This window comes from Acinetobacter sp. YH12027, assembly GCF_013420085.1.
Taxonomy (GTDB): Bacteria; Pseudomonadota; Gammaproteobacteria; order Pseudomonadales; family Moraxellaceae; genus Acinetobacter; species Acinetobacter amyesii.
This window is the reverse complement of sequence record NZ_VOYW01000001.1, coordinates 1-57,671: the sequence shown is the minus strand read 5'-3', so window position 1 is coordinate 57,671 and position 57,671 is coordinate 1. Positions and strand designations below refer to the sequence as shown.

At 40.6% G+C, this 57,671-nt stretch carries 48 protein-coding genes, 4 tRNA genes and 2 pseudogenes (1 of these 54 running past the window's edge); 27 read left to right on the top strand and 27 right to left on the bottom strand.

Annotation, left to right across the window (positions count from 1 at the left end; all coding sequences use genetic code 11):
- Both FTT94_RS00265 and FTT94_RS00260 read left to right on the top strand, forming a co-directional pair.
- On the top strand, positions 1 to 3 hold the end of the coding sequence (locus tag FTT94_RS00265; protein ID WP_180170005.1) for a DUF4424 family protein. 945 nt of this gene lie to the left of the window's left edge; the window shows 3 of its 948 coding nt (coding positions 946–948); the start codon falls outside the window, past its left edge; its stop codon occupies positions 1 to 3.
- Between the two features lie 65 nt (positions 4 to 68).
- Positions 69 to 593, top strand: a complete 525-nt coding sequence (locus FTT94_RS00260; RefSeq protein ID WP_180049060.1) for a cysteine peptidase family C39 domain-containing protein — start codon at positions 69 to 71, stop codon at positions 591 to 593.
- A 55-nt stretch (positions 594 to 648) separates the two neighbouring features.
- Here FTT94_RS00260 and FTT94_RS00255 read toward each other — a convergent pair whose 3' ends face one another.
- The 6 genes from FTT94_RS00255 to radA all read right to left on the bottom strand — a co-directional run bounded on the left by FTT94_RS00255 (position 649) and on the right by radA (position 6,424).
- On the bottom strand, positions 649 to 1,170 hold the full coding sequence (locus FTT94_RS00255) for a tetratricopeptide repeat protein (protein WP_180170004.1): 522 nt from the start codon (positions 1,168 to 1,170) through the stop codon (positions 649 to 651).
- A 102-nt stretch (positions 1,171 to 1,272) separates the two neighbouring features.
- Positions 1,273 to 1,611, bottom strand: coding sequence for a DUF3325 domain-containing protein (locus FTT94_RS00250; RefSeq protein WP_111883910.1), 339 nt, complete (start codon positions 1,609 to 1,611; stop codon positions 1,273 to 1,275).
- Positions 1,608 to 3,359 carry a PepSY domain-containing protein gene (locus tag FTT94_RS00245; RefSeq protein ID WP_180170003.1) on the bottom strand — a complete coding sequence of 584 codons (1,752 nt, stop codon included), beginning with the start codon at positions 3,357 to 3,359 and terminating at the stop codon, positions 1,608 to 1,610. The genes FTT94_RS00250 and FTT94_RS00245 overlap by 4 nt, the downstream gene beginning before the upstream one ends.
- 1 nt (position 3,360) lies before the next feature.
- Positions 3,361 to 3,708, bottom strand: coding sequence for a hypothetical protein (locus FTT94_RS00240; protein ID WP_180170002.1), 348 nt, complete (start codon positions 3,706 to 3,708; stop codon positions 3,361 to 3,363).
- Positions 3,709 to 3,910: 202 nt separating this feature from the next.
- On the bottom strand, positions 3,911 to 4,912 hold the full coding sequence (locus FTT94_RS00235) for a Tim44 domain-containing protein (protein ID WP_180170001.1): 1,002 nt from the start codon (positions 4,910 to 4,912) through the stop codon (positions 3,911 to 3,913).
- A 123-nt stretch (positions 4,913 to 5,035) separates the two neighbouring features.
- A complete protein-coding gene (radA, locus tag FTT94_RS00230) occupies positions 5,036 to 6,424 on the bottom strand; it encodes a DNA repair protein RadA (protein ID WP_180026689.1) in 1,389 nt (462 codons plus the stop codon).
- A gap of 185 nt (positions 6,425 to 6,609) precedes the next feature.
- Between radA and FTT94_RS00225 the strand changes: the two are divergent.
- Positions 6,610 to 6,966 (top strand): annotated as a pseudogene (locus FTT94_RS00225) (hypothetical protein); the annotation flags it as partial.
- A 240-nt stretch (positions 6,967 to 7,206) separates the two neighbouring features.
- On the opposite strand, the gene FTT94_RS00220 reads toward FTT94_RS00225, so the two are convergent.
- Positions 7,207 to 8,568 carry a sodium:alanine symporter family protein gene (locus FTT94_RS00220; RefSeq protein ID WP_180109447.1) on the bottom strand — a complete coding sequence of 454 codons (1,362 nt, stop codon included), beginning with the start codon at positions 8,566 to 8,568 and terminating at the stop codon, positions 7,207 to 7,209.
- Between the two features lie 332 nt (positions 8,569 to 8,900).
- On the opposite strand from FTT94_RS00220, the gene FTT94_RS00215 reads away from it, so the two are divergent.
- From FTT94_RS00215 to FTT94_RS00185, 7 genes are all read left to right on the top strand, one after another.
- Entirely contained in the window at positions 8,901 to 10,304 is a 1,404-nt protein-coding gene (locus tag FTT94_RS00215; RefSeq protein ID WP_078192075.1) for an amino acid permease, read from the top strand.
- A gap of 344 nt (positions 10,305 to 10,648) precedes the next feature.
- Positions 10,649 to 10,858 (top strand): lipoprotein, encoded by a 210-nt coding sequence (locus FTT94_RS00210; protein ID WP_372491094.1) that lies wholly within the window; start codon positions 10,649 to 10,651, stop codon positions 10,856 to 10,858.
- A gap of 24 nt (positions 10,859 to 10,882) precedes the next feature.
- Positions 10,883 to 12,127 (top strand): diaminopimelate decarboxylase, encoded by a 1,245-nt coding sequence (gene lysA, locus FTT94_RS00205; protein ID WP_180126393.1) that lies wholly within the window; start codon positions 10,883 to 10,885, stop codon positions 12,125 to 12,127.
- Between the two features lie 13 nt (positions 12,128 to 12,140).
- Entirely contained in the window at positions 12,141 to 12,986 is an 846-nt protein-coding gene (gene dapF / locus FTT94_RS00200; protein WP_180026692.1) for a diaminopimelate epimerase, read from the top strand.
- A gap of 84 nt (positions 12,987 to 13,070) precedes the next feature.
- Positions 13,071 to 13,904 (top strand): enhanced serine sensitivity protein SseB C-terminal domain-containing protein, encoded by an 834-nt coding sequence (locus FTT94_RS00195; protein WP_180074155.1) that lies wholly within the window; start codon positions 13,071 to 13,073, stop codon positions 13,902 to 13,904.
- A gap of 71 nt (positions 13,905 to 13,975) precedes the next feature.
- Positions 13,976 to 14,899, top strand: a complete 924-nt coding sequence (locus FTT94_RS00190; protein ID WP_180170000.1) for a tyrosine recombinase XerC — start codon at positions 13,976 to 13,978, stop codon at positions 14,897 to 14,899.
- Positions 14,900 to 15,178: 279 nt separating this feature from the next.
- Positions 15,179 to 15,550: a hypothetical protein gene (locus FTT94_RS00185; RefSeq protein WP_218955965.1), complete on the top strand. Its 372-nt coding sequence runs from the start codon at positions 15,179 to 15,181 to the stop codon at positions 15,548 to 15,550.
- 513 nt (positions 15,551 to 16,063) lie between these two features.
- Here FTT94_RS00185 and FTT94_RS00180 read toward each other — a convergent pair.
- A complete protein-coding gene (locus FTT94_RS00180; protein ID WP_078190405.1) occupies positions 16,064 to 16,558 on the bottom strand; it encodes an Lrp/AsnC family transcriptional regulator in 495 nt (164 codons plus the stop codon).
- A gap of 113 nt (positions 16,559 to 16,671) precedes the next feature.
- On the opposite strand from FTT94_RS00180, the gene FTT94_RS00175 reads away from it, so the two are divergent.
- From FTT94_RS00175 to FTT94_RS00150, 7 genes are all read left to right on the top strand, one after another.
- A complete protein-coding gene (locus FTT94_RS00175) occupies positions 16,672 to 17,277 on the top strand; it encodes a LysE family translocator (protein ID WP_168378266.1) in 606 nt (201 codons plus the stop codon).
- Between the two features lie 527 nt (positions 17,278 to 17,804).
- Positions 17,805 to 18,557, top strand: a complete 753-nt coding sequence (locus FTT94_RS00170; protein ID WP_180106428.1) for an electron transfer flavoprotein subunit beta/FixA family protein — start codon at positions 17,805 to 17,807, stop codon at positions 18,555 to 18,557.
- An 18-nt stretch (positions 18,558 to 18,575) separates the two neighbouring features.
- Positions 18,576 to 19,508: an FAD-binding protein gene (locus FTT94_RS00165; protein ID WP_180169999.1), complete on the top strand. Its 933-nt coding sequence runs from the start codon at positions 18,576 to 18,578 to the stop codon at positions 19,506 to 19,508.
- Positions 19,509 to 19,960: 452 nt separating this feature from the next.
- On the top strand, positions 19,961 to 20,347 hold the full coding sequence (locus FTT94_RS16535; protein ID WP_257224687.1) for a hypothetical protein: 387 nt from the start codon (positions 19,961 to 19,963) through the stop codon (positions 20,345 to 20,347).
- The gene (locus FTT94_RS16530; protein ID WP_257224686.1) at positions 20,307 to 20,594 is read left to right on the top strand and encodes a hypothetical protein; all 288 of its coding nucleotides are present in this window, start codon (positions 20,307 to 20,309) and stop codon (positions 20,592 to 20,594) included. The genes FTT94_RS16535 and FTT94_RS16530 overlap by 41 nt, the downstream gene beginning before the upstream one ends.
- Before the next feature lie 290 nt (positions 20,595 to 20,884).
- Positions 20,885 to 23,869 carry a DNA gyrase subunit A gene (gyrA, locus tag FTT94_RS00155; RefSeq protein ID WP_180169998.1) on the top strand — a complete coding sequence of 995 codons (2,985 nt, stop codon included), beginning with the start codon at positions 20,885 to 20,887 and terminating at the stop codon, positions 23,867 to 23,869.
- Positions 23,870 to 23,942: 73 nt separating this feature from the next.
- Positions 23,943 to 24,386 carry a DUF3887 domain-containing protein gene (locus FTT94_RS00150; RefSeq protein ID WP_078192064.1) on the top strand — a complete coding sequence of 148 codons (444 nt, stop codon included), beginning with the start codon at positions 23,943 to 23,945 and terminating at the stop codon, positions 24,384 to 24,386.
- A gap of 67 nt (positions 24,387 to 24,453) precedes the next feature.
- On the opposite strand, the gene gltP is transcribed toward FTT94_RS00150, so the two are convergent.
- The gene (gene gltP / locus FTT94_RS00145) at positions 24,454 to 25,749 is read right to left on the bottom strand and encodes a glutamate/aspartate:proton symporter GltP (protein WP_078190399.1); all 1,296 of its coding nucleotides are present in this window, start codon (positions 25,747 to 25,749) and stop codon (positions 24,454 to 24,456) included.
- Between the two features lie 459 nt (positions 25,750 to 26,208).
- On the opposite strand from gltP, the gene FTT94_RS00140 reads away from it, so the two are divergent.
- Positions 26,209 to 26,757 carry a hypothetical protein gene (locus FTT94_RS00140; protein WP_180039639.1) on the top strand — a complete coding sequence of 183 codons (549 nt, stop codon included), beginning with the start codon at positions 26,209 to 26,211 and terminating at the stop codon, positions 26,755 to 26,757.
- Between the two features lie 119 nt (positions 26,758 to 26,876).
- On the opposite strand, the gene FTT94_RS00135 is transcribed toward FTT94_RS00140, so the two are convergent.
- From FTT94_RS00135 to FTT94_RS00120, 4 genes are read right to left on the bottom strand one after another with little or no spacing between them, the layout of a single operon-like run.
- Positions 26,877 to 27,995, bottom strand: a complete 1,119-nt coding sequence (locus FTT94_RS00135; RefSeq protein WP_180169997.1) for an ABC transporter permease — start codon at positions 27,993 to 27,995, stop codon at positions 26,877 to 26,879.
- Entirely contained in the window at positions 27,992 to 29,122 is a 1,131-nt protein-coding gene (locus FTT94_RS00130) for an ABC transporter permease (RefSeq protein ID WP_180003320.1), read from the bottom strand. Before FTT94_RS00130 ends, FTT94_RS00135 begins: the two co-directional genes overlap by 4 nt.
- A complete protein-coding gene (locus FTT94_RS00125; protein ID WP_373686003.1) occupies positions 29,122 to 30,321 on the bottom strand; it encodes an HlyD family secretion protein in 1,200 nt (399 codons plus the stop codon). The genes FTT94_RS00130 and FTT94_RS00125 overlap by 1 nt, the downstream gene beginning before the upstream one ends.
- Positions 30,322 to 30,342: 21 nt before the next feature.
- Entirely contained in the window at positions 30,343 to 31,830 is a 1,488-nt protein-coding gene (locus FTT94_RS00120) for a TolC family protein (protein WP_180169996.1), read from the bottom strand.
- 347 nt (positions 31,831 to 32,177) lie between these two features.
- Here FTT94_RS00120 and serC point away from each other — a divergent pair, with 347 nt between their 5' ends.
- Positions 32,178 to 33,257 carry a 3-phosphoserine/phosphohydroxythreonine transaminase gene (serC, locus tag FTT94_RS00115; protein WP_111884024.1) on the top strand — a complete coding sequence of 360 codons (1,080 nt, stop codon included), beginning with the start codon at positions 32,178 to 32,180 and terminating at the stop codon, positions 33,255 to 33,257.
- A 608-nt stretch (positions 33,258 to 33,865) separates the two neighbouring features.
- On the opposite strand, the gene nudC is transcribed toward serC, so the two are convergent.
- From nudC to dnaQ, 3 genes are all read right to left on the bottom strand, one after another.
- A complete protein-coding gene (nudC, locus tag FTT94_RS00110; RefSeq protein WP_180026822.1) occupies positions 33,866 to 34,639 on the bottom strand; it encodes an NAD(+) diphosphatase in 774 nt (257 codons plus the stop codon).
- On the bottom strand, positions 34,639 to 36,285 hold the full coding sequence (locus FTT94_RS00105) for a chemotaxis protein (RefSeq protein ID WP_180065948.1): 1,647 nt from the start codon (positions 36,283 to 36,285) through the stop codon (positions 34,639 to 34,641). Before FTT94_RS00105 ends, nudC begins: the two co-directional genes overlap by 1 nt.
- A 128-nt stretch (positions 36,286 to 36,413) precedes the next feature.
- Positions 36,414 to 37,913, bottom strand: coding sequence for a DNA polymerase III subunit epsilon (gene dnaQ, locus FTT94_RS00100; RefSeq protein WP_180169995.1), 1,500 nt, complete (start codon positions 37,911 to 37,913; stop codon positions 36,414 to 36,416).
- A 206-nt stretch (positions 37,914 to 38,119) separates the two neighbouring features.
- Here dnaQ and FTT94_RS00095 point away from each other — a divergent pair, with 206 nt between their 5' ends.
- The 7 genes from FTT94_RS00095 (at position 38,120) to FTT94_RS00065 (ending at position 49,052) form a co-directional block, all read left to right on the top strand.
- Positions 38,120 to 41,446 (top strand): LysM peptidoglycan-binding domain-containing protein, encoded by a 3,327-nt coding sequence (locus FTT94_RS00095; protein ID WP_180169994.1) that lies wholly within the window; start codon positions 38,120 to 38,122, stop codon positions 41,444 to 41,446.
- Positions 41,447 to 41,511: 65 nt separating this feature from the next.
- Complete coding sequence (locus FTT94_RS00090; RefSeq protein WP_257230940.1) at positions 41,512 to 43,317, top strand: extracellular solute-binding protein; 1,806 nt, start codon at positions 41,512 to 41,514, stop codon at positions 43,315 to 43,317.
- 33 nt (positions 43,318 to 43,350) lie between these two features.
- On the top strand, positions 43,351 to 44,418 hold the full coding sequence (locus FTT94_RS00085) for a microcin C ABC transporter permease YejB (protein WP_180169992.1): 1,068 nt from the start codon (positions 43,351 to 43,353) through the stop codon (positions 44,416 to 44,418).
- Positions 44,418 to 45,431, top strand: coding sequence for an ABC transporter permease (locus tag FTT94_RS00080; RefSeq protein WP_180169991.1), 1,014 nt, complete (start codon positions 44,418 to 44,420; stop codon positions 45,429 to 45,431). The genes FTT94_RS00085 and FTT94_RS00080 overlap by 1 nt, the downstream gene beginning before the upstream one ends.
- Positions 45,406 to 47,007 (top strand): ABC transporter ATP-binding protein, encoded by a 1,602-nt coding sequence (locus FTT94_RS00075; protein ID WP_180106306.1) that lies wholly within the window; start codon positions 45,406 to 45,408, stop codon positions 47,005 to 47,007. The genes FTT94_RS00080 and FTT94_RS00075 overlap by 26 nt, the downstream gene beginning before the upstream one ends.
- 112 nt (positions 47,008 to 47,119) lie before the next feature.
- Positions 47,120 to 48,364, top strand: coding sequence for an NADH:flavin oxidoreductase/NADH oxidase family protein (locus FTT94_RS00070; protein WP_111885862.1), 1,245 nt, complete (start codon positions 47,120 to 47,122; stop codon positions 48,362 to 48,364).
- Between the two features lie 43 nt (positions 48,365 to 48,407).
- Positions 48,408 to 49,052, top strand: coding sequence for a YiiX family permuted papain-like enzyme (locus tag FTT94_RS00065; protein WP_306669904.1), 645 nt, complete (start codon positions 48,408 to 48,410; stop codon positions 49,050 to 49,052).
- Between the two features lie 66 nt (positions 49,053 to 49,118).
- Here the strand turns inward: FTT94_RS00065 and FTT94_RS00060 are convergent.
- The 11 genes from FTT94_RS00060 to FTT94_RS00010 all read right to left on the bottom strand — a co-directional run bounded on the left by FTT94_RS00060 (position 49,119) and on the right by FTT94_RS00010 (position 57,351).
- Positions 49,119 to 49,194, bottom strand: a tRNA-Glu gene (locus FTT94_RS00060).
- Between the two features lie 58 nt (positions 49,195 to 49,252).
- Positions 49,253 to 49,328: transfer RNA gene (locus FTT94_RS00055), tRNA-Glu, on the bottom strand.
- Between the two features lie 24 nt (positions 49,329 to 49,352).
- Positions 49,353 to 49,428 (bottom strand) — tRNA-Glu (locus tag FTT94_RS00050).
- 132 nt (positions 49,429 to 49,560) lie between these two features.
- On the bottom strand, positions 49,561 to 50,466 hold the full coding sequence (locus FTT94_RS00045) for an alpha/beta fold hydrolase (RefSeq protein WP_180040730.1): 906 nt from the start codon (positions 50,464 to 50,466) through the stop codon (positions 49,561 to 49,563).
- A gap of 109 nt (positions 50,467 to 50,575) precedes the next feature.
- A complete protein-coding gene (locus FTT94_RS00040) occupies positions 50,576 to 51,994 on the bottom strand; it encodes an amino acid permease (protein ID WP_078189154.1) in 1,419 nt (472 codons plus the stop codon).
- A 123-nt stretch (positions 51,995 to 52,117) separates the two neighbouring features.
- Positions 52,118 to 52,193 (bottom strand) — tRNA-Glu (locus FTT94_RS00035).
- Positions 52,194 to 52,384: 191 nt separating this feature from the next.
- Complete coding sequence (locus tag FTT94_RS00030; protein WP_180169990.1) at positions 52,385 to 53,815, bottom strand: amino acid permease; 1,431 nt, start codon at positions 53,813 to 53,815, stop codon at positions 52,385 to 52,387.
- A 128-nt stretch (positions 53,816 to 53,943) separates the two neighbouring features.
- Positions 53,944 to 54,096 carry a hypothetical protein gene (locus tag FTT94_RS00025; protein ID WP_180004134.1) on the bottom strand — a complete coding sequence of 51 codons (153 nt, stop codon included), beginning with the start codon at positions 54,094 to 54,096 and terminating at the stop codon, positions 53,944 to 53,946.
- Between the two features lie 65 nt (positions 54,097 to 54,161).
- Complete coding sequence (locus tag FTT94_RS00020) at positions 54,162 to 54,929, bottom strand: hypothetical protein (protein WP_180169989.1); 768 nt, start codon at positions 54,927 to 54,929, stop codon at positions 54,162 to 54,164.
- Positions 54,926 to 55,762: a hypothetical protein gene (locus FTT94_RS00015; protein ID WP_180169988.1), complete on the bottom strand. Its 837-nt coding sequence runs from the start codon at positions 55,760 to 55,762 to the stop codon at positions 54,926 to 54,928. The genes FTT94_RS00020 and FTT94_RS00015 overlap by 4 nt, the downstream gene beginning before the upstream one ends.
- A 59-nt stretch (positions 55,763 to 55,821) precedes the next feature.
- Entirely contained in the window at positions 55,822 to 57,351 is a 1,530-nt protein-coding gene (locus FTT94_RS00010; protein ID WP_180169987.1) for a hypothetical protein, read from the bottom strand.
- Between FTT94_RS00010 and FTT94_RS00005 the strand changes: the two are divergent.
- Positions 57,344 to 57,671: pseudogene (locus FTT94_RS00005) on the top strand (transposase); the annotation flags it as partial. The gene FTT94_RS00010 and the pseudogene FTT94_RS00005 sit on opposite strands and share 8 nt — an antisense overlap.

Here is a 57,671-nt window from a genome sequence, read left to right as displayed (position 1 = left end):
TAAAACTTGCAGGCAAAACTGCTGCGATTTGTTTATCATCGTCCATAAGCAATTTTGAGTTTTGATATATGTCGATGGAAATACCTGATGAGTTGGCAAATTTAGAAGCCAACGGGGGCATTTATGCGGTGTGGATGCTGCTGCAGCACTTAGGTATAGATGCAGACATTCAGCAACTCATCGAAGTTTGCGCTTATGAAGCTGACCATGGCACAACAACCATTGGTTTAGCCGTTGGGTTAAAGAAGTTTGGCTTCCAAGTAAAGTTTTACACAGAGCATGATCCTGAGCTGCAAGACAGTGAAAAACGCAGCTATGCGGAAGCTGACCAATTGGAACTGCCTATATTGCCTGCAATTGGCTATGCACAAATTCAGCAGGCTTTTGAACAAAATCAGTTTGTGATTGTCTATTACGACACCCTAGACGGAGTGGGGAATCATTCCTTGGTGTATGACATTGATGAGACAGAGATCAGTTTCTTTGACAGCTTTGATGCCATGCCAGCAGACGTATTTGAACAGCAGCGTGGTGCGGAAGGCATTTGCCGACAAGTCATTATTGTGGATGTAAATGATTATGTGGCGAGCTGAGCCATTTTGTTAAAAGCAAAAAGCCCATCATGAGATGGGCCTTTTTCTTTGTGATTTAAGCTTTGGGCTGTTCGGCCACATTGGCTTTTTCATTCCAAAAATCTGCTTTTTCTTCATCGGCGTCGATGCCTAAGCCATTGGCATAAATAAAGGCTAAGTCACGCATGGCTTGAACTTCACCTAATTTTGCAGATTGTTCAACCAGTTCAATAGATTTAGTGATATCTTTTTCCACCACATCGCCGCGACGGTAAAAATTGGCCAATTCTAAAATTGCAGCAGGATGGTCATGTTTTGCTGCTTGTTCTAACCAGCGATGCGCATGTTCAAAATAGGTTTTAGATTCTTCAGGATCTTCTTCGAGCATGTCTTTGGCATAGACTGCATAGCCTTCACCCAGCCAATACATTGCTTCTACATGACCTAACTGAGCTGCTTTGAGTGCCCATTCTTCTGCAAGTTCAACATGCTCATCATTTTCACTTTGCATATAAATTTCAGCCAGTTCAAATTGAGCATCTTTATTGCCTGCCATGGCACGGTTATATAAAGCAGGAGAGATCGAAAGTTCAGACATGTGTAATCCAAAAGAGCAGAATAGGCATAGCCTAATCGGTTGGCATGAAAAAAGCCAATCCGAAGATTGGCTTTCAATGTTTAGAGAAGCTTGTCTAAAGAATTAAAATTTCAATAACACTGCAGACAATACAAATATGACAACTAATGCACCGATAATTTTCCAAAAATATTCAGCGATATAACTAATACATAGCCCGACAAATAAAGCCGCAATGGTCAGCGCGCCAAACCAATAACTGATGTTATTGCTCGGCGTGCCAAGTGAGAGGCAAATTATCAAGGCAATAATCAATAGCGCCCAGCCGACTAACGTGGCTAACCGTGTTTGGCCCACACTTAACTCTTTGCTGTAGAACTGCTTTTGATGTTTAGACATGCTGCTTGCCAAGGCAAAAAAACCTAAGCTACTCAGTGCCCAAATCAGGAGAAAGAACATCATGCTTCAACCTCCTTCTTGCCACGCGCTTTTTTAACAGGCAGCCCTTTATGCTTTTTCACTTTGTAAAATGAATAGGCAAACAAGATAGCCAAGAGCCACATTGCAAGATCAAAGGATGCAATCATCCATTGGCCATTTACCATGGTATTCCAAAGCGGTTGACCACCAGTCATGAAGTTTACAATCGGCAGTAAGGCAAAAATTGCTGTGGCAAAAGCTAAAAGTTCTAGCCACGCTTGACGGTGCGTACGGAAAATCGCATAAACGAGCGTCAGTAGCCAAACAATAAAGAAACTACGAATTTCTAATTCCGAACGGTTTTCAAGCTGTGCGGGAATAAAACGGTTGGCATAGAAAAATGCTGCGCAGGCAATGGGTAAACCAATAATCGCTGCAACATTGGTCACTTCAACCGTGCGGTAGCCAAATGATTTAAAGCCTTGTTTTTGCTGTTGCGGCGCACGTTTTACACACCACAGAATGAGACCTGTAGCGACCATCAGGGTGCCTACAATCCCTGAAATAAACAGCAGCCAACGTAGTGCTAAATCTACACCGCGTGCTTCATGTAGCGTAGTGACTACATTGTAAATACCCATCGGTACAGAAGGGTGCTTTAACTTGGCACTTTCGTCAGTTAAGTCTTTGCCTGTTACGCCATCAAATTGTTTGCTTGCATAGACATTTCGATACGCGACACTTTCACCATGTAAGGCACGTAGTTCAATTTTAGCTTGGTCTGTATTCGGTGCAATGATGCTAACGGTACTAATAGGATTGGTTTTCCATTCAGTCTGAACCGCAGTCACGATCGGCGCTAAGTTGGTCAACGGCGCAGCAACGATAGGTTGCTCTTCACGTTTAGAGCGACGATCTCCTCGACCTTCACCACGGCCCTCAGCACGATTTTCGCCTTGGTTTTGTGCAGAATTGGCACGGGCTTGCTGTGGGCGTTCGCCACGTTCTTCGCGTCCTTGGGCAGATTCACGTCCTTCAGGTTTATTATCTTGAACTAGGGCACGATTTTGTTCTTGTAAAAATTGTCCACGGTTTTCATAAATACGCTCAATCCCCCAAGGCATGATTGTAAATAACAGCAGCAACAGGCCACTAAAGGTGATCATGATGTGGAAGGGAAGCGCAAATACTGCGGTTGCATTATGTGCATCGAGCCAAGAACGTTGTCCTTTACCTGAACGGAAGGTAAAGAAATCTTTAAAGATTTTTTTATGAGTAATCACACCACTAATGATGGCAACTAACATCAACAGTGTCGCTATCCCGACAAACCATCGCGTCCACATACGTGGCATACCATACAGTTCGAAATGGAAACGATAGAGAAAATTACCACCACGCGTATCGCGCGGCTCAAGCACTTCACCTGTAGCACTATCAATGTAGATTTGTTTACCACCACGGCGTGCGCGAGGGTCTTCACCTTGTTCACGAACGGTAATTAATGTGGCATTTTGACGCGTATTCGGCAGTAAAATATTCCAAGCACCTGCATTTGGATGATTTTGCTGTAAATAATTCAGTGCGACTTGAGTTTGTTGGACTTGTGAACTGGCTGGAACGGATTGATGCAGCTCAGGTGTCATCCAAACATTGATTTCATTTTTAAAGAAGCTTAGGGTTCCGGTCAGGAAAATAGCATACAGCAACCAACCTAAGATTAGGCTAGCCCATGTATGCAGCCAAGACATGGACTGGCGCGGTCCCTCTACTTTTGCATCAACACGCATTTTAGCTTCCCATCATCATGTAAATGGCATACAAACACACCGCAGGGATCACAATGCCTAAAGTTGCTTTGAGGGTTTTATTCACTATAAAGACCCAAATAAATGCACAGCTCCACAGGATAAATGCAATTAAAGTTGCACTCATGGCTGCACTTCCACGGTCTTCGCTAAACACATCTGCGATCACGATGGCAGATAGCATTGCGACAACATATCCGCCCACTAAAGCGAGGGCAAAGCGATAGAAAATCATCAAGCGATAGGTCAATAGAGAAGGAGTGTCTTTACGCGTTTTAGGCAGCGCAGATGTGAGGGGTGTCACGAGTGCCTCAGGTGGTGAGCTATTCATAAAATACTTAAGCGCTTGGAAATTGTATTAAAGTTAATCTAAATGATAACAATTATTATTAATAATTAGAATAATGTATTCACAAAATTATTGATTTTTCAGCATGCTGAGTAGAAATTGATTTAAAAAGAGGGGAATTAAAGGCGAAAAAATAGCGACCGAAGTCGCTATTTTAGAATGCAAGAATGCTTATGTGTCTACATTATTGCTCTTGTTGAATGCCTGCAACTAACCAGTCTTGATTAGAACCCGCAGGTTTAACAAAATGCCATACTTCAGCAAATGGCTGTGGCAGGCTATTTAAGTCTTCACTTACCGTACCTGTAAAACGCACACTTACAACGTATTGACCATTTTCGTTCGCAGAATCGACCACCATAGCATTTAAGTTAGAAAACTCAGCAACGTCTTCATCTTTATTCGCCATAATGTCGTTATACATAGACTGGTAAAGGTCAGGCGTTAAGTAACGCTGAATTTCAGAAATGTTGCTTGCAGTATTCATCGATTGAATGTGGTTAAAACGCTGACGTGCAACACGTAAGAATGTTGCTGGTTCAGTACCATCAGGCAATTGATTGCCGCTGTTGGTATAGGCAGCACCAAAAGGCGCGTTCGTTGCTGCAGCTGCACCAAATGGAGCATTTGAAGCTGTAGAATTACCGCCTACAGAATTACCAAAAATATTCGTATTGTCATTGCCTGCACGAGGTGCAGCATTTTGTTGGCCAAACGGTGCATTGTTTGCACCGCTGTTTGGCGCATACGGATTGTTAGCGGCTAGTTTTTTTTTTGCGCCCATCTTACGGAAAATGAAGAAGGCAACAGCAGCGGCAAGTAAAATCCAGATCCAGCCTGGAATACCAGCTTTCTCTTCCTGTTGTTGAGCTTGCGCTTCAGAAGCTGCTTGACCATTGTTGTCATCGGCCATCGCATTTGCAGCGACTGCACCAATTGCAGCACCAGCCACACCAGCAGCAACCATTCCGCCCACATTCGAGCCAGATTTTGCTGGAGCGCCAGCAGTTGCAGGCTGTTGAACAGGAGCAGATTGACGAGGTTGCTGATAAGACTGAGTTGGAGCAGCTTGACGGCTCATACCATGGCTTTTACCACCACCGGCACGTTTCGCTTCTGCAATCGGCGCTACCAAAAGGGCTGCTGTTAAAAGAGCAGTCATCAAACCACGCTGTCGAACTTCCATCAAATTTTCCTATATCTATATAAAGTTAAAATAGCCATCTAGTTATGCCGGCATTTGTACTGAATTTCAATAGAACATCGGTAAAAAATTGAAAATTCATTCAAAATAAACGATTCCACGTAACTAAGACTCATCGGTCAGTGTAATTGCCTGACTCAACGCCTCATGTAAACGTGCGACAGAAATAATTTCTACACCTGAAATCGGTTTTTGCGGTGCATTCCCACGCGGTAAAATAATGGTTTTAAACCCATGCTTAATGGCTTCTTTGAGTCGTTCCTGTCCATTGGGTACAGGGCGGATTTCGCCTGAAAGGCCGACTTCACCAAATACTGCCAAATGCTGTGGCAGGGCTTTAGCTCTTAAGCTAGAGGCGCAGGCTAAAAGTACCGCAAGGTCAGAACCGGTTTCAGTGATTTTTAAACCACCGACGACATTGACATAGACATCTTGTCCAGCGGTTTGTACGCCACCATGACGGTGCATAACGGCTAAAAGCATGTTTAAACGGTTTTGTTCTAAACCTAAGGCCACGCGTCGAGGTTGTCCGTGCGCATCATCTACCAAAGCCTGAACTTCAACTAAAAGTGGACGTGTACCTTCACGGCTAATCATGACAATGGAACCCGGAATGGCTTCATCATAACGACTCAGGAAAATAGCGGATGGGTTTGATACCTCGCGCAGTCCTTTATCTGTCATGCCAAATACACCAAGCTCGTTGACCGCACCAAAACGGTTTTTCACCGCCCGAATCATACGGAAGCGCGAGTCAGACTGACCTTCAAAATACAAAACACAATCGACCATGTGCTCAAGCACGCGAGGGCCTGCCAAAGAACCTTCTTTCGTTACGTGACCGACAATAAACAGTGCAGTGCCACTATTTTTGGCAAAGCGAGTCAGGAGTGCAGCCGATTCACGAATTTGGGAAACACCGCCCGGCGCAGACTGGAGTGTCTCGGTGTATAGAGTTTGGATCGAATCTAAAATGGCAACGGCAGGGCGTTCATGTGCCAATACTTCACAAATACGCTCGACACAGGTTTCGGCCATGACTTTGAGTTGATCGGTCGGCAAATCTAGGCGCTGGGCACGTAGCGCCACCTGAGACAAAGATTCCTCACCAGTGACATATAAGGCAGAACTTTTACTCGCCGCCATATAGGTTGCGGTTTGTAGCAAAATAGTGGATTTACCAATGCCGGGGTCACCACCAATCAACACAACTGAACCTGTGACCAGTCCACCACCGAGCACACGGTCAAATTCACCAATACCTGTTGCCATTCGAGTTTCATGCGAAACGGAAACTTGATTTAAGGTAGTCACAGCAGCTGCTTGACCTGCATAGCCACCGCCCATTTTAGGCTGCGCACGGTGTGTAACAGCGGGTGCAATACTGACTTCGACTAATGAATTCCATTCACCACATTCGGTACATTGACCGGCCCATTTGGGATGATCAGCACCACATTGTTCACATCGATAGACACTTTTTGCTTTCGCCATAATATTTACTGTGCACAAACTCAAATTGAGTCACAGCATAGCGGTGAATACATCGAAAAACCAAGTTTTTATCGCATGAAATGACTGTTGAAGGTCAATTGATGTCGTTTTATTTTCAATAGCTGCACTTTTATATAGTAAGCACTTTATAATAGCGCATTATATTTTTTGAAATGGGTCACCACATGACTGAACTATTACGACATATCGATGCCATCGCACGTGAAAAAAATCGTGATGTGTTATTTGTGCATTTTGAAGAATATGATCATCAACATCCTGAAAAAAATACGGTGCGTAATGATGTTATGCACTGGTTTGACCTGCAAAATATCGACTATTTCCCTTGTATGGGGCTAGAAGGTGAGTCTTTGATCGATAGCTATACAGGTGACTTATACCTCGACGTGCCTTTCGATGAAAGCAGTCCTGCATATAAAACCCTCAGTGAATACCTTGAAGATGAGCAAGGGAATATGAAAATTCAGGGGGTATTGTTCTTTTCTTTATCCTTGGAAATTGCCCTAGAAATCGAAGCCGATTTGATGGAAGCCAGTGCTGTAGATTCTGAATATGCTGAAAATGAGTTTGGTGACCAATTTGGTGAAGGCTTTATTGAAGATGCTGAAGCAGATCTAAAAGATGAAGCAGCCAATGAAAGCAACACGAAAAACGACAAATTTGATGATGGTCAAATTGGTACGATTCAATAAGTAAATATTGATTTTCAGTCCGAATAAAAAAGCCACGTGAATTCACGTGGCTTTTTGTTTAGCAGGGGATTAGTACAATTCACCTGATTTACGACGTTCAATAAAATCTTTTGATTCTTTCACAATGATGCCTGAGAGCAATAACAGTGCAATACAGTTTGGTGCAGCCATCAAACCATTAAAGGTATCGGCAAATAACCAAACGAGATCGAGTGTTACGACACAGCCGACAAAGACTGATGCGATGTAAATTAAGCGATAAATCAGTACTGACTTTTCACCTAAGAGGTATGTACAGCATTTTTCACCATAATAGCTCCAACCCAGAATGGTTGAATAAGCGAAGAAAATAATACCGAAAGTTACGACCCAACCACCGAAGCCCGGAAGTAGTTTGTCAAAAACACTAATCGTCAAAACTGCACCGGTTTGATCACCAAAGCTTTGTCCCGCCATGATGAAGCCCATCACAAGTACGATACCTGTAATAGAGCAAACAATGATGGTGTCTAAGAACGTACCTGTCATAGAGACAAGACCTTGACGTGCTGGGTGGTCAGTTTTTGCAGCCGCAGCGGCAATGGGTGCTGAGCCCATACCTGCTTCATTAGAGAATACACCACGTGCCACACCATAACGAATCGCAGCACCAATCGCACCACCCGCAGCAGCTTCGCCCGTAAATGCATAGCTAAAGATCATTTTTAGTGCAGGGATCACCAATTCAAGGTTGGTGAAAATAATGATTAAGCCACCCAATACATAACCTACCGCCATAATTGGAACAATAAATGAAGAGGCTTTAGAAATGGATTTGATGCCGCCTAAAATAACGAGTGCAGAGAATATGGTGATAACGATTGCAGTGGTGAGTGTGTTGATCCCTAAGCTGTTTTGCACAGCAAGCGCGACAGTATTGGACTGTACTGAGCTACCAATACCAAAGGATGCCAAAGTACCAAATAGGGCAAATACCACTGCCAACCATTTCCACTTAGGCCCAAGTCCACGTTCGATGTAATACATCGGACCACCGTTCATTTCGCCATTTTCATTTTTATGACGAAACTTTACAGCGAGTACACCTTCACCATATTTGGTTGCCATACCAAAGAGCGCGGTTATCCACATCCAAAACACTGCGCCCGGACCACCGAGCACACAAGCGGTGGCTACACCGGCAATATTACCTGTACCAATGGTGGCTGAAAGTGCGGTCATGAGTGAGGCAAAATGTGAAATATCGCCATCATGTTGATCTGCTTTAGGATGCTTGCCAAAGACTTGTTTGAATGCGAAAGGCAACATGCGAAATTGCCAGAAAAGCAGTCGGAAGGTGAGGAATACACCTGTTCCAACAATGAGGACCAACATGTATGGGCCCCAGACCCATCCACTGAGTGTTTCCATGATATTTTGAATTTCTTGCATAGTATCTTCTTCTTATCGGCCCTGAGTGAGTGAATGCTACATTTTTGATATCTGTAGCAATTGATATGCCATTGTTAGAAACTTCCATGATTTTTGGCATAAATTTTTATCGTTGGTAAAATATTTTTTGCATAAAATTTAAGTTATTACAAGTAAATTGTTGTTTTATTGGTCGCTTTAAAATGTGAACTGGCGCTAAGATTTTTATATATAAGAAAAATAAATTAACTTTGTCACTTAATCCGAAAATATAGATGATGAAAAATAATTTTGTATTTTCTGAAATTTTTACGTTAATTTGTCGCAATTGGAACGCGAAGTTGAATTAAATAATGTCAAATGAAATTCATGGATCGCACGCTGATAGCGGCGATTTGAAACGAAGCTTGTCCAACCGACACCTGCAATTGATTGCGATTGGTGGTGCGATTGGTACAGGTTTATTTATGGGGTCAGGAAAGACCATCAGTTTAGCTGGTCCGTCCATCCTTATTATCTATATGATTATTGGTTTTATGGTTTTCCTCGTCATGCGTGCATTAGGCGAGTTATTACTATCAAATCTTGAATATAAATCTTTTATCGATTTTGCAACCGACTTAATCGGCCCGTGGGCAGGTTATTTTGTGGGTTGGACCTATTGGCTGTGCTGGATCACTATAGGGATTGCTGATTTATCGGCCATCATTTATTACCTGCAATTCTTTAATGGAGGTAACCCGTTCTCGCCCGAAGAAGGGGTGATGATCAGTGTTGCCGCCATTGTTTTTATCATGGGTTTAAACCTTGTTACGGTTAAACTTTTTGGTGAATTAGAGTTTTGGTTTGCACTGATTAAGATTATTGCAATCGTGGTGCTCATTGGTGTCGGTCTTTGGATGATCTTTACCGGTTTTACCTCATCGACAGGTGAAATCGCATCATTCACACATTTATGGTCACATGGTGGTCTATTCCCAACAGGAGTAACTGGCTTCTTGGCAGGTTTCCAAATCGCCATTTTTGCCTTTGTCGGCGTAGAACTCGTGGGTACTACGGCAGCAGAAACCAAAGATCCAGAACACAACTTGCCTAAAGCTGTGAACTCGATTCCGATTCGTATCATTATTTTCTATGTGCTGGCACTTGTGATTGTGATGTCCGTTACGCCATGGAATGCCATTGACCCAAGCATTTCACCATTCGTGAACTTGTTTAGCCAAGCCGGTATTGCTGCTGCTGCGATTATTATGAACTTGGTTGTGTTGTCATCAGTTATGTCATCGATGAATAGTGGTGTGTTCTCGACTTCACGTATGTTGTTTGGTTTATCTCGTGAAGAGCAAGGTCCAAAAGCGTTTGGCCGTCTAAACTCACGTGCAGTTCCGGCAAATGCGTTGTATTTCTCGGCAGTTTGTTTACTGTTGGGTGCGGCATTACAGTATTTCGTACCGAACACGGTTGAAGCCTTCACTTTAGCAACTACACTGTCGACGATTTTATTTATCTGCGTATGGCTCATGATTATCTGGAGTTATATCGTTTACTATAAAACTCGTCCTGAGTTGCATGCGAAATCAACCTTTAAACTACCGGGTGGTTTATATACCTGTTGGCTCGTGATTATCTTCTTTATCGGCATGATTTATGTCTTGTCGCTAGAAGCAGATACCATGAAAGCGCTCATGGTGAGCCCGATTTGGTTCATCATATTGATTATTGGCTATTTCGGTTTTTATAAGAAAAAGCACCATTAATTTACATTTTTAATCTGATGTAAAAACATAAAAAGCTGCTCCTGAGGGGGCAGCTTTTTTATTTGGATATGGACTTATTTTAAGTTAAAACAGACTGTTTATTAGCGTTTCGATTTGTATTAAACAGCATTCAAATTGATATGCTATTTCAGTGAAATCAATAGCCTGATCGAGCTAGAAATAAAGACAAATAAGGATTGAAAACAGCACCATCAAATTTTGCTTAAATTTAGTGCAGAATGGCAAAAAGCTCACTTGGAATTACAGGGCTTTTCTTTTATCCGCGGGTTGATCACGTTATACTCGGAAAAATCTTTTCATTAGGTACGTTTATGTATCGTTTTATGAATTATAAAATTATTGTATTAGCAAGTGCTGTGCTGCTGACCGCTTGTGGTCAGTCTGGTGCATTGCATTTACCTTCAGATGCAAATGCAGATAAGCGCGCAAAATATCTGATTTATCCAGATACGCCTGCACAGCAAAAGCAGGAAAAACAAGCGGCTCCTGTTGCAACTGAATCGGAATCTTCAAATTCTAACCCTACACCTTAATGCTTTTATAGAAAGGATACTTTCATGAGTTTCACCCGTACGAATGGGGTATTGCATGCAGAGCAATGTTCTTTACAACAGCTTGCACAGCAATATGGCACACCGCTTTATGTTTATTCAAAAGCTACTTTTGAAAAGCATTATTCAGATATGGATCGTGCATTTAGCTTTATCGACCATCAAATTTGTTTTGCGGTAAAGTCAAACTCTAATCTTGCGGTGTTAAACGTACTTGCCAAGCAGGGCGCTGGTTTTGATATCGTGACGGGTGGTGAACTCGCACGTGTGTTAAAAGCCGGTGGTGAAGCTTCTAAAATTGTATTCTCAGGTTTGGGTAAAACTGAAGCCGATATCCAAAAAGCATTGGACGTGGGTATTGCATGTTTTAACGTTGAATCTCATGCAGAGCTAGATCGAATCCAAAAAGTTGCTGCGGCAATGGGTAAGAAAGCACCGATTTCATTGCGTGTAAATCCAGATGTGGATGCTAAAACCCATCCTTATATCTCTACGGGTTTAAAAGAAAATAAATTCGGCATTCCTTCAGACAGTGTTTTTGAAACTTATGCTTATGCGGCATCATTGCCAAATCTTGAGATTATCGGGATTGATTGTCATATCGGCTCACAGTTGACTGAAACTCAGCCTTTTGTTGATGCACTTGATCGTGTCATTGTAATGATCAATCAACTGAAAGAGATGGGTATTCATCTAAAACACATCGATATTGGTGGTGGTTTAGGCGTGACTTACAAAGACGAAGTTCCGCCAACTGTTGAAGAATATGCTCAGGCAATGCGTCCGGCTTTAGAAAAATTAGGCCTTAAGGTATATATGGAGCCGGGGCGTAGTATTTCTGCAAATGCAGGTGTGTTGTTAACCAAAGTTGATTTACTCAAACCGACCAATCATCGTAATTTTGCCATTATTGATGCTGCTATGAACGACTTAATCCGTCCCGCTTTATATGAAGCATGGATGGATATTCAGGAAGTAACGCCTCGTACTGATACAGAAAAGAAAGACTGGGATGTTGTTGGTGCGATTTGTGAAACCGGCGATTTCCTCGGAAAGCAACGTCAGTTGGCGATTCAAGAAAATGATGTGCTTGCAGTATTGGGTGCGGGTGCTTATGGTTTTGTCATGAGCTCAAACTACAACAGCCGCGGACGTGCTGCTGAAGTGATGGTTGACGGTGATCAGTCTCATTTGATTCGTGAGCGTGAAACCATCGAATCCTTATGGGAACGTGAACGTTTATTGCCTTAAGGAGAAATTCGAGATGTTATTAGAATTTACCAAAATGCATGGCCTTGGCAATGACTTTATGGTGGTCGATCTAATTAGCCAACGGGCTTATTTAGATACAGTGACGATTCAGCGTTTGGCTGACCGTCATTTTGGTATTGGTTTTGATCAGCTTTTGATTGTAGAGCCACCTGATTTGCCTAATGTCGATTTTAAATATCGTATTTTTAATGCAGATGGTTCGGAAGTTGAACAATGCGGAAATGGCGTACGTTGTTTTGCGCGCTTTGTGCATGAACGTAAGTTGACCAGCAAAACCAAAATCAAAGTACAAACCAAGTCAGGTATCGTAGAGCCTGAATTAGGTGTAAATGGTTGGGTGCGCGTCAATATGGGTTATCCACGCTTTTTGCCGCATGAAATTCCATTTATTGCGGAAGAGCCTGAAAACTTATACGACATTGCATTGGCGAATAATGAACAGCTCACCATTGATGTGGTGAGTATGGGTAATCCGCATGCAGTGACGATCGTTCCTGATGTTATTACCGCAGACGTTGCTAAAATTGGTCCACAAGTCGAATCGCATGAGCGTTTTCCACAGCGTGTAAATGCAGGTTTTATGCAAATTGTGGACGAGAAACATGCACGCTTACGTGTATTTGAACGTGGTGTCGGTGAAACTATGGCCTGTGGTACAGGTGCTTGTGCAGCGGCAGTATCAGGTATGCGTCGTGGTTTATTAGCCAATTCGGTCGAAATAGAGTTGGCAGGTGGTAAGCTGCAAATTGAGTGGCAAGAAGGTGGTGTGGTTTGGATGACTGGACCAACTGCAACAGTTTACGAAGGACGCTTAGATTTAAGTTACTTCCAAGGTTAAAATCAAAGCCCTGATTCATTCAGGGCTTTTTTCATAAAATAAAAAGTGAATAAAAAATTATAATTCAATTGGATTGGAATCAACATGGAACAAATAAACGAAGAAATAAAAGAAGAAATCTTAGAACAACTTTTTCATAAAGCCTTACATGAACCCGCGTATCGACCCGAATTTTTAGCTCAGTTATTGGCAGCCAATGTGTATTGTGTGGGAACAACAGGGGGACGTGATTCACGTATTGCCGAAGATTTGATCTTGGATGAAGGCGACCGTATTCAATTGAAATCATGGGAAGATGAAACATATGATTGCGTCATTCCATTTTTTACGTCCTTGGAAAAAATGCGTTTAGCAATATCTGAAGAGGAGTCGTATATCCGGCTACCAACCAAGGCATTATTTGAAATGACCTTAGGAGCAAGGCTTGTATTGAATCCACAATCACCTGATGCGACGAAGGACTTTGTACCAGAAGAAATTCAACATTTGCTGAACGGGCAGTATATTCAGCCCTCAGAAAACTATGAAGTTACGGAAGATACGGAAGTTTTAATTGGTCAGCCGGCGGAATATCCGCAGTTTATGATTGATCAATTAAGCATTTTTTTCGGCACAGAGCGTGTGGTAAAAGCTGCTTATTTAGCGCAAATGCTGAATCAAGCTCGAGATGATTCACCGACTTTGTTGATCGGATTAGATTTAGAAGCAGGATTATCTGAACAACAAATTCAAGAATTGCACAGTAAAATTGGTCGTATCACACAGGATAGTTTAAAAGAGCAATGCCCAGTGGATTTAATCCATGTCAATACGCACAGTGTGGATGGTGTAGAAGGGTATTTGCTTAATGAAACGCAAGCTTTTTACCAACGTGTTGATGGTAAGCCTAAGGGGTTCTTTGCTAGACTCTTTTCATAAAATAGATATGTAAAATCGCTTTAGTGAACGTACTGCAACGCTAAAGCACATGTTGAAATGGGAGAAGACAGATGACGATGGATCAGAGTCAACTACTGACTATGTGGTTGAAGGAACGTGAAATTCAAAATCAGTCTAAACATACATTGCAAGCGTATGAGCGTGATGTCAGTGATTTTCTCCAATTTTGTACAATACGCAACTTGCCATTGCATGATGTTGAAAAGTCAGATCTGCGTGAATTTGTTGCTTATAAAGTGGAACAGTTTCAGCTCAGTCCAAGTAGTTTACAGCGCATGTTATCTTCGATACGCCAATTTATGAAATGGGCAGAACAAGGAAATTATCTCAATTTTAATCCTGCAGATGATTTTCAGCTCAAACGCCAATCACGTCCTTTACCTGGATTGGTCGATATTGAAACCATTAAACAAATCATGGAACAGCCTGAGCCAGAAAGTGAAACTCAACGGCAGCTTTGGATACGTGATAAAGCGATTTTGGAGCTGCTATATTCAAGTGGTTTACGTTTGGCTGAAGTGCAGGGCTTAACCATTCGAGATATTGATTTTAATCGCCAACTGTTACGTATTACGGGTAAAGGGAATAAAACGCGCATTGTACCTTTTGGTTCTAAAGCCAAAGAGGCTGTGATGCATTGGTTGCAATTATATCCTGCATGGCATGGTGATTTTGTCCCAGAAGCCCAAGTTTTTATCACTCAAAAAGGTAATCCACTGGGGGTAAGACAAATAGAAAATCGAGTTAAATTTCAAGCTCGACGTGCAGGTGTAAATGTTGATTTACATCCGCACTTATTGCGTCATTGCTTCGCCAGTCATATGTTGTCCAATAGCGGTGACTTGCGTGCTGTACAAGAAATGTTGGGGCATAGTAATTTAACCACCACGCAAATTTATACCCATGTGGATTTTGATCGATTGGCACAAGTTTATGATCAGGCCCATCCACGGGCGCAGCATAAAGATTCGTAACAATTGCAAATACGACTTTGGCTCGTAGTGGTCTAAATATTGCTTAAATTTATAGGCTAGATTTCACATTTTGCATCCTAAAGTGGTCTGCTTCATAAAAGTTAAATAAGGATGTGAAAAAATATTGGTAAAATTGACCGACATTTTGAACTATTGTCGCATTATAAAAATTCAAATTATCGGGTATAAAAATTGTCCATTATTGAATTGACGTAAGTGCTGAAGTGAAATTCGCCATTTACTAAATTGCTGTACCGTTAAAAATATATAGGCCATACCATGATTTCAGATATTCAAGAAAAATATGACCAGTTAAATGGTCAGCAAAAAGAAATTTTTGCAGGATACGGCTTACGCCAAATCAAACACTTTGTCGAAATCAGTTTGCCTGAAGTAGAAGCTGTATTGCCTGAAGGTGCGCAGCTACAAGGGATTAATGCCGATGGTAAAGTTCAGGCGTTTAATGCGGCGACGGGACAATACTTTATTTGGATTTCGGATAAACAATGGCAGCTTACCAATAAAGCAACTGCGAAATTTGACAGTAAAGAAAATGTCCTCACCATTTGGCGTATTTTTGATTTGGCACAATATGAACTTATTGACCTAAGCCACATCCATCGTGACTTTTTGGAAAATCAGCCAGCCTAAACCATTGGTCAAATAAACAACTCATGGGCTATCTTCATTGGTTTTGGATGTTTAGCCCTTATATCACCCGCACCATGGCATGTTGTGATGCTTGTGAGTAGAGCGTTAAAGTGTCTACCTCGTTTGGTTTTAAGCTTTCAAATGAACATTTGAGATAAGTACGTGGACGTCATTGCAAAACTTATGATGCTAAACAAAATCTTTAAATGCAAACCCATTTCGCTGTTCAGTAATTCAATTCGTTTAATTTTGATAGCGAGAGCCTGTCAATCCAATCAATGGTTTTCCTACTTGAGCAATTGAGCTCAAAGACCTCCTAGATATTTCCCATTTAATTGCTGCAAATGTGCCGCAAATTATTATTTTTCTTTGCTTAAAATATAATGAAATACCGCATAGCTAGGTATTTGCATTCGAGGCTGTGAATAACTGCGTCACTACATTGCCAAGCTTGTAGTATCAGCCTCGTCGTTTCTAATGATTGAGTTACTCGTTGGCAGATCAATTGTTTGGTTACAAATCTTCTAACGGTAACTGGAAGCTTTGTTTGATGATTTGGCTAGGTAAATCAGTCTTTACACTAGTGATGCCATTTTTCTTGGTTAAGTGAGTAGACTGAAATTTACGGTAACTTTCTAGGTCAGGAACTACAACTTTGAGCATTGCATCGCACTCACCCAAAATAATGTAGCACTCCATGACTTGAGGAAGTTCTTTCATCGCTTCGATAAAAGTATCGATGGTTTCAGCATCTTGCCCAGTCAACCAAATACGAGAGAATAAAATCAATTGAAAGCCAATCTTTTGTGGATCGACCACGGTGGTGTAATTCTGAATCACACCTGCTTCTTCGAGTAATTTGACCCGACGTAAACAAGAAGAAGGCGAGAGTCCGATTTCCTTGGCTAAGTCATTATTTTGCATACGACCATTATTTTGAAGTGCGCGAATGATATTTTTATCAATACGATCTAGTTTAACTAGAATTGACTTAGAAGATGTCTTCATAAAATAGAATATAATTCTAAAAATAATATCTATTATAGAATATTTGATATCCTATTTTAAAGTGATTCAAACATACTAATTTTACTTTCAGGACATAGAAAGGGAAAATTGAAATGTCTGTATTTGCTTTGTTTGCCTTAACGGTGATTCCCCTTATTTTCACACCAGGACCCGATATGCTTTTTATCCTGTCACAAGTGATGGGTAAGGATGCAAAAGCAGGCATGATGGCAACAGTGGGGGTGTGTTCAGGTTACTTGGTTCACTCGATTTTAGTGGCATTGGGTATTGCTGCGATTATCGTGTCATTTCCACTACTGTTTGAAACAATCCGCTGGTTGGGGATTGCTTATCTTTTATATTTGGCAACGCATTTGCTGCGTTCAGTATTTAGCAGTAAAAAATTAAGTATTGAGAAAAAGTCAGCGTCCAACCCGATTAAAAAAGGCTTTTTTACGGCTTTACTGAACCCGAAAGGAATGTTGATATATTTTGCAATTTTGCCGCAATTTATCGATAAATCAGCGAATACCGTGAGTCAAGGTTTGATTTTGTCCTTCATTTTTATTGGGCTGATTTTTGTGGTGTATTGTAGTTTAAGTGTGGTCTTTGCACGTATTACACAAAAAACTGAAATTGATGAACGCAAACAAAAGTGGGTTGATGGTACATCAGGTGGTTTGTTGGCTCTTGCTGCGACATGGTTAATTGCCAATTAAAAACAGCAAATGTAAATAGAAATAAATGCCTTAACTAAAACCTTCGTGAAAGCGGAGGTTTTTTTATATGTGCTGAATATCGACACATATTAAGAACAAGAAAGAGAGAAAAACCCACCAATTAGCTTCGGAAAAGTGAAATTAGCGCTAAATTCATTATGCTTCTATCTTAAATGACAAGTTTAGATATGTTGCCGAATGTGTAGAGGGAAAGCTCTATTTCAGAAAGATTGATCGAAAATTGATATTAAATCAGATCTTTTGATGAGCTAAATCAAGTAAAAAAATAATAAAAATCAATGCTTAAAAAATAACTGAATAATGCGTTTTTTTGGATAACTGAAGCATTCTTTAAAAAATGTGAACGATAAGTTCAAGGAAATTACGCTTTTTTACAGGTCTTTCGATAATTGTGACTTGACCGAAATGCCGTACACATTGCAAGATAGGGCACCTAAAAAATTTAAAGTGAAGAGTTAATATAACTTTTCTCAACATTTACATTTGCTAAAACAGCCGAGGATTACATGAAGGCTCTTGTTGCTGTAAAACGTGTGGTTGATGCCAACGTTAAAGTTCGCGTTAAGCCGGACAACAGTGGTGTTGACTTAACGAACGTTAAAATGTCAATTAACCCATTCTGTGAAATCGCAGTGGAAGAAGCGGTTCGTTTAAAAGAAAAAGGAACTGTTTCAGAAATCGTTGTTGTTTCTATTGGTCCTAAAGAAGCTCAAGAACAAATCCGTTCTTCTATGGCGCTTGGTGCAGACCGAGGTATCCTTGTTGAAGCTGACGACAGCCAGTTAGGTGCACTTGAAGTTGCAAAAATCCTAAAAGGTGTTGTAGACGCTGAACAACCTCAATTGATCCTTCTTGGTAAACAAGCAATTGATGACGACTCTAACCAAGTTGGTCAGATGCTTGGTGCGCTTTTAGGTGCTGGCCAAGGTACTTTCGCTTCAGAAGTTAAAGTTGAAGGCGACAAAGTACAAGTGACTCGTGAAATCGACGGTGGTTTACAAACTGTTGAACTTGCACTTCCTGCAATTATCACCACTGACTTGCGTTTGAATGAGCCACGTTATGCTGCTCTTCCAAACATTATGAAAGCGCGTAAAAAGCCGCTTGATATTAAGTCACCTGCTGATTATGGCGTTTCACCTGCAACTAAGCTTAAAACTGTTAAAGTTGAAGCTCCTGCAGAACGTAAAGCGGGCGTACAAGTGAAGTCTGTAGACGAGCTTGTAGATAAATTGAAAAACGAAGCGAAAGTGATCTAATACAGAAGGATAAAAATCATGAGTATTTTAGTTATCGCTGAGCACGACAACAAAGCACTAAATGGTGCAACTCTTAACGTTGTTGCTGCAGCGCAAAAAATCGGTGGTGATATCACTGTATTAGTAGCTGGTTCAGGCGCTCAAGCAGTTGCAGACCAAGCAGCTAAAGTTGCGGGTGTAAGCAAAGTATTACTTGCTGACGACGCTGCTTATGCTAATCAATTGGCTGAAAACGTTGCTAAATTAGTTTCTTCTATCGGTGCGGGTTACACTCACATCCTTGCTGCTTCTACGACAACGGGCAAAAACGTACTTCCACGTGCTGCTGCGCTACTTGACGTAAGCATGATCACTGACATCATTGCTGTTGAAGGTCCTAAAACTTTCAAACGTCCAATCTATGCAGGCAACGCGATTGCAACTGTAGAGTCTGGCGAGTCTGTTGTAGTTGCGACTGTTCGTGGTACTGCATTTGATGCTGTTGCAAGCGAAGGCGGCTCTGCTGCAGTTGAAGCTGTTGCATCTACTGGTGATGCTGGTATTTCTAAGTTTGTTTCTGAAGAAATCGTGAAATCTGAACGTCCAGAATTAACAGCTGCGCGTATTGTTGTTTCAGGCGGTCGTGGTGTTGGTTCAGGTGAAAACTATCACACTGTTCTTGATCCATTAGCGGACAAGCTTGGTGCTGCGCAAGGCGCATCTCGTGCAGCAGTTGATGCTGGTTTCGTACCAAACGATATGCAAGTGGGTCAAACAGGTAAAATCGTTGCTCCTGACTTGTACATCGCTGTAGGTATCTCTGGTGCGATTCAGCACTTGGCAGGTATGAAAGAATCTAAAGTGATCGTTGCGATCAACAAAGATGAAGAAGCGCCAATTAACTCAGTAGCTGACTACTGGTTAGTGGGTGATTTGAATACTGTTGTTCCAGAATTAGTATCTAAAATCTAATTTCTGAACGCAGTTCAAAACGCTCCTAAGCTTATGGTTTAGGGGCGTTTTTGTTGTTTGAAGAATTAGTAGGTCTTCTTGGTTATGTTTAATCGATTAATTATACGTAAATGTACATATATAAATTGCACTTAGATGTTTCATGCTTATGAGGGTAGTGGATTCTTAGTTTTGTAGTTCAAAATTCATATAGTGTTTCTTATTATTGGTATTAGACACTACTGTAGCGCAAGCTATTTGTACGTTAAAACTTAAATGGTAAGTAAGCAGGCGCAATCGCTTGGTAATAGGATGGAGATTAATAAATTATAAAAAATACAAAGATTTAAAATAAAATAATAAAAATTTATCCTTCAAGTTTGAATCTTAAACTTAAAGCAAGCTTAAAGAATTGTATATTTTGTGTTAACATTGCTTTTTTATTGAACTTGCCCTTTAGGCGGAGTCTCCCTTTGAAATTTGATTTTCAGTTACCAATCAGTGTATTGGTGCTGATGATCTGTTGTTTACTTTTTCCTGTTTTACAAAGTATCTCTTTTCCTTTATTTGATGGAATGACTGTTACAGCAGTTGAATCGGTCCAAGCATTGTTATTGCTGTTTTTTGCGATTTTTACTTTTTTCTATATTCGACCACTTGAAATGCAAGATGGAAAGAAACAATTTTGGTTGTGGGCTGTTGCATGGTGGTTGTTGCTATTTGGTCGTAGTATTAGTTGGGGGCGTGACTATTTTCCTGATGTGCCTAAACCGTATTTTCGTTTAATTTCGGTATTCATGATTGCACCCTGTCGTCTTTATGCTGTTTTCGCCTTATTTACGCCAAGAAATCGCACGTAACTTAAAAACCTTGGCTTTGCCAATTTGGCCATTCGGCTTGGTGATATTGGGCTTATTTATTTCTGATGCAGTTGAGCATAGTCGAAGTCTTAGTTTTTTATTTTTGTACGATTTGGCTTATAAAGATTTCATCGAAGAAGTTTATGAATTTCCGCTTATTTTTGGTTTGTTTCTAACAGCATACCCATGGTTGCAGCATGATCATGTGCCTCAAGAATTAGAGGTCATGCAATATCATAAAGAGTGATTTTTATCACATTTATGGGTCTAAATTTGAAGCTTCGAAAAGAAATATTTTGAACATTAAACAACCTCTATTCGTAGAGGTTTTTTTCACAGCAAATAAAATCAAAATGCTTAAAATAAATACAAAAAATCATGGTTCTAGTGCAAGATGATTGGCACAAAAATCAGGGTTTTTATGCTATACTGTCCGACTTGATTTTTGATATTGGTTCAGTATTTTTTGAACTAATTTTTACAGATTTACGATATATAAATGCGGGCAGAATTCTGCTTGTATAACAAGGAGTATGCATGAGCGTATCGGAAATTAGACCGATTGCCATTGAGGATGAACTGAAGAGCTCATATCTCGATTATGCAATGAGCGTGATTGTGTCACGTGCGTTGCCAGATGTCCGAGATGGTCTCAAACCTGTTCACCGTCGTGTGCTTTTTGCAATGCACGAATTGGGCAATGACTACAACAAAGCTTACAAAAAGTCTGCCCGTGTAGTCGGTGACGTCATCGGTAAATATCACCCACATGGTGACTTAGCTGTATACGAAACCATTGTTCGTATGGCTCAAGATTTCAGTTTACGCTATCAATTGGTTGATGGTCAGGGTAACTTCGGTTCTGTCGATGGTGACAGTGCAGCAGCAATGCGTTATACCGAAGTTCGTATGCGTAAATTGACCCACGAACTTTTAGCGGATCTTGAGAAAGATACCGTAGAGTGGGAAGACAACTACGACGGTTCTGAACGTATTCCACAAGTCATGCCAACACGTGTGCCTAACTTGTTGATTAACGGTGTAGCTGGTATTGCTGTAGGTATGGCAACCAACATGGCTCCGCATAATATGACAGAAGTCATTAATGCATGTCTTGCTTATGCCAACGATCCGCACATCAGCATTGAAGGGTTAATGGAACACATTTCTGGTCCAGACTTCCCTACAGGCGGCATCATTTACGGTAAATCAGGCATTGTCGATGCATACCGTACTGGTAAAGGCCGTTTGCATATCCGTGGTAAATATCACATTGAAGAAGACCAAAAATCGGGCCGCAGCACGATTATCTTCACTGAAATTCCTTATCAAGTTAACAAAGCAAAAACCATTGAGCGTATTGCTGAGTTGGTCAAAGAGAAAAAACTTGAAGGTATTTCTGAACTTCGTGATGAATCAGATAAAGAAGGGATGCGTATTGCAATTGACTTAAAGCGTGGTGAAAACGCTGAAGTGATTGTAAATAACCTATTCCAAAATACCCAATTAGAAAATTCATTCAGCATTAACATGGTCTGCCTCGATAATGGTCAGCCTAAGTTAATGAACTTGAAAGATATTATTGCAGCGTTTATCCGTCACCGTCAGGAAGTGGTTACACGCCGTACCATGTTCGAACTGCGTAAAGCACGTGAACGTGGACATATCTTAGAAGGTTTGACGGTTGCACTCGCAAATATCGATGCGATCATTGAAACCATCAAAACATCTGCAAACCCTAGCGAAGCACGTGAACGTTTACAAGCGGGCGAGTGGGCAGGTGGTGGTGTTGTTGCCTTGCTTGAAAAAGCAGGCGCGGTATCTGTCCGTCCAGATGAAATTGAAGGCGAAGATCCAGCACGCCCATTTGGTTTAACTGGTGATATTTATCGTCTGTCTCCAACCCAAGTAGGTGCGATCTTAGAACTTCGTTTACATCGCTTAACCGGTCTAGAACAAGACAAGTTACAAGCTGAATATACAGAAATTCTTGGTCAAATTGCTGAATATACTGCAATTTTGAACGATTTCAACTTGTTGATGAACGTGATTAAAGAAGAATTGGCTTTAATCCTTCAACAATATGGCGATGCACGTCGTACCGATATCGTGGAATCACGTATCGACTTCTCTCGTGAAGATTTAATCCCTGAAGAGCAAATGGTACTGACTGTTTCTAAATCAGGCTATGCAAAAACTCAACCATTGTCAGACTACGCTGCACAGCGTCGTGGTGGACGTGGTAAGTCTGCAACTTCAATGAAAGAAGACGATTACATCCAGCATTTGATCGTGACTTCAAACCACGCAACAGTGCTTTGCTTTACCAATGTAGGTAAAGTTTATCGTCTGAAAGTGTATGAAGTGCCTCAAGCATCTCGTGGTGCGAAAGGTCGTCCGATGGTGAACTTATTGCCATTAGATGAAAACGAAACCATCACCGCTATTTTACCAGTGGTCGATGCGCCGAAGAAATTTAAAGAACGTTTGGCTGACTTTAAAGTATTTATAAAAGCCAATAGTGCACAGTTACAAACCAATGAAGTGATTAATAGTCATTTTGCGGGCTTAGAAGCTGCACTTGCTGAGACTGAAGATGGTGCAGATGATTTATCTGACGCACTTCGTATTCAGTTGAAACAATTGGGTCTAGAGTTATCTACGACTGATCTTGATGATGAAATCATCAATGACTTTGCACAGCAAGCGGAAGCCGTTCGTAAAAACTTCTACGTATTTATGGCAACAGAATACGGTACGATTAAACGTGTTGAGTTAGAACAATTCTCGAATGTTCGTTCAAACGGTCTACGCGCGATTGAACTCAATGGTGATGACACCTTAATCGGTGTTGCCATTACCGACGGCGAACAACAAATCATGTTGTTCTCAAACGAAGGTAAAGCCATTCGTTTTGCAGAAACTGACGTGCGTTCAATGGGTCGTTCTGCCAAAGGTGTTCGTGGTATGCGCGTGACCATTGGTGCAGCAGCTCAAGCTGAAGACGCTGAAGATGCGGATGTAGAGTCTGATGATGAAGATACCTCTGATTCAGCTCTCATTAGCCGTATAGTGTCATTGGTAGTTGTTCCGGAAACTGGTGAAGTACTTTGTGCTTCAGCTAATGGTTATGGTAAGCGTACACCAGTGGATGACTTCCCAACCAAGAAACGTGGCGGTAAAGGTGTTATTGCAATCAAAACATCTGAACGTAACGGTGAACTCGTTGGTGCGGTGGCGATTGATGCGTCTAAAGAGCTAATGTTAATTTCTGATGGCGGTACGTTGGTGCGTACACGTGCGTCTGAAGTAGCACAAACAGGTCGTAATGCTCAAGGTGTTCGTTTGATTCGTTTAGGTGAAAGTGAAATCTTAGTCGGTGTTGTGGCGATCGAAGCAGTTGAAGAAGACGAAACTTTTGAAGAAGTGGAAGCAATCGAAACTGAGCAGCTTGTAGATGACTCAACAATTATTGATCAAAATGACAATGAATCAGATCTCAATGAGCCTGAAGAAGACTAATTGAAGATTGAGAAAAGAGGGCGCTACGGCGTCCTTTTTTATAGACAGATAATTTTAGATTGATGAGTACAATATGAAATTAAAATATTTTGCAATGGCTTCACTTATTGGGCTTGGCGGCTGTGACCAAATTGGTCAAAAAGCCTTAAATGCAATCCCAGACCCAAGTGCTGAACAGACTGAAGTTGCCCAAGCTGCCTATGATCAGTTGCGTGAAGGCAATTTTGAAAAGCTGTACACCTACTTTGAACCAGAACTCAAAGCCAAGTTTGAACAGAATGAAAAAGAGCTGCGTAAATTTGCACGAGGTATTCCGAAACAAGATTACTCACGCAAAAATATAGTGGCTAAGCACATTGAAAAATCGACTGAAAAACCGTCTTTATATACGGTCACTTATGAGTACGGTTATACCAATAAAAACCTTGTACAGTATGATGTAAGTTTTGATAAACCTGCAGGAAGTAACAAAATTCGAGATTTTAATATTTCAGTTTTTGGCGAAAAAAATAAATAAAGTTTGGTAAAAAATAAAACAAAGCTGTAAAAAAGGACGCCGAAGCGTCCTTTTTTATGTCATTAAATTAAGCGGCATCTTTTAGATTAGCGGCATAATTTTTTTGTTTTTCAGTATCAAATTGGCCTTCCCATTTACTGATCACCAGTACAGCAAGCGCGTTACCAATCACATTCAGTACAGTACGTGCCATATCTAAAATACGGTCAATACCTGCAATAAATGCCAGACCTTCAAGAGGAATACCGACGCTGCCGAGAGTCGCTAGCAAGACCACGAAAGAAACGCCAGGTACACCTGCAATCCCTTTAGACGTAATCATCAAGGTCAGTACTAGAATCACTTGTTGGGTGATTGTCAGATCGATCCCGTAAAGCTGAGCAATAAAGATAGCTGCAATACTTTGATATAGGGTCGAACCATCGAGGTTAAATGAATAGCCAATTGGAATCACGAAACTGGTAATCGGTTTCGGAGCACCATAAGCTTCCATTTTTTCCATAATACGGGGTAGGACAGTTTCAGAACTTGCAGTTGAATACGCGAGAATCAATTCATCTTTTAAGATCTTGATAATGGCCCAAACACTGAAGCCACAGAATTTAGCAACTGCACCTAATACAATGAAAATAAAGAAGAAGATTGCACCATAAACTAAAACTGCGAGTTTAAGCAGTGGCACAAGAGAGCTGAAGCCGAAATTCGCAACAGTCGCTGCAATCAAGCCGAATACACCAATAGGTGCAAACATCATGATCATGTGCGTAACTTTAAACATCGTTTCAGAAACAGCGGTCAACACTTTAATTAAAGGTTGTTTTACTTCCTGATCAAGCGCACCTAAACCTACACCAAACATCACAGAGAAAAAGATGATTGGGAGCATTTGACCACTAGTCAAAGCTGCAAAAAAGTTAGATGGAATAAGTGAAAGTATTGTTTGAATCAAACCATGAGAATGTTCACTGACTTCATGTGTTGTTTCTTGATACTTTGAAATATCGACTTGCGTCAATGCAGACATATCAATGCCGGCACCAGGTTGGAATACGTTGGCTGCAACTAAACCGACTAAAATAGCAACGGTGGTAATGATTTCAAAATAAATAATCGTTTTGAAACCTAGTTTACCTAAGTTACTACCGTGACTTGTATTGGCAATACCTAAAATAAGCATCGACACAACAAGCGGAATAACGATCATCTTAATGAGGTTAATAAAAATTGAGCCCAAAGGAGTCAAAAAGTTATTAACTAAAGCATCACGATATTCAGGAGAATAGTGTAGGAAAGCACCAACAAGTATACCTAGAATGAGAGCAATCACGATTTGCCAGGCAAGGCTCACCTTAATCTTTTTCATACATCAGCTCTTATGTCAGATTTGGGAGAAAAAAGCCCACAGTCATCCACGAACAAATGTTGCAGACAGACTGAATCCGCCATGACAAAAAGTTCTGAATAATTTGGGAGATAAATACGATAATATTTTGCAGTTTATATGAGAATACAGCCAACGATTTTGATCAAAACCAAACTGTTTGATCGATAAATTATCATTTTTAGTTGTATAAGCGATTTGATTATTAAGTTTAATTTATAGAACGAATAAAATTGAGTTATTAATGAACACTTCACAAAATCTCTGATTTGCCTAGAAAGATCGAAAAACTAATTGTGAGCCTGTATTTTTCATTTTTATATAGAAGTTTGCTTTATACTTGTGAGGCAGATAAATCAGTGAAAATTCTATAAATCACACAGATTATCCGAACTAAATTTTAACTTTATATATTTTAATAATAACCAGAGGGCTTGTACGGTGTTGAAAAAATTAGTCGTCATCATTGCTTTAATCTTACCTATAACGGCTTGTGAAAAAATCGGCGATTTCTTGATTGCAAAATTCGAATCAAGCCTACCAAGTGAGACAAGCTCACAGCGTATCAAGTCAGAAAAATTATTCGCAGCACTACACCAACCCCATCAAGACAGCTTTTTGGTATTGGTTGAAGAAAATGTTCGTGATGCGATGCTAGCAGATCCAGAGCTGTTTTCACGTATGAAAAAGCTGATTCCTGCAGGTCAACCTAGTGCTGAGGCGGAAGTAATTCAGCGAATGGCAAATACTCGGCTGGGAGAAGGTAAGACCACAACAATTGTGTATAAATATGATTATCCGCAAAAAGAACTGTATATGAGTGTGGTCTTTGCAGGTCATGATGGGAACGATAAAGTGAAAGGATTCTGGCTCGAAAACGCTGCAGAAAAAGAATCAGATGATTTGGTTACTGAGATCACCTCAGATGCAGATGATTTTGATATTCAAGTGGATGAAGCATCGACTGTCACGCCAAATGCATACAGCTAATAGATGACAGCAAGAATTTAAATTTGAGACATGATTAGATACAAAGCGGTCGAGTCTATGATGAATAGGTTTGAACGCATTTCGCTTGAGACCAGACATGTCTTACAGCACAAAAAGCTTTATCTTTTGGCAAACTTTAAACGCCAGACAGCAAGACATAAAAAAATCAGTCCAATACTTGTGAGATAAAGCAGTTTTGGGATGACGATTACTGTAGGCACACCCATCTGATTGAGTTGAAGGAACATTTGAATGCCTTGGGTCGAAGGTAATGCTTGAGCGAGTATTTGCATCCATTTAGGCATAGCTGCATGTGGCCATGCCGTTCCCGAAAGTAGAAATAGCGGAATAGAACTAAAAACGATGACATGTCCTGCACGTTCTGGCAGGTCAAGAAAAGTTGCGAGATAGAGGGTCATCGCAATAATACAACTGAAGAAGATGGGCACAGCAATGAACATGCCCCAAAAATTTCCACCGCGTGGATAATCATTCAGCCAAAAGGTAAAACCAAATAAATAGAAGCATCCCAACGTTCCAATGGTCAAAATACACAAGAAGATGCCAGCCAATTGTGTATAGCTCGGACGCCATGCTGTGTTTTGTCGATAGGTCGCAATCAGCATGCACAGACCCAATAAAATCGTCTGATGAATAATTAAGGGAGCAACCGCTGGGAAAATATAGCTGCCGTAGCCTGAAAGTGGATTAAACAATGGAATCTTATGGATAGATAAAGCTGGGCTAAAATCGGATATGTTCTGGAATTTTTCTGCATATTCGCCGAGAGCATTTTCCATCGAACTGGCTAAACCTAAGCCAATTTTTTGCGTCTTTAGAAAGTTTGCAGCACTGAGATATAAACCAATTCCACCGGTTTCACCACGGCGAATGCTATTTGAAAGATTACTCGGCAACAGTAAAATCCCGTCAGCTTGCTGACTTCGGAGCATATTTTCAGCTTCCGCAAAATTACCAGTCACAGCTCGAATTTCTACATTGGGACTATTGGCTACAGCACCAATAATCGTATTGGTGAGTATGCTTTGTTCCTCATCCACCACAATAATGGGGAGCGATTCTGCGTGTTCCGCTTGATAAGCAATGGGATAAAAAAAACTGTAAAGAAAAACAGAAAGCACTAAGGTGGTAAAAATCGAACTGTGCTTCACAATATCTTTAAAGGTTTGAATATAGTGTCTGAGCAAAGTTGATAGAAATGACACGATTTTATTCATATGCTTTGCTCCTTCAGTACTTTCCGTAAAAAGAAGCTGGCAAGAACCAAATAGAACAGACAGTAAATGATCAGGGTGACAAGCGGTGTGATTGAAATGGAGATTGGGCTACCAATGACCCATTGTTCTGTTTGTAATTTGGCATAAGGCGTATAGGGAATAATATTGGCCCAGAATTTTGTAAACATCGGCGCGTTATTCAGCGGCAATGTCACCCCTGCAAAACTCAGTGATGAGCCACCATATACCGCAATAAAACCAAAAGATTTGGTGAGATCACGTGTCGCCAAAACTACAGTAGAACTGATAAAGGCATAGGCTGTATAAAAAAACAATTGCCCGAGCAAAATGAGCAGTAATGAACCCTGAACAAACCACCCTCGAAACACGATTAGCCAGAACATCCATGCCCATGTCCAAGCGGTAAAAATGAAAACATAACTGAGATTTTTAGCGATTAAAGCTTGAAAGACAGAAGTCGGTTTCACCCATTGATTTACAGTGCCATATTTGATTTCTTGACCGACTGAAAATGCGACACAGCAACACAGTAATAAATGCAGAATCGCAGGAATCATGTACGGCTCTAAATAGAACTCATAATTTAAACCTGGATTATATAAAGGTGAAATTTTGACATTGGGTGTCGGTGCATCGAGGTAGGGAATTGTATTTTCTAAATACTGATGACCACTAAAATCGGCCATGGCTTGCAATGTACTTAGCAGCATGGCTGATGAAATACTATTGCCGACACTAAAATAGCTTTGGTTATAGGCAATGCTGACTTCTGCATCTTTTGCTTGAACCAGTCGTTGCTCTGCACCAGCAGGAATATGAATATAGCCCCAAATTTGAGTCTGATTTAAAAGCTTTTCAGCATCATCCATACTGGGTGTAATGGTGGCTACTTTTAAGGTATGGTTCAGCTGCGCAAAATGAGTAATGTTACGGCTTAAACTGCTTTGATCTTGGTCTATGATCGCAATGGGTAAATGATCTGGTTTGCCTTGAGCAAACATATTGGTAAAGAGCAAAATCACAAGGGCAGGGGCAAGTGTGACCATACACAAGTCCCATTTATGCTGCATCAAATAGCGAAACTCACGCAGAATGCCCCTAAACATTATTTACGCTCTTCAATTTTAAACAAAACGCTCATACCCACTTTTAAGTCAGCAATCGGCTGAGCGGGTTTCAGTTGGACTTTAAAACTACGAATATCATAGCCGCCCGTTTGCCGCGTGGTTTTAATCGTTGCAAATTCACCTTCGGCTTCGATGTGATCAATTTTAAAATCGGCAGATTTGTTTAGCGCCGGTATAAATCCTTGCATGGTCTTGAGTTGATACACTTGAGCATACTGGTCTTCACGGACATTTAAGCTAATCCACAAGCTATCATCTTGAATCAGACTCACTACGGGCACACCCATCGCAACTAATTCTGAAACTTTGCCATAGGTTTTTGAAATGGTGCCATTGGAGGGTGCAAACAATTTGGTTTCAGCCTCAAGTGCATTGGCTTCAGCCAACGCGGCTTGCGCAATCTTGACTTGGGCATCTGCCGAGCTTTGTTGTTGCGGTGTACTGCCACGTTTTGCACGCGCATATTGTTGATAAGACGCTTCTGTCATTTGTGCAGCAGACACTGCGGCAGCTTGCATTTCATCACGGCGTTGTCGTGAAATGACACCTTCTTTATAGAGGTTTTGACCACGTTGGTAGGTGGTTTGCGCCAATTGTTGCTGTGCTTTTAGACTTTGCCAATTGGCATATAAACTATCAATATTTTCTTGTTGAGAGCCACGTTCAGCTGTGGATTGCAGTGCTTGCGCAGATTGGAGAGCAGCTAAAGCCTGTTGTTTCTTTGCATCGACTTCGGGGCTGGTTAAACGAACCAGTGCTTGACCTGCTTGTACTTTTTCACCGTCATGCACATATATTTCTTCGATACGGCTGGGTACTTTGGTACTAATGTGAATGGTTTCAGCCTCCACTCGACCTTGTAATTCAACCTGCTTGGGCTGATAACTTTTCCATAAGCCAAATGCAATCAATGCCAAAAGTAGTATCAATATAATACCAACGGCAATTTTTATCAGTATAGATTTCTTATGTTGGTCTTTTGTTGGGGAGAAAGAGTGGTCTTGCTCTAGAGACGTTGAATTAACAGATTCTGTCGGCTTTTTATCCATCGCGATTTCGTCTTGCGTACTACTGTTTTCCATAACAGGCTTTGGTACAACCGTATCATTTGTTGATGTAACAGATGATTTATCCTCAGTTGAGGTGTCTTTTGGTTGATCAGTTGAATCCTGATTCATGTGCATTTCCCCAGTCTAAGTTTAATGGATGTAATCGGTGTGTGATTGATTGATATAGCTTTGGAACTGGTCAATGCTCCCGTGACTTTGTAGCAATGTTGCAAGTGACATCACGTATTTATAAGCATTGAGTGCCATTTCACTTTGTAGCCCGCTCAGTGCATTTTGTGCATCAATCACTTGTGTGGCTGTTCCCATATCTTCTTTAAATGAAAGCTGTTGAATTCTTAAATTTTCTTGAGCAGCTTTTAGGTTTTGCTGCAACAACAGGTGACTTTGTTGAGCGCTGGTGACTTCATTAAATGAGCTATAAATCAGGCTTTCAATTTCTTGTTTGGTACGCTCAGTCATTAACTCAGATGCATAGCGTTGAAGTTCAGCAGCTTGTACGGATTTGTTTTTATCAATACCTGAAAATAAGTTGTAGCGAGCGGCAACACCAACGATCCAGTTTTGTTTATCGTCGAGACTATATTCACCAAAGGCAAAGACGTTGGGTTTTTTTGCTGCGCTTTGGGCTTTCACATTAGCACCAGCCAATTGACTGTCCAATTGCATTTTACGCACCAAACTAGACTGATCCTGATAACTTTTTAGTAAGGCGGTTATATTTTGATTGTGTTGCTGATTGATAAATAATGGCGTTGTAAGATCAGTAATTTGGCTGCTTTGCATTAAGTTGTTTAACTTAAATAAGCTAGAGCGGAGATTCGCTTCAGTATTTTGAAAAGTTCTGAGTGCATTATTCTTCGCCACTTCAAATTGCATACGCTGGCCTTTGCTAATAAAACCCTGTTGTTCCATTTTGAGCGCATTGGCATAGTGTTGTTGCATCGCATTTAAATTGAAGCGGCTGCTTTCGACTAATTTTTTTTGTAATTGAGCATTGAAGTAGGCTTGGATTAATTCAAAACGTTGCACATCTTGTTGTTGTTCACTGCTTATCGCGCTGCGTTTGGCTTGGATATTGGCAATTTCCTTGGCGCTAGACGTTAACCCACCGGTATACAGCGGCATCATTACGGAAACGGTAGGGCGGATCACTTGATCATCTAAGACCACTTGGGAAGAATCTGGAATTAATCCGACACCATCACGGATTGGCTGTTGCAGACTGTCTTTTAATGGGTCTGCCAAATCACTCGGTAAGCTTTCATCAATTTTATTATTAATGCCATTACTCAGCGTTTGTTCTAAGTTGTTTTTTAAGGCGCCGAGAGGAATATCGAGTTCATTATGAAAGGCATAGGCACGGACGTTTAAATCCACACGAGGTAAACCAAGGCCTTTAATGGCCTGAGCTTGAAGTTCGGCAGATTGTTGTAGCGCTTGGTTGGCCTGAGTATTATACGAACTAGTGAGTAGACTTTGTTCTGCTTGGTTATAACTGATACTTTGCGCAAGTACCGTAGGGCTAAAAAAGCCACTGAAACAACCAAGGCCAAGCAGTAAACCTGAACGAAATGTATGTTTAATTTTTATAGAATAATCTGTTCGAGGTAAAGGCATAAAAATACACTCACAGCTAGGATGGGTTCATTATAGTCATTGTGATGAAGTTGGGTAAATTCACTAAGTTGTTGTATTGTTTCATATACATGTGTAAATAAATTTTATCTTCGCAGCGCACGTCATTTTCGCACATCAAGACCTTAAATTAGCATCAATTCAAGGGATAAAAAATATCAGTAAATCTAATAATTTGAATTAAGAAGAATTAATTTTGATCTTTATTGAAATTTTGACTTTAAATGTCAGACAGCATTGGAATATTTTCAGCTTTAACTACTGCAAGCACGCGTCAGATATGGTTAAATGCCATCATTTTATTGTGTTTCACTTTGAAAGGAAAACTCATGCGCGCGTACAACTTCTGTGCTGGTCCTGCTGCATTACCCACTGCCGTTTTAGAAAAAGCTCAAGCTGAAATGCTTGACTGGCAAGGCAAAGGCCTTTCGATCATGGAAATGAGCCACCGTAGTAAAGACTATGTCGCTGTGGCAGAGAAAGCAGAAGCTGATCTTCGTAAGCTGATGAATATTCCAGACAACTATAAAGTGTTATTCCTTCAAGGTGGCGCATCACTTCAATTCTCTGCGATCCCATTAAACCTATTGGGTAAAAACAGCAAAGCAGACTATATCCACACTGGTATTTGGTCTGAAAAAGCGTTGAAAGAAGCACAGCGTTATGGCGACATTAATGTTGTTGAAGCGGGTACCACCATTGACGGTAAACTTGCGATTACTGATCAAAGCACCTGGAACTTATCTGATGATGCGGCTTATGTGCATTATGCAGATAATGAAACTATTGGTGGTCTTCAGTTTGCCAACATTCCTGAAACGGACAAACCATTGGTTGCCGATTTTTCATCGAGCATTTTATCTGCACCATTAGACGTATCTAAGTTCGGTTTAATCTATGCAGGTGCTCAGAAAAATATTGGTCCTGCTGGTTTAACTTTGGTGATTATTCGTGATGATTTATTGGATCAAGCGAAAGCAGATATTCCAAGTATCTTGAAATATTCAGCTCAAGCGAAAAATGGTTCAATGGTGAATACACCTTCAACTTATGCATGGTACTTATCTGGCCTCGTTTTTGAATGGTTACTTGAGCAGGGCGGTGTAGACGCAATTTATAAAGCGAATATGGCAAAAGCTGAATTACTTTATGGTTATATTGATTCAAGCGATTTCTATGCAAATCCAATTGCAAAAGAATTCCGTTCAATCATGAACGTACCATTTACTTTGGCGAATCCAGATTTGGAAAAACAATTCTTGAAAGAAGCTGAAGAAAATCACTTGCTGAATTTAGCTGGTCACCGTTCAGTGGGTGGTATGCGTGCAAGTATTTATAATGCTGTTCCGCTAGAAGGCGTTCAAGCACTGGTTAACTTTATGGATGACTTTGCAAAACGCAACGCATAATCCTAAAGGCATAAAAAAAAACCGGCAAATGCCGGTTTTTTTATTGAATAGATTAAAAAATAAAAGTATGTAAAACGTATGCACAAATCAGCATACCTAACATAAAAAATAAGCAGGACATTGGCTCGATTTGATATCGAGATTCCATGTGATGGTCAACTTGCGATAAGTTTTCTTCTTGCACGACTTTCATAGATATTCTTTCCGATCTATTTATCGTTAATTACTATTTCTTAAACGCATTTTTAACATAATTATTTGATTAAATAAAGTACTATCTGCCATAAACTTACTAAACTATTTAGTTTATTTAAAAATAAGCAACCGAATTGCTAAATTTAGTTTCATAAATTTCCTATCTTATTTATTTATATTAGATTTTTATATTTTATCTTTTGCAGATGGATTTATATTTCGGCATTATTTTGAATTTAATATTGTGGATAAGTTATTTTAATTTAAATTTAAAAATAGAATATATTGACTGGCTTGTGGATAAAAAATATTCAATCATTTAAATATTCAGCGAATACACATGATTAGCGAGAAATAAAAAAAACCGCACTGAGGCGGTTTTTTTTATTTCTAAGTTCCTCAAAAGCAGTAGCTTATAACCATGCCTGGGTATCATCTGCAACAGCAGAACCATGAATGACATGCATAATCATCGAATGGGCGATACTGCCTTTGAAAGGAATTTCAGGTAATGCATCAAATTTAAAGAAAGCTGCATCACTGATTTCTTCTTCTTGTAATTGAAGTTCACCAGCAGCATATTCTGCTTTAAAGGCGATCATTAAATTACTTGGGAAGGGCCAAGGTTGGCTGGCTAAGTATTGAATATTTTTGACCTTTAAACCCACTTCTTCTTCAGTTTCACGACGAACCGCTTCTTCTAAAGTTTCACCGACTTCAACAAAACCCGCGATCAGTCCATACATGGCACGGACATTTTTTGCATTTTTTGCCAATAAGATTTCATCTTCACCACGGGTAATGACGGTAATGACACAAGGATTGACACGAGGGTATTGGTGATAACCGCAAGTGGGACAAACCATGGCGTATTCTGTGGCATGGACTTGAGTTGCTGTGCCGCAGTGGCTACAAAATTTATGATTACGACGCCATTCTAAGAGTTGAATAGCACGGCTGGCTTGTTCAAATTGTTGAACATTCCACAATTGTAGAAGCTGGCGAATAGGGATGAGTTGTAAGCCATCAGGAATAGGCTCATTTTCAAGTAGATCACGGGCAATCACTCGATCACCCGTGCCAATATTTAAATCACTTGCGAGTTGCTCAACTTCGGGAAGTTGAAAGTTTTCATCGACCAGCAATTGCTGTTGTTTGAAGATATACGCAAGTGATAATTTAGACATTAGGCCGCTGCTGATTTCAGTTTTTCGCTACTGTCCAATGCTACCTTAAACATGCCCTGTAAAACAGGTTGTTTGTTCTTTAAATTGTCAATCAACATATCTGCGCTTGCCAATGAATCTAATGCTTGATTCACTTCATTTGCATCAATCGCTGTTGAAGATTCAACTCGTTTCACAATGAATTGAGCTGTTGAATTCAGCGCATTTTGAGCTGCATCTGCATTGAGGAACAACATTGCACCACCAATTTCACGGAATTGAGTTGCAGTCGCTTCAAGTTGTGTCAAATCTTGGTTTTGTAAATACTGAACCAAAGATTGGCTAGCAGCATCAATTAAAACCTTGGTCTCATTTAACAGGGCAGCGTGTGCTTCATCTAAACGATCGAGTGAAATATTCATATTATTCACACGAAGTTGTAAGCGGCTAGAAGTGTGATGACGCTCAAGCACACCAATCGAGTTCATGGCAGACAAGATATTGTTCATCAACTGCTGGGCAAAGCTTTCATCTTGTAAAATCTCAGCATTACCTAATGACGCAGCTTGACGCGACAGGTCGTTATACGCTTCATTTAAGTTCAAGACTTTGAAAATATTTGCCAATTCGTTCAATTTCGCTTGAAGTTCTTGGGTTTTTTCAGGCGTCATATTTTGATAGTTAAATTCAATATCATTACGAATTTGCGTCATTTCAGTCGTAACCAATTCACCAATGGTATGCATGGTTTCGAAGTCAGGACCATATAAATGACGACTGAAAACTTGCAATTGGGTGTCGGTAAGAAGGTCTTCACCGATATTTAACTTGCCACGAATATGATGAGAAATGTCATCTTCTTGGCTAATGCTTAGACTTAAGACATTGGCTAAATCAGAAATGGATGCTTTAAAGCGCTCAGTTCCTGCAAAATATTGAGCCATATTGCGTTCAATGCTTACCAAGGTACGTAAACGAGCATCGGTAATTAAGATTTGATCAATTTGATTAAACGCAACAAAAACCAAGTTCCAGTATTGTTTGCTTGGATGTTTGTCTGAAAGACCTGCTAAATACGTACCGACCAATTTAATCGCTTGCAAATCCAGCTCAGTTTCTTCTTGTTTAATCAATTTATTCAACGCCAACTTATACAGACGGTGAACGTATTTTGATTTTTCAAGTGCAGGAGCTTGAGGTAAGTCAAAGTCAGGAGTAATACAATCGAGTAGGGACTCAATGTGTTGGCCTTCCGACGTTAGAGGTTTACCCAAAGACAGTTCTAGACGATTAAGACTGTCCAGCAGGAACTGTGGAATTTTAACTTCACGTAGGCAGATAAATTCGATATAGCGTTTCAGCATGGTTGTGCCTTCGCTCAGTGCGATGACATCTTGGGTGTTAATTTGCGCAGGATTCCCCATGATCTTGCGCATTAACTCTGCTGAATATTGAGCGATTTTTGCCAAACTTGGCATATCAACTAAAGCTAGTACTTGAGCACATTGTTCAAATTGAATCAGTGCATCATCAATCCCGAAAGGTAAAGTTTGATCTTCAACTAAGGTGCTGACTGCTGATTCGACTAACTTGATTGAGTTATCAACCTCATTTTTTATTATCAGCAAAGCCGTTGGATCAAAATGGATAGAGGTTTGGTAAGACATGTATCTGCACCTTTCCTAGATGTTTTATCTTGTTTATTAACCGCCCCTTAAGGCGGTCCATGTTTATGGTTTTACTATAGCGTATGTAAGAATTGTTTATATACAAAAAGTAACACGAAATTTAGATTTTATTTCGCAAAAAGGCAAGGTGTACCATGTTTTTCTTCAAATTGTTTGACCCATGTCTCATGGGCTTCAAGTTCATCTGCGGAAGGTAAAATCACTGGTAATTCTATTTCAACAGCGGCGCGGGTTTGCGAACCATCTTCATTTTGCGAGTGGGTCAGGGCATCGATATCAAAGGATACCTGACCACCCGTCATTGCTAGGTATACGTCAGACAGAATTTCCGCATCGAGTAAGGCACCATGGAAGGTACGGTCACGTTGTGGAATTTCGTAACGACGCACTAATGCATCGAGTGAGTTTTTCTGGCCTGGATGCTTGGCTTTGGCCATAGCCAAGGTATCGGTGACTTCGCAAACTTCAGATAAGGCCACAAAACCGGCACGTTTGAACTCCATATCAAGGAAGTTCATATCGAAGGTTGCGTTATGCGCAATGATTTCTGCGCCTTTTAGATAGTCAAATAAGACATCAGCAATTTCAGCATACAGTGGTTTGTCTTTTAGAAAGTCATCACTGATTCCGTGAATATTTTCAGATTCACCGACAGGTTTTTGCGGGTTGATATAAATATGAATTGAGCTACCGGTCAGTTTGCGGTTAATCATTTCCACCGCACCGACTTCAATAATACGGTCGCCATCTTGGAAATAGAAACCTGTGGTTTCCGTATCTAAAATTAATTGTCGTGGGCCAGATACATCGACGGTTGCTGGTGTAATGACAATCATTGGATGGATTTCAGCAGCTTGCTTAGACTGTGTAGGAGCAGCTTCATTCAACGTTGAAGCCGTGTCAGTTGCTTGTTGTTCTATCGCAATGTCATCAATTTGCTCTGCATTGATCGCCGTCTCGGCATACATTTCAAGTGGCGGAGTATTTTCTAGCTGCTGAGCAATTGAAGCTTCCTGAATTGAAGCGTCAACAATACTTTCATTTGCAATCGTAGCTTCTTCAGAGATTTCTTCTTCATCGTCGCTATCAGCAAATTCGAGTCCAAAAGGATCGTTTAACAGCCAGTCAGGTTCAGCTTTTTTTTTAGGTGCTTCAGCTGTAGTTGATGCCGCTAGTTTGATCTGTTCGAGGGTTTTTTCTGCGCCTAGATTGGCCAATTGATCGGCCATTTCATTTCCCGGATGGCCTGCATGCCCTTTAATCCAGTTCCATTCAATTTCCCGACCCTGACAAGTTGCATCCAGTAATTTCCACAGATCTGGATTTTTAACATCTTTCCAGTTTTTCTTTTTCCAACCATGAATCCACTCGGTAATGCCTTGTTTGACATAGTTAGAGTCTGTCCAAATAATCAGTTTTGCATCGGACGGACAGTGTTGAATGCCTTCAATTGCAGCAGTCAATTCCATACGGTTATTGGTGGTTTCAGCTTCGCCGCCGCAGAGTTTTTCTTCTCCAGTTTCACGGATGATATACGCCCCCCAACCCCCTAAGCCAGGGTTGCCTTTACATGCACCATCAACATAAAGCGTGATTGTTTGAGACATAAATCAAATCCGGAGAAAAACAAGCATTCAGAACCGTATATTGTATAACGCAAATGACAGAGAGAAATCCATTTCTGGCGATTTTTTTAATTTCTTGTAACATTTATACTGAAATAGCGTTAAATTAACGCCTTGTGTCTGTGTTCTGCTTCACTACAATGGCATATCTAAAAAATAAATTTTATATGAGTTGTCTGGATTTTTTTATGTATAAATCAACTGCGACTGTCTGGCAGCCTACGTTACCACAAATTTTTAAATTTACAGTCTTGGGTTCTGCACTCGCAGCTCTTGGTCTGACGGGCTGTTCTTCATCGCAAACGACTAAGCAGAACTCAGCAAGTAAACAAGTCGGCTCAAACTTTCTCGATGCCAATAGTTTAGATTCACTCGAAGATTTACTTTCTGCAACAGACATGCGTGCCGTAGAAGGCGACCGCCTTTTAGTACTAAAGCACGGTGATGTTTGGAAGCGAATGACCGTTGGTTTCAAAATGGATTTGAACCACTGGGATACGCGAATTGAAGCACAGCGTGGTTGGTTTATTTCACGTCAACCGTATATTGACCGTTTAAGTGCGCGTGCGTCCCGTTATTTATATCACACGGTTAAAGAAGCAGAACGTCGTGGTTTGCCGACTGAGTTGGCGTTATTGCCAGTGATTGAAAGTTCTTATGACCCAGCAGCAACTTCAAGTGCTGCCGCAGCAGGTTTATGGCAGTTTATTCCAAGTACTGGACGTATTTACGGCTTAAAACAAACCTCAATGTATGATGGTCGTCGTGACGTAGTTGAATCTACGCGTGCAGCTTATGAGTTTTTAGGTGCGCTACATAACCAGTTCGGTTCGTGGGAATTGGCTTTGGCTTCTTATAATGCAGGGCCGGGGCGTATTCAACAAGCGATTAACCGTAACCGTGCAGCAGGTTTGCCAACCGATTATTGGTCGTTAAAACTGCCACAAGAAACCATGAACTATGTCCCACGTTTCTTGGCTGTTGCTCAAATTATTAAAAATCCAAGTGCTTATGGCGTAAGTTTACCGCCAATTGCTAACCGTCCACATTTTCGTGAAGTGGCTGTAGGGCCTGCAAATTTAAATGAAATTGCATCTATTACTGGTTTAAGTCGTGCAGAACTTTATGCACTAAACCCGGGTCATCGTGGCGATGTGATTGATAGCAGCAGCCCAATGCGGATTTTAATTCCTGCGGATGTGAGTCCATCAGTCGATGCACGTTTGAAAAAATTACAATCAGGTGGTTCATCAGGTTATTGGGCAAGTAATTCAACTTATAACTTACCAAAAAATAATGTTGAAATAACACCGTCACGTGTTACTCCGCCGGAATTAAATAGTAAAACTATTCAGCCCGCTAAAGTGACGCCACCTACGCTGACCACACAGCCGACAGTGACAGCTTCTGCCAAACCACCTGTAGTCGCTGCAACGGTAACGCCAAGTATTCCGTCAGGAACGAAAGGCAAAACACCAATGGGATCATCTGCTTTAGCTGCATTTGCATCGAATAGTGATATTCCAAGTGCGCCGCGTATACCAGTCGCTGTAACACCTTCGACTCCTGTGAAAGCCGTGTCTGTCGAGCCACCACTCAGCGCAAATGAGCGTGAGCAAATCATGGCGGCTATTAAAGCCGAAGGTGAGACCAAAACAGTTGATGAGGTGTTAAAACCAGTAGCGACCAAAGCAGAACAAGAAGAAGTCGTTCAGGAAATTAAAGCTATTGCGCCGAAGGGCACTGAAATTGTCGATCCTTATGATGGTAAGATTAAGTTGACAGCGATTCAGACCAGCCAGTCGATTGCGGATCAACAAGGTAAAGAACTGACCAAAGGTTTCTCTTACCCGAAAAGCGTGGCTGAAAATACAGGTGCTGATTCTGAAGAAGCCAAACGCAACCAAGGTAAAAATGTCATCCGTACAGATTCTGAAATTGTAGTTGTACCACCTAAAGGTAAACGCAGTACTTATACAGTTTTGGCAGGTGACACTTTAGCGTTGATCGCGATGAAAAATGGCGTGAATTGGCGTGATATTGCAGCTTGGAACCAAATTTCGCCAGATTCGACTTTGTATGTCGGTACGACCATCTATTTATATGATGCGAAACCGATTGTTCAAAATAACGAAGAGTCGAAAGCCAAGCCTATAGCAGATAGCTACGTAGTGAAAGCAAATGACAGTCTTACAGCTGTTGCGAGTCAATTTGGTTTAAGTACGAAGCAACTCGCAGACTACAATGGTTTAACCACCACGAGTGGTTTATATGTTGGGCAGAAATTATCCCTAAAAGAAACGCCTGCATCGAAAGCAAAATTGGAAGCTGATAAGAAAGCCGCTCAAGTTGTCGAAAAACCTGCAAAAGTTCAAACCAAATCCTACACGGTAAAACGTGGTGAATATCTAAAACTCATTGCAGATCGTTATGCGCTGTCAAATCAAGAGTTGGCAGATTTAACAACTGGCTTAACGGCTGGCAGTAGCTTGATGGTGGGGCAAAAAATTAATGTGCCATTACAAGCTGTAGCAGAAGTTGAGAAGCTCGAAAGCAAAGTCGTGAATCGCATTGAAAATGTCAAAGTTGATCCTGCGTATAAAGTGGAAAGCTATAAAGTGCAGCGTGGTGATACGCTTTACAGCATTGCGACGCGGTCAAAAATCAGTTTGTCAGAATTGGCGAGTCTAAATGATATGTCGGTAAATAGTGGGCTGATGGCTGGGCAAAGCATTAAAGTTCCTGCAAGTTCAACTGTTCCGGATACATATGTGGTGCAGTCTGGCGATACACTGACAGGCATTGCTAGTCGCTATGATTTAGGCATGGACTATGTCGCAAATTTAAATGGTATAGAGCGTAGTTCTGGTCTACGCGTTGGGCAGAAATTAAAATTAACAGGTGATGTCGCACCGGTTAAAGTAGAAACCAAAGCTGAGGCGACCAAAATTGAAAGCAAAACCAATACACGAACGAATTCCGTTGATGCGACCGATATTCATGTGGTGAAATCAGGTGAAACATTGGGTGTGATTGCGAAGAAATATCATCTTCAATTACGTTATTTAGCTGAATTAAATGGCCTAAATACCAATAGTGGGATTCGTGTAGGGCAGCGTTTAAAAGTAGATGGTGAACTACCTGCTGATGTAGCTAGTAAAGCAACTGAAACCAAAAAAACGGAAGCTAAATCCTCTACGAGCAATGTGAAACCAGCAAATACTGAAAGCTATACTGTGAAATCAGGCGAGTCTTTAAATTCGATTGCTAGTCGGACAGGTTTAACTGTGGCAGCATTGGCTGAATTAAATAACTTGAACCCGCGTGCAGGACTGCGTGTCGGTCAAAATTTACAAGTCCCTAAAACTATTAGTGAATACCGTATTAAACGCGGCGATACGCTGATTGGTTTGGCAAGTCGCTATGGACTAGACACATCAAAACTCGCTGAAATGAATGATATGCAACCGTCTGCTCAGTTACGTATTGGTGACGTGATTAAAGTACCGAATTAAGCAACGACTACAGGGAGTTGTCATTGATGTTGGTGTCGTTCAAATCAGCACATCAAGCTATTGGGATGTGTGTGCTTAGTCTGTTCGGTCAAAGTGTGTGGTCTGCGATACAGACCACGCCTTATATTGCGATTCATAGCACACCCAAATATGACTCTGTCAAAGTCATGCCTTATGCCAATGCTTCTGCACCCAAAGGTGGATATTTAAGTACTTCATCAAATGGGACATTTGACAATTTAAACAGTATGAATGGTAAGGGCAGTGCGGCTGAGGGGGTAAATTATTTATTTGACTCCCTTATGGATAGCTCTTTAGATGAACCTGGCGTGCTGTATCCATTATTAGCTGAGAAGGTCACGTTCGATCCCGATCATACGAATTTTGTCATTTATCACTTAAATCCAAAAGCACGATTTAGTGATGGTTCAGAACTCACTGCTGAAGATGTTAAATTTAGTTTTGATACTTTTCAGACCAAGTCAAACCCAGGTTTACAAATGTATTTGGCAGATTTAGATAAAACCCAAGTGTTATCTAAATATGAAGTCAAAATGACCTTTAAGTCGGGTAATAACGCTGAAATGCCATTAATATTGGCGCAAATGCCGATTTATTCCAAAAAAGATTGGGCAAAAAAAGATTTTACTAAAATTACTATGCAGCCGATTTTAGGTTCTGGCCCGTATTTACTTGATCGAATTGATTCTGGCCGTAGTATTAGTTTTAAGCGCAATCCTAATTATTGGGGACGTGATTTAGTGATTAATCGCGGACGATATAATTTTGATCATTTGAAATATGTCTATTACCGAAATTTAGATGTTGCTTTTGAAGGCTTTAAGTCTGGCCAATATACTTTGCATGAGGAATTTACAGCACGAAAATGGGTGACGGAATATAAGTTTCCGTCCATCACTGCAGGAATGGTGGTGAAGTATCGTGATAAGCATGAAAATCCAATTGCAACTCAAAGTTTTGTATTTAATACGCGTCGATCGCCGTTTAATGATATTCGTTTTCGACAAGCTTTAACCTATGCTTATGATTTTGAATGGCAAAATAAAGCTCTGTTTTATGGTCAATACCAGCGCCTACAAAGCTATTTTTCAAATAGTGAGTTAGAAGCTAAAGGGGTACCCTCAGATGCTGAAATGCAAATTTTAAAACCATTGTTAACGAAATTAACCCCTTTAGAGCGTAAAGGGGTGTTATCAAACTGGAAATATCCCGTTTCGGATGCTAGTGGATTTAATCGAAATAATTTATTGACTGCTCGTCAGCTATTAATAAATGCTGGTTATCGATTTAAAAATGGTCAATTATTAGACCGACATGGTCAAGCCATTCGTATTGAATTTCTCATTCACCAAGATGGCTTACAGCGAACATTAATGCCTTTTGTGCGCAATATGAAACGTTTAGGTGTGACTGTAAACATTCGCCAAGTGGACGTGCCTCAATATATAGAACGGATGCGTTCGAAAGACTTTGATATGACAACAAATGTTATGCCACAGTCGCTCAATCCGGGTAATGAGCAAGCGCAATTTTGGGGAAGTGCATCGGCAGATCAGCCTGGCAATTACAACTATGCTGGCATTAAAAGTCCGATCATTGATGAAGTCATACAACAGGTGATTCGGGCACCAAATCGTGAACAATTGGTGGTGCGTACCAAAGTATTGGATCGATTATTAAGAGCTGGGTATTATCAAATTCCAACCTATGGTAAAGGTGAAAAATGGTTTGCGTATTGGAATATGTATCAACAGCCAAAAGTAAAACCAAAATTATCAACAGGTATTGATTATTGGTGGAGTAATGAAGCGCAATCGAAAAAAGTTGCAAACTATTTGCGCCAACAATAAATACTAATGAATGACAGGGAATGTTAAAGCAACATGGGCACATATATTTTAAAAAGATTGCTCCTGATTATTCCAACATTGTTTTTCATTTTACTGATTAACTTTGTCGTGATTCAGATTGCACCGGGAGGACCTGTTGAACAAGCCATACAGCAAGCTGAGTCCTTTCAAGGTATGGGAAACACAGGTGGTGGTGAAACTGCGACGACAGGCAGTAAATACCAAGGTGCTAAAGGCCTCAGTGAAGAAATGGTGGCAAAAATCGAGGCACAATATGGTTTCGATAAACCATTATTCGAACGTTTTTGGCTCATGTTAAAGGGCTATGTAACGCTAGATTTTGGTACCAGTTTTTTTAAAGATAAGTCTGTGACTCAGCTGCTTTGGGAAAAGCTGCCTGTATCCTTATCCCTTGGCTTATGGAGTACCTTGCTGATCTATCTGGTGTCTATTCCTTTAGGCATTAAAAAAGCCCGTCAACATGGTCTGCTATTTGATAAAAGCACGTCTATTTTATTGGCTATAGGTTACGCCATTCCTGCTTTCGCCTTCGCCATTTTACTCATTGTCTTTTTTGCAGGTGGTTCATATTTTCAGTGGTTCCCTCTACAAGGTTTAGTTTCAGAGAATTTTGGTGAGTTAAGTGTGTTTGGCAAAATTGCAGATTATTTTTGGCATATGGCGTTGCCTTTGTTTGCTATGGTAATTGGTGGTTTTGCAGGCTTAACTTATCTGACCAAATACTCTTTTATGGAAGAACTGAATAAGCAATATGTTCTTGCTGCTCGTTCTAAAGGTTTGACTGAATCACGTGTGCTGTATGGGCATGTATTTCGTAATGCAATGCTCATTGTCATTGCTGGTCTACCAGAAGCCTTGATTGGCATCTTCTTTGTGGGAAATCTATTTATTGAAATTATTTTCAATTTAGATGGCCTGGGATTGTTAGGTTTTGAAGCCATCGTGCAGCGTGATTATCCAGTGATTTTTGGCACCTTGTTTATTTTTACCTTGATGGGGCTGATCTTAAGATTAATCAGTGATGTCATGTATCAAATGATTGATCCACGAATTAATTTTGACTCACAGGGGGCAAAATAATGTCTCCGATCATGCAAGCGCGATTTCAACGTTTTAAAGACAATAAATTAGGTTTTACATGCTTTATCAGCTTTGCCTTGATTTTTATTTTGTCTCTAGCTGTCGATTTTATTGCCAATGATAAACCGCTCTTGGTCAAATACGATGATTCTTTATACGTTCCCGTATTAAAAAGTTATCCAGAAACTGCTTTCGGTGGCGTATTTGAAACTGAGGCAGATTATAAAGATCCTGTGGTACAGCAACTGATTGATGATAAAGGATGGGCTGTATGGCCACTGATTAAATTTTCCTATCAAACACCGAATTTAGAGTTGGCTGTGCCTGTGCCATCTGCACCGACTGCACAAAATTGGCTCGGTACCGATGACCAAGGGCGTGATGTGCTCGCACGTATTTTATATGGACTACGTGTGTCGCTCTTGTTTGGTTTTGCATTAACTTTTGCTTCAGCCATATTGGGCATCATGGTTGGGGCGATACAGGGCTATTATGGTGGCTGGGTAGACCTCATTGGTCAACGGATTTTAGAAGTCTGGGGCGGACTACCGATGCTATTCATGGTGATGATTTTGGTCAGCATGTTTACTCCGAGTGTGTATTGGCTCTTTGTCATTATGCTGCTGTTTGGCTGGCCCACTTTGGTCGGCTTGGTTCGTGCAGAGTTTTTGCGTGCTCGTAATTTTGATTATGTCCGTGCAGCACGGAGTCTTGGCGTTACAGATAGCACCATTATGTTTCGGCATATCTTACCAAATGCGATGAGTTCCAGTCTTTCACAGCTACCTTTCATGCTCACGGCAAATATTACGGCACTGACAGCCTTAGATTTCTTAGGTTATGGCTTACCGCCTGATGCCGCGTCCTTAGGTGAGTTATTGCTTCAAGGGAAAAACAATCTGAATGCACCATGGCTTGCCTTATCGGGGTTTTTTACCTTAGCGATCGTGCTGTCTTTATTGATTTACATTGGGGAGGCGACACGTGATGCATTCGATCCTAGACGTCAATAATCATCAAGTTAATGTACCTCCCATCGTATTAGCGGTTGAACATTTACATATTTCCCATGCAGCACAGGTCTTGGTTGAAGACCTGAATTTTAATTTGCATGCAGGTGAAACGATAGCCATTGTTGGAGAAAGCGGTTCTGGTAAATCGATTAGCAGCCTAGCTATACTCGGTTTGTTGCCAAGTGATCTGCAGGTCACAGGCAGCGTCAGCCTGAATGGACAGAATATTCTTGGACTGAGTCCTGAGCAGCATCGAAACATTCGTGGACAGAAAATTGCCATGATTTTTCAAGAGCCGATGACGGCCTTAAATCCCTTACATCGTGTGGAAAAGATTGTTGGTGAGTCATTGTTGTTACAGGGATGGTCGAAGGCAAAAACACGACAGCGCGTTATAGAATTATTAAATGATGTGGGTATTCCTGATGCTGAAGATAAGTTAAGGCGCTATCCACATGAATTATCAGGCGGGCAGCGGCAACGTGTCATGATTGCCATGGCATTGGCCTTAGATCCTGATATTTTAATCGCTGATGAGCCAACCACGGCTTTAGATGTCACTTTGCAGGTGCAAATCTTAAATTTATTAAAGTCGCTACAACAGCAGCGCAATATGGCGATGATATTAATTAGCCATGACCTGAATTTGGTCAAGCGCTATGCCGAACATGTGATTGTGATGAATCGTGGGCAAGTGGTGGAGCAAGGTGGTGTTCAGGAAATTTTTGAGCAGCCGAAGCAGGCGTATACCAAAAATTTATTAGACCATGATTTTGGTTCAGCAATACAGGTTTCGCAAACGCAGACACTTTTAGAATTACGCCAGTTAGGAGTGAAGTTCCCAGTCAAACAAGGCTTATTGAACCGCATTAAAAATTATGTCGTTGCGGTAGAAGCTTTGGATTTAACAGTGGCTGAAGGTGAGTCGATCGGTATTGTTGGTGAGAGTGGTTCAGGGAAAAGCTCTTTAGCACTGGCTATTGCTCGGCTCATAGAAAGTGATGGTGAAATTATGTTAAATCAACACGCCATCAATCAACTTTCAGAAAAACAGCTCAGACCTTTACGTCGTGAATTTCAAATCGTCTTTCAAGATCCATTCAGTAGTTTAAATCCACGGCTCAATGTAGAGCAAACCATTGGCGAAGGTCTGGCCTTACAGCATTTATCTGCAAATGAAATTGTACAGCGTATAGATGAAGCTTTGCAGAAAGTCGAATTAGCCAGCTCATTTAAGCAGCGTTATCCACATGAATTATCGGGTGGGCAACGGCAGCGAGTTGCCTTGGCGCGTGCGTTGGTATTACGTCCTAAATTATTGATACTCGATGAACCTACATCGGCACTTGATCGGACGACACAAAAAGCTATCGTGAAGCTACTACGGCGTTTGCAGCAAGAATATAATATGAGTTATTTATTTATCAGTCACGATTTACACGTGGTCAAAGCCTTGTGCCAAAAAGTGTTGGTACTGCGACATGCCAAAGTCATGGAGTTTCAAGACACTGAAGATCTATTTGCACGACCACAAACGGACTATACCCGTAAATTAATTGAAGCCAGCCAATACTAAAATCAAACTTATGGATATTTTGACAAGTGTCATTGTCAAAATATCCTTGACCTTTAGAAAATAATAATTAGAGTAAATACTCAGGACTTATTATTTCATTTTGGACATTGTCATGAGCCATTTAGCTGAAAGCTTTAAAATTCGTAATACCACATTTAAAAATCGCATCATTAAAGGTGCAATGAGTGAAGCATTGGCCAATACCGCAGGCCAACCCAATCACTTACATTTTGGATTATATGAAGCTTGGGCGAAGGGTGGTTTAGGCTGTGCCATTACGGGTAATGTCATGGTGGATTTTCGTGCTAAAAATGAGCCTGGGGTTGTTGTCGCTGAAACTGAGCGAGATTTAGCACAATTAACACAGTGGGCTGAGCTAGGCAAGAAGCACGGCATGGTGCAATTGGTTCAACTTTCACATCCGGGCCGCCAATGTCCAAAAGGTTTAAATAAAGAAACGGTTGCACCGTCTGCTGTGCCATTTAGTCCGATGTTAGCCACAACGTTTGGAACACCGCGCGAACTTCGTGAAGATGAAATTTTAGATATCATTCAGCGTTTTGCACGTGCCGCACACATTTGTGAAAAGGCAGGCTTCGAAGGCGTGCAATTGCATGGTGCGCATGGTTATTTAATTAGTCAGTTTTTGTCGCCACTGACCAATAAACGTCAAGATCAGTGGGGCGGTTCAAATGAAAATCGCATGCGCTTTTTGCTTGAAATCTATAAGGCAGTTCGCGCAGCGACGACCGATGATTTTATCATTTCGGTCAAACTGAATTCTGCTGATTTCCAACGCGGCGGAATTAGCGAAGCAGATGTGATTGAGGTCTTTAAGGCAATCGATGCCGCAGGGATTGATATGATTGAAATCTCGGGTGGTTCCTATGAAGCGCCAGCGATGGCGGGTGCTAAAGAAGAAAAACGTAAAGCCAGTACCATTGCTCGTGAAGCTTATTTCCTCGATTTTGCGGACAATATCCGTAAAGAAGTGAAATGCGCGTTAATGGTTACCGGCGGGTTTAGAACCGTGCAAGGCATGAATGCTGCACTAGACAGTGGAGCTTGTGATTTTATTGGTATTGCACGTCCTTTCGCTGTAGAAGTCGATTTGGCTGATCGTTTATTGGCGGGGCAGGATGTTCGTTACGGTGTGGACAAAATTAAAACTGGCATACCGATGATTGATAAAATGGCGATTATGGAAATTATTTGGTATGCCGCTCAGTTTAAATCGATTGGTGAAGGCAAACAGCCAAATCCTAAACTTTCACCGTTAAAAGTGTTTTTTAAATATCTTAAAGGAAATTTAACAGCGGTCATTAAAGGGCAAGTCAATTCACGTAAGTCGGCTTAATCAATCATTGAATTATTAGAATAAGGGCAATCGGCATACATCCATGTTATGGTTGCCTTTATTCATATCAATATTGCTTACAATAAAAATGTCTAAAATTTTAATATTAATAGTCATTCTTTCGGGGCTCAGTTCTGCCCTCTATGCCCAGTCCGTATTTCAGACGGGGGATATCATTTTTCATATCTCAAAGTCACAGCAAAGTTTAAGCATTCAAAAGGCCACACATTCGCCCTATAGTCACATGGGCATGATCGTAAATAAAAATAACCAAACCTGGGTGCTCGAAGCTATTCAACCTGTGCAATATACCGCTTTAAATCAATGGATCACGCGTGGGGAGAATGCTCACTATGTCGTAAAAAGGCTCAAACAACCCTTAAATGTGCCGCAGAAAACGAAGTTGGTACAACATGCAGAAAAGTACTTGGGCAAACCCTATGATATATATTTTGAATGGGATGACCGTGCAATTTACTGTTCTGAAATTGTTTGGAAAGCTTATCAGCATGCTTTAGGAATCGAACTTTCTCCATTACAACAACTGAAACAATTTGATTTAAAACAAAATGAAGTCCAGCGTCTAATGCGGCAGCGCTATGGTCAAAATATTCCGCTGAATGAGCAGGTGATTGCCCCTAAGGCCATTTATGATTCAAAACTTTTAAAAGAAATATTTAGAAATTAAGGCAATAAAAAAGCCCAAGTCGCAATGCTTGAGCTTTTTAATGAGTGATTAAAACCAACTCGAATATGGCGTCCCTACGGGGATTCGAACCCCGGTTACCGCCGTGAAAGGGCGATGTCCTAGGCCTCTAGACGATAGGGACAGTACAGAAAGCAAATTTTAAAACCGTTTATTTCAGTCTAAGTTTTTAGACTAAATAATGGCGTCCCTACGGGGATTCGAACCCCGGTTACCGCCGTGAAAGGGCGATGTCCTAGGCCTCTAGACGATAGGGACTTAATAAAATGTACTTCTGAAAATTGGCGTCCCTACGGGGATTCGAACCCCGGTTACCGCCGTGAAAGGGCGATGTCCTAGGCCTCTAGACGATAGGGACGTTTCAGAGGTGGGCGTATATTAGGGTGAAAATCGGGGGGTGTCAAACGCTTTTCTATAAATAAATTCAGTTTTTGTTGTTGAGTGCATAAAATTAAAACAATTTGCTAAAAATGTTTGAAAAATACATTATTTATGTCGGTTTTTTCAACACTTGTAAGATTGTAGCAATAACTTCTGGATGCGTTAAATATCCAGCAATATCGTGTGGGTGTTCAATCGATGTCTGAATTTGCTGGTTGATAATGGCGGGTTGAAAATCAAATGGTGCCTGACTCAGTGGAAAAGCGCTGAGAAAATCATCATGTGAATAAAAGTTTAACCAATCGCCTGAAATTGCATCAGGTCGCTGTAAAGGCTGAGGTAAGTGGGCTTGGATGACACGAAAAGCCAAAGGTGAGCCCAAGGTGATAAAGCGCTGTATGTTGAGTTCAGGATGTAACAGTAAAAAATGATACGCAATCACGCTACCTAGCGAATGTGCAATCAACAGGGTGGGTTTCGTTTGATGTAATTGCTCATGCAGACGAGTATGAACTGCCTGAATAAAATGTGGATTGGATAAATAAAGATAAGTTTCGACCAAAAATTTATGCAAAAGTGTGGCATGTAATTTTGGGAAATAATTCATTAAAACTGCAAAATCGCGTAGGACAAGATCTTTGCCAAGTGCAGTGATCGATTTGAATGATTGGCTTAATCCAATAGCATCATTGAGGGTGATGTCAGGTAGATTATTTTGTACAGCATGATGCTCAAGTACTTTTGGTGATTTTTCTGGGAGTTCAGTGCGATGGATAAACGGAAAATGTGGCCACGTTTGAGGTGTCAAGGTGCTGGCTTGAAGCATATTCTGCAAATGATAACGCGTGAGTAAGTCTCCATAAAAAGGCATGCGCATATGGTGCTGTATATACGATAAAAAAGTCTCTTGATGGCTTTGCTTTAAGCCTTGAGACAACAGTGCAAGCCAATGCTGTTCGAGCGTACGTGCAGTTTGTTGTTGTTGATTCATGCCATGGATAAAGATGATCTGCATATTGCACCTCATCGACGGACCAGTTTTTATTCTACTTTTATTAAAATATAGCCATAAAAAAAGAGCAACCGAAGTTACTCTTTTATCGTGTTTGGTATGACAACGCAGATCAATCTTTGTTGTGATACAAGGTGTAGTAGCTGATATAACACGCCACAATGAAGATCATACAGCAGATAAAGCCAGTCAACATTTCTGGGTCAAAGACCATACTAATACAGGTAATAAGACAGAATACAAAACCGAGTATTGGTACGATTGGGAAGAGTGGTGCAGCAAAAGCTAAATCTTTTGCAGTTTTGCCTTCTTTATACCACTGACGACGGAAGTTGAATTGGCTTAAACAAATACTCATCCACACCACCACCATGGTAAATGCAGCAACACCTAACAAGTTTTTGAAGATGGTTTCTGGTGCAAATTGCTCAGAAAGTAAGCCCGGCATACCACCGATCATGGTCACAATCACCGCAACATAAGGAATACCACGTGAGTTCACTTTAGAGAACACCGCAGGTAATTGCTTACTATAGGACAATGACCACATCATTCGAGATGCAGCAAATAAACCAGAGTTAGCAGCAGAAAGTAGGGCTGTGATAATCACAAAGCGGATGATGTCTTCTGCATAAGGAATACCAATGTGCTGGAATACTGTTACGAAAGGTGAACTACTTACACCTTCGGCAGATAAGCCAGCTTCTTGATGGGGCAATAATGCAGTAATAACAACAATGGTACCTACAAAGAAAATCAACAAGCGGAAAATCGCCGTGTTAATGGCTTTAGGTACATTTTTCGCTGGATCTTTGGTTTCACCCGCAGCAACACCAATCAGTTCAGTACCTGAGAATGCAAAGTTCACAATCAACATTGTAGCGAAGATTGGGAACAAGCCTTCAGGGAACCAACCTTGTGCAGTGAGGTTGCTAAACAGTGGTGCAGCTTCATAGCCTCTATAGCCTAAAACACCAAAAATGGCCAATAGACCTAAAATAATAAAGGCTACAACGGTAATCACTTTGACTAAAGCTAGCCAAAATTCAGATTCAGCAAACCATTTGGTTGAAATCATATTCAAGCAGAATACAAAAGCACCAAAGATTAGGGTCCACATCCACATAGAGCTGTCTGGGAACCATTCCTGCATTAAAAGTGCAGCAGCAGTAAATTCAGTTCCTAGCGTTACTGACCATGTCAGCCAATACAGCCAAGTGATGGTATAACCCGTACCCGGTCCGATATAGCGTTTAGCATAAGCGCCAAATGAACCAGATTCAGGCATATGTACAGCGAGCTCGCCTAAGCAAAGCATCACCATATAGGCGATAATACCGCCTAAAAAATACGAAATAATGGCACCTACAGGCCCCGTTTGTGCAATGACTTCACCCGAACCAAGAAATAAACCAGTACCGATTGCGCCGCCAAGCGAAATCATCACCAGATGTCGAGTACTCATAGCGCGTTTTAACGGCGCAGAATTGCCCTGATGCGAAGCATCATTCGGAGAATGAGATGACTGCATAGAGAAAAAGGAGAATCAAATAATGAAGCGAGTAATTGTAGAGAAGAATGTAATGATGATGCAATCAATTAATATAAATTATAGATAAATAAACTTTAAGTTTGTCAGAACTGACAGAAGAATTGGCGTCCCTACGGGGATTCGAACCCCGGTTACCGCCGTGAAAGGGCGATGTCCTAGGCCTCTAGACGATAGGGACGTTTTAAGGTGCTGTCATAGTATGAATAAACATGATGTGAGTCAAAGAAAAAATTTAAATCTCAGCTCATTTGTCTGTTATTTAAACATATAAATCAACGATTAATAAATTATAGAAAAGAAAGGCTTTGAAAATAAAAAAGCGAACCCAATGGCTTTGGATTCGCTTTAAAGATTAATCATTAAATCAGCTTAATCTTGATTATGATATAACCAATAATAACCTGCATAACATGCCGCCATAAAGATCAAGCATCCAATAAAGCCTGAAAGCATTTCAGGATCTGCAGCCATACTTAAACCTGTTGCGGTACAGCAGACAAAGCCAAGGATTGGAACCAGTGGGAACCATGGTGTACGGAATTTAAGTTCTGACACGCTATGACCTTGTTTCAGCCATTGGCGACGGAAGTTAAATTGACTCCAACAAATACTCATCCACACGATCACCATAGTGAAAGCGGCAACCCCCATCAAGTTTTTGAAGATCACATCTGCGCCAAATTGTTCTGACAATAGACCTGGTAAACCACCGATCATAGTGACCAATACAGCAATATAAGGCACACCTGTTTTGCTTAATTTGCCGAAAGCACGTGGTAATTGTTTTTGTGCAGACAGTGCCCACATCATACGCGATGCAGCATATAAACCAGAGTTAGCTGTAGACAGTAAAGCTGTAATAATGACGAAACGAATTAAGTCTTCTGCATAGGGAATGCCCATCAGGTTAAATACGGAAACGAATGGGCTACTACTTAAGCCGCCATGTCCGCCGACATTTAAACCTGCATCGGTATAGGTCAACAGTGAACTGATGACGATAATAGTGCCGACAAAGAAAATGATTAAGCGCCATACCGCAGCATGAATGGCTTTAGGCACATTCTTTTCAGGGTTTTCAGTTTCACCTGCAGCGATACCAATCATCTCCGTACCATTAAAGGCAAAGTTCACGATCAATAGCGTGGCAAACAGAGGGAACAAACCATTTGGCAGCCAACCATGTTCTGTCAAATTGTGGAACATTGGAGCTGATTCATAGCCTTGGAAAGGTACGAAACCAAAGATGCAGGCAAAACCAAGGATGATGAAAATCAATACTGTTGCAACTTTCACCATGGATAACCAAAATTCTGACTCTGCAAATGCACGCGTAGAGCTTAAATTAGAAATCAGTACACCTGCAGCGAAGATCAGTGTCCATAACCAAATAGAGGTTTGTGGAAACCATTCCTGCATCAATATAGCAGTCGCAGTAAATTCTGTACCTAAGGTGGCAGACCAGCCCAACCAGTACATCCAAGACACCATATAACCGGTACCAGGGCCAATATAATTTGTCGCAAAAGCACCAAAAGAGCCAGAAACAGGTAAATGTACGGCAAGCTCACCCAAACAGAGCATAACCATGTAGGCGATTAGACCGCCAATAATATAGGCAAGTACAGCGCCCAAAGGCCCAGCTTGTGAAATAACTTCACCTGAACCCATAAACAAACCAGTACCAATTGCACCACCAAGTGAGAGCATCACAAGGTGTCGAGTCGTCATCGCACGTTTAAGCGATGGACTTTTACCTTCAGCAGACGAGTGTTGCGAAGGTTCAGAGGGAGATTGCATAGTGAAATGAAAATTGAATGAAAGGTATATTTTATGATTGAATGCAGTGAAATGATTGATAAATCGAATTTTTCTTATAATGTGATAATACTGATCTAAAATTTAAATCTTTAGCACTGACCATTAGATTAATGGTCAGGAGTTTGATACTCAGCTTCAGAAGTTGCAGGTACTTGAGTTTGTTCGGTTACAGGGGCTTTGTTGTCATCGCGGCTCACAATATACAGATAGAGTGCAGATGGAAATAAGATGGCTAAAACCAAGAGCAACTTTTTAAACATAGGGTATTCTTACATCAAAATAGATCAAGCTGAAGTATAAACAAAACCAGTCAGGCTGTAATTAATTAAAGTTTACGGTTTTTCTGTTCTAGATTGGATAGGATGACTTGGTAAATGTCGGGGTAGTGTTGTTTAAAGTTCCGTTGTTGCATGATTGTGATGGTTGAAGCATTTGGCTCGATACCCAGTTTTAAAATTTTTTGGGTTAAAGCGAGTTGTGGGGAGCGACCATCAAAATGTGTATTCAGTAAGTTACCATCGGTATATTTTACTGTGAGTCTAATATTAAGTAGATAATCAAAAACATTAGGCAAACCAAAACCGGCAGCTTTGTAGAGTAAATTATATGTTTCTGCACGATAGCCACGGCCGTATGTTTGATGTGTTTTTAATAATCCTAATGCATTATAAAATTCTAATTTGGCAATAATTTCTTGTTCATTAATAGAACCATCGCCATTTTTTAAAATCCTATTGATGGTGTTAAAAGTCACATCGTTTGAGCTGGGTTTGCAATCAGCAGCAATCAGTCGCTTGATATCTTGAAGTGGAAGTATAAGATGTGCTGTGTCACACATTTTTTTAACTTCTTTATTTTTCATTTTACTGCTTTGAATATTTTTATTTTCAAATTCCTGCACTATGGCTGACCAACCATATATGTTTATAAACTTATAATAACGAGATGCATCATTTGTCATCCCTTTGATCTTTTTAAAGTCGTGAATGTTTTTCACTGATGGTGCATTGGTAGAGAGATTTTGTGGTAATGGAGCATTTGCAAAGCAATGCATACTCATTAGCAGGCAGCTGGTAATAACGATGTTTTTCATGGTTTGTGTGCTTTTAATAAATTGTAAACGTCAGGATATTTGGTTGAAAAGTCATTCTGTTCCATTTGTTTATAAACGTTACTATTGGGCTCGATTCCTGCATTCAGTAGTTTTTGAACCAAACTCACAGAAGGATTACGGCCTTTGATATTGTCTAAAATTAAATTACCATCCACGCCCGTGTAATCGACACCAATACTCAGCAAATAATCAGAAACGTCTTCAAGCCCCCAGCCAATTGCTTTGGATTGCAAAGAGCTTTTTTCTTCATACGGGCCAAATTTATACGTAACGTGTGTTTGTAAAACATTTTCCGACTTATAGAGCTTTAATTTTTCAATGATTTCGTTTTGATCTATTTTGCCTTCTGCATTGGTTAATGCGCCATTAATAATCATAGAGGATGAACGGCCATTGAGTGGTTTGCAATTTGCTTTAAATAATCGTTTGGTTTGATCGGCAGTACTTAGACTCAGTGCAATTTCGCAAAGTTTTTCTTTTTCCCCTTTAGGCATTTTGCTTTTAAGGATGGTTCCATTTTCAAAATCACGAACGATTGACTCCCAACCGTATTTGCTTGCTGTTCGGTAATACTGTATTGCTTCTTCGCTCAATTTTTTTGGTTTTTTCGCTTGTATTTGAGAGTCATGATCGTTGGTTTCGGGAATATAAGATTCTTGGTCATCATTCAATGCTGTTTGATTTGTCTGATTGGCATCGTGCTCAACAGTATTTGAAAGATTTGTCGGTAGGCTGGCTTCGGGTCTAAAAATGTAGATGAAGATACCGAGACATACTATGCACAGGCCAAAGAGTAAGATTATTTTTTTCATGTTTTAGTCTATTTTAAAATGAATCAAGAGCGTTTTTAAGGCGCTCTTGATAGGGAAGATTAAAATTTAAATGTGACATCAGCAATGAACTGTCGCCCAATTTCAGATCTAAGTCTGTTGGTCGACTCACTAATACCTGGGGTGGTATAGATATTATGTCGATTGGTAATATTGTTAATGGTTAAACCGAATATTGCTTTGAGATCTTTAGCGAAATTGAAATCATAAGTGGTACGCATATCCCAACTAAATCGAGGTCTAATCGTATCTGTAGCATAGGCTTCCAACAGGACACCATCATGCTCAACTTTGTTTTTTAGTTTATACGTATCTTTATATTCAGATTTGTAGCTTAAAAAGTTATTAATCTTTAATGGTAAATTTGAAAACTCAATGTCCCAACCAAAACGAGCAGTCCAAGGCTGATTGAAATTTTCAACAGGACGTTCATTAAATTGGATGAGGCTGCCGTTAAAGATAATATCGCGATCTTCAGCAGTCGTATTACTGTTAACGTTATATGACTCAGAATAGTCTAAATAATTTTTTTCTGATTCAGTGTAATCAAAGCCAAAGTTAAACCCGTGCAGAGAGTTTTTATATACGACTGGCAGCGTATTTCTGAGTGTGAGTGTGTAAATGTCAGCTTTTGCCTTACCACTATTACTATATTCAAAATGATCGATGGTGTTGCTGGTTGTTGGATCAATAAAACGATTTTTTGTGATTTCATCTTTGCTATCACGATTCACCCATTTCAGACCAAGGTTCCAGTTTTTAACTTGGCTATTAATGGCAAACACAATTTCGTCAGCATAAGGGGTCTTTAAATTGGCACGTTGAATATTGGAATTAGCTAATATTAAATCTGATAACCCAGTTTGAGTCCAATAGTCTTCAGTTTGATTTTTTGTGCGTTTTAAATTGTATTCCAAAAATGCAAGTTGATCTTGCAGTTCAGTGGCTAAGGTATAGTTTGCATAATATCGATTCCATCCCGTAGTGAAGGACAGAAGATCATTTTTTAGCGGTTTATAGTTAAAGGCAGTACGAGGTGCAATATTTAAATTTTTCGATAAGCTATCATAATCTGCACGTAAACCTAAACGCGCTGAAAAATTATCCCAAGTCGATGTGTTTTCAATGAAGGTATGCACACGTTGTTGGTCAATATTAACTTTACCTTTTTGATAATACTTGCCATTTGTTTGATATTGGCCTTGATAGTTATTTTCATCCGTTGCTTCATCACAAAGAATATCACCTGCCGTACAGCTAATGCCTGAACTAGATGTAAAAGTCTTAGGCTGATTATACATATAGGCATCGTTAGGCCGTTCCCATGCAACTTTAGAATAGTCATAGCCCATACCAAAGCTTAATTGTTGCATGCTGTTGCCAATCTGAATGGTATCAAACGCATTTTTTAGACTATACGAAAATGTATCTTGGTGTAATTCAATATCACTACTTGTGGCACCTTCACCAGGATTGGAACTCCAGTTTTTAGTTGGTGTTTGCTTCCAAAGAATGAACCGTACCGGGTTTGTCGGAGACTCAGTATTCTGAGAGAATGTTCCGATGACCAAATTAAAATATACCCCTGAAATCAGAGAAAGAGCGGTTCAATTATTGATTGAATCTGAAAAAGACTATCCATCTAATTGGGCTGCGATCACAGCTATTGCGCCTAAGATTGGTTGTACTCCTGAAACACTTCGTGCTTGGCATCAAAAGCATTTAGATGAGCAAAATCCTATTAAAGTACAACAGATCTCTGATCAAGAAAAAATGAAGCAAATGGAACGTGAAATTAAAGAATTAAAACGTGCCAATGAAATTCTACGTAAAGCAGCCGCTTTTTTCGCCCAGGCGGAGCTCGACCGCCCACACAAATAATGGTGGATTT

Excerpts from the sequence above, each read along its gene's own strand:
- FTT94_RS16530 (WP_257224686.1), top strand. The coding sequence starts at position 20,307 with ATGCTGTTTTCGCCTTATTTACGCCAAGAAATCGCACGTAACTTAAAA.
- FTT94_RS00045 (WP_180040730.1), bottom strand. The coding sequence starts at position 50,466 with ATGCAGATCATCTTTATCCATGGCATGAATCAACAACAACAAACTGCA.
- FTT94_RS00175 (WP_168378266.1), top strand. The coding sequence starts at position 16,672 with ATGTCTGTATTTGCTTTGTTTGCCTTAACGGTGATTCCCCTTATTTTC.
- gyrA (WP_180169998.1), top strand. The coding sequence starts at position 20,885 with ATGAGCGTATCGGAAATTAGACCGATTGCCATTGAGGATGAACTGAAG.
- FTT94_RS00150 (WP_078192064.1), top strand. The coding sequence starts at position 23,943 with ATGAAATTAAAATATTTTGCAATGGCTTCACTTATTGGGCTTGGCGGC.
- FTT94_RS00185 (WP_218955965.1), top strand. The coding sequence starts at position 15,179 with ATGATTTCAGATATTCAAGAAAAATATGACCAGTTAAATGGTCAGCAA.
- FTT94_RS00105 (WP_180065948.1), bottom strand. The coding sequence starts at position 36,285 with ATGTCTTACCAAACCTCTATCCATTTTGATCCAACGGCTTTGCTGATA.
- FTT94_RS00165 (WP_180169999.1), top strand. The coding sequence starts at position 18,576 with ATGAGTATTTTAGTTATCGCTGAGCACGACAACAAAGCACTAAATGGT.
- FTT94_RS00080 (WP_180169991.1), top strand. The coding sequence starts at position 44,418 with ATGTCTCCGATCATGCAAGCGCGATTTCAACGTTTTAAAGACAATAAA.
- FTT94_RS00220 (WP_180109447.1), bottom strand. The coding sequence starts at position 8,568 with ATGCAAGAAATTCAAAATATCATGGAAACACTCAGTGGATGGGTCTGG.
- FTT94_RS00170 (WP_180106428.1), top strand. The coding sequence starts at position 17,805 with ATGAAGGCTCTTGTTGCTGTAAAACGTGTGGTTGATGCCAACGTTAAA.
- FTT94_RS00020 (WP_180169989.1), bottom strand. The coding sequence starts at position 54,929 with ATGAAAAACATCGTTATTACCAGCTGCCTGCTAATGAGTATGCATTGC.
- FTT94_RS00195 (WP_180074155.1), top strand. The coding sequence starts at position 13,071 with ATGGAACAAATAAACGAAGAAATAAAAGAAGAAATCTTAGAACAACTT.
- FTT94_RS00215 (WP_078192075.1), top strand. The coding sequence starts at position 8,901 with ATGTCAAATGAAATTCATGGATCGCACGCTGATAGCGGCGATTTGAAA.
- nudC (WP_180026822.1), bottom strand. The coding sequence starts at position 34,639 with ATGTCTAAATTATCACTTGCGTATATCTTCAAACAACAGCAATTGCTG.
- radA (WP_180026689.1), bottom strand. The coding sequence starts at position 6,424 with ATGGCGAAAGCAAAAAGTGTCTATCGATGTGAACAATGTGGTGCTGAT.
- FTT94_RS00190 (WP_180170000.1), top strand. The coding sequence starts at position 13,976 with ATGACGATGGATCAGAGTCAACTACTGACTATGTGGTTGAAGGAACGT.
- FTT94_RS00260 (WP_180049060.1), top strand. The coding sequence starts at position 69 with ATGTCGATGGAAATACCTGATGAGTTGGCAAATTTAGAAGCCAACGGG.
- dapF (WP_180026692.1), top strand. The coding sequence starts at position 12,141 with ATGTTATTAGAATTTACCAAAATGCATGGCCTTGGCAATGACTTTATG.
- FTT94_RS00070 (WP_111885862.1), top strand. The coding sequence starts at position 47,120 with ATGAGCCATTTAGCTGAAAGCTTTAAAATTCGTAATACCACATTTAAA.
- FTT94_RS00085 (WP_180169992.1), top strand. The coding sequence starts at position 43,351 with ATGGGCACATATATTTTAAAAAGATTGCTCCTGATTATTCCAACATTG.
- FTT94_RS00075 (WP_180106306.1), top strand. The coding sequence starts at position 45,406 with ATGCATTCGATCCTAGACGTCAATAATCATCAAGTTAATGTACCTCCC.
- FTT94_RS00210 (WP_372491094.1), top strand. The coding sequence starts at position 10,649 with ATGAATTATAAAATTATTGTATTAGCAAGTGCTGTGCTGCTGACCGCT.
- FTT94_RS00130 (WP_180003320.1), bottom strand. The coding sequence starts at position 29,122 with ATGTTTAGGGGCATTCTGCGTGAGTTTCGCTATTTGATGCAGCATAAA.
- FTT94_RS00235 (WP_180170001.1), bottom strand. The coding sequence starts at position 4,912 with ATGGAAGTTCGACAGCGTGGTTTGATGACTGCTCTTTTAACAGCAGCC.
- FTT94_RS00025 (WP_180004134.1), bottom strand. The coding sequence starts at position 54,096 with ATGTTTAAAAAGTTGCTCTTGGTTTTAGCCATCTTATTTCCATCTGCA.
- FTT94_RS00255 (WP_180170004.1), bottom strand. The coding sequence starts at position 1,170 with ATGTCTGAACTTTCGATCTCTCCTGCTTTATATAACCGTGCCATGGCA.
- dnaQ (WP_180169995.1), bottom strand. The coding sequence starts at position 37,913 with ATGTCTCAAACAATCACGCTTTATGTTGATGGTGCATGTAAAGGCAAC.
- FTT94_RS00240 (WP_180170002.1), bottom strand. The coding sequence starts at position 3,708 with ATGAATAGCTCACCACCTGAGGCACTCGTGACACCCCTCACATCTGCG.
- gltP (WP_078190399.1), bottom strand. The coding sequence starts at position 25,749 with ATGAAAAAGATTAAGGTGAGCCTTGCCTGGCAAATCGTGATTGCTCTC.
- FTT94_RS00180 (WP_078190405.1), bottom strand. The coding sequence starts at position 16,558 with ATGAAGACATCTTCTAAGTCAATTCTAGTTAAACTAGATCGTATTGAT.
- serC (WP_111884024.1), top strand. The coding sequence starts at position 32,178 with ATGCGCGCGTACAACTTCTGTGCTGGTCCTGCTGCATTACCCACTGCC.
- lysA (WP_180126393.1), top strand. The coding sequence starts at position 10,883 with ATGAGTTTCACCCGTACGAATGGGGTATTGCATGCAGAGCAATGTTCT.
- FTT94_RS00095 (WP_180169994.1), top strand. The coding sequence starts at position 38,120 with ATGTATAAATCAACTGCGACTGTCTGGCAGCCTACGTTACCACAAATT.
- FTT94_RS00030 (WP_180169990.1), bottom strand. The coding sequence starts at position 53,815 with ATGCAATCTCCCTCTGAACCTTCGCAACACTCGTCTGCTGAAGGTAAA.
- FTT94_RS00135 (WP_180169997.1), bottom strand. The coding sequence starts at position 27,995 with ATGAATAAAATCGTGTCATTTCTATCAACTTTGCTCAGACACTATATT.
- FTT94_RS00125 (WP_373686003.1), bottom strand. The coding sequence starts at position 30,321 with ATGAATCAGGATTCAACTGATCAACCAAAAGACACCTCAACTGAGGAT.
- FTT94_RS00015 (WP_180169988.1), bottom strand. The coding sequence starts at position 55,762 with ATGAAAAAAATAATCTTACTCTTTGGCCTGTGCATAGTATGTCTCGGT.
- FTT94_RS00245 (WP_180170003.1), bottom strand. The coding sequence starts at position 3,359 with ATGCGTGTTGATGCAAAAGTAGAGGGACCGCGCCAGTCCATGTCTTGG.
- FTT94_RS00065 (WP_306669904.1), top strand. The coding sequence starts at position 48,408 with ATGTTATGGTTGCCTTTATTCATATCAATATTGCTTACAATAAAAATG.
- FTT94_RS00250 (WP_111883910.1), bottom strand. The coding sequence starts at position 1,611 with ATGATGTTCTTTCTCCTGATTTGGGCACTGAGTAGCTTAGGTTTTTTT.
- FTT94_RS00090 (WP_257230940.1), top strand. The coding sequence starts at position 41,512 with ATGTGTGTGCTTAGTCTGTTCGGTCAAAGTGTGTGGTCTGCGATACAG.
- FTT94_RS00040 (WP_078189154.1), bottom strand. The coding sequence starts at position 51,994 with ATGCAGTCATCTCATTCTCCGAATGATGCTTCGCATCAGGGCAATTCT.
- FTT94_RS00120 (WP_180169996.1), bottom strand. The coding sequence starts at position 31,830 with ATGCCTTTACCTCGAACAGATTATTCTATAAAAATTAAACATACATTT.